General features: G+C 69.2%; 48 protein-coding genes and 2 pseudogenes. 18 read left to right on the top strand and 32 right to left on the bottom strand.

What is annotated here, in order from left to right:
- Window positions 1-28 precede the first annotated feature (28 nt).
- A complete protein-coding gene (locus C6Y14_RS21150; RefSeq protein ID WP_107018595.1) occupies window positions 29-463 on the top strand; it encodes an RrF2 family transcriptional regulator in 435 nt (144 codons plus the stop codon).
- 427 nt (window positions 464-890) lie between these two features.
- Here C6Y14_RS21150 and C6Y14_RS21145 read toward each other — a convergent pair whose 3' ends face one another.
- Window positions 891-2,111: a globin domain-containing protein gene (locus tag C6Y14_RS21145; protein ID WP_107018336.1), complete on the bottom strand. Its 1,221-nt coding sequence runs from the start codon at window positions 2,109-2,111 to the stop codon at window positions 891-893.
- Window positions 2,112-2,443: 332 nt separating this feature from the next.
- Between C6Y14_RS21145 and C6Y14_RS21140 the strand changes: the two genes are divergently transcribed.
- The gene (locus tag C6Y14_RS21140) at window positions 2,444-3,805 is read left to right on the top strand and encodes a glutamine synthetase family protein (protein WP_107018335.1); all 1,362 of its coding nucleotides are present in this window, start codon (window positions 2,444-2,446) and stop codon (window positions 3,803-3,805) included.
- Window positions 3,806-3,880: 75 nt separating this feature from the next.
- Here C6Y14_RS21140 and C6Y14_RS21135 read toward each other — a convergent pair whose 3' ends face one another.
- From C6Y14_RS21135 to C6Y14_RS21070, 14 genes are all read right to left on the bottom strand, one after another.
- Window positions 3,881-5,149, bottom strand: a complete 1,269-nt coding sequence (locus tag C6Y14_RS21135; RefSeq protein WP_107018334.1) for a tyrosine-type recombinase/integrase — start codon at window positions 5,147-5,149, stop codon at window positions 3,881-3,883.
- A 79-nt stretch (window positions 5,150-5,228) separates the two neighbouring features.
- Window positions 5,229-5,474, bottom strand: coding sequence for a helix-turn-helix domain-containing protein (locus C6Y14_RS21130; protein WP_107018594.1), 246 nt, complete (start codon window positions 5,472-5,474; stop codon window positions 5,229-5,231).
- A gap of 89 nt (window positions 5,475-5,563) precedes the next feature.
- Window positions 5,564-6,988 carry a DNA primase family protein gene (locus C6Y14_RS21125; protein ID WP_225891187.1) on the bottom strand — a complete coding sequence of 475 codons (1,425 nt, stop codon included), beginning with the start codon at window positions 6,986-6,988 and terminating at the stop codon, window positions 5,564-5,566.
- Window positions 6,985-7,338, bottom strand: a complete 354-nt coding sequence (locus tag C6Y14_RS21120) for a hypothetical protein (RefSeq protein ID WP_159074291.1) — start codon at window positions 7,336-7,338, stop codon at window positions 6,985-6,987. The genes C6Y14_RS21125 and C6Y14_RS21120 overlap by 4 nt, the downstream gene beginning before the upstream one ends.
- Complete coding sequence (locus C6Y14_RS21115) at window positions 7,335-8,231, bottom strand: bifunctional DNA primase/polymerase (protein WP_107018332.1); 897 nt, start codon at window positions 8,229-8,231, stop codon at window positions 7,335-7,337. The genes C6Y14_RS21120 and C6Y14_RS21115 overlap by 4 nt, the downstream gene beginning before the upstream one ends.
- Window positions 8,228-8,920 carry a class I SAM-dependent methyltransferase gene (locus C6Y14_RS21110; protein ID WP_107018331.1) on the bottom strand — a complete coding sequence of 231 codons (693 nt, stop codon included), beginning with the start codon at window positions 8,918-8,920 and terminating at the stop codon, window positions 8,228-8,230. Before C6Y14_RS21110 ends, C6Y14_RS21115 begins: the two co-directional genes overlap by 4 nt.
- Before the next feature lie 84 nt (window positions 8,921-9,004).
- Window positions 9,005-9,481, bottom strand: a complete 477-nt coding sequence (locus tag C6Y14_RS21105; RefSeq protein ID WP_107018330.1) for a hypothetical protein — start codon at window positions 9,479-9,481, stop codon at window positions 9,005-9,007.
- Window positions 9,482-9,495: 14 nt separating this feature from the next.
- The gene (locus C6Y14_RS21100; protein WP_107018329.1) at window positions 9,496-9,687 is read right to left on the bottom strand and encodes a hypothetical protein; all 192 of its coding nucleotides are present in this window, start codon (window positions 9,685-9,687) and stop codon (window positions 9,496-9,498) included.
- Window positions 9,684-9,959: a hypothetical protein gene (locus C6Y14_RS21095; protein ID WP_107018328.1), complete on the bottom strand. Its 276-nt coding sequence runs from the start codon at window positions 9,957-9,959 to the stop codon at window positions 9,684-9,686. Before C6Y14_RS21095 ends, C6Y14_RS21100 begins: the two co-directional genes overlap by 4 nt.
- Window positions 9,960-10,100: 141 nt before the next feature.
- Window positions 10,101-12,359 carry a cell division protein FtsK gene (locus C6Y14_RS21090; protein ID WP_107018327.1) on the bottom strand — a complete coding sequence of 753 codons (2,259 nt, stop codon included), beginning with the start codon at window positions 12,357-12,359 and terminating at the stop codon, window positions 10,101-10,103.
- A 154-nt stretch (window positions 12,360-12,513) separates the two neighbouring features.
- Window positions 12,514-12,897 carry an RRQRL motif-containing zinc-binding protein gene (locus tag C6Y14_RS21085; protein ID WP_107018326.1) on the bottom strand — a complete coding sequence of 128 codons (384 nt, stop codon included), beginning with the start codon at window positions 12,895-12,897 and terminating at the stop codon, window positions 12,514-12,516.
- Window positions 12,897-13,895 (bottom strand): DUF2637 domain-containing protein, encoded by a 999-nt coding sequence (locus tag C6Y14_RS21080; RefSeq protein WP_107018325.1) that lies wholly within the window; start codon window positions 13,893-13,895, stop codon window positions 12,897-12,899. The genes C6Y14_RS21085 and C6Y14_RS21080 overlap by 1 nt, the downstream gene beginning before the upstream one ends.
- Window positions 13,892-14,182: a hypothetical protein gene (locus tag C6Y14_RS21075; RefSeq protein ID WP_107018324.1), complete on the bottom strand. Its 291-nt coding sequence runs from the start codon at window positions 14,180-14,182 to the stop codon at window positions 13,892-13,894. Before C6Y14_RS21075 ends, C6Y14_RS21080 begins: the two co-directional genes overlap by 4 nt.
- Before the next feature lie 93 nt (window positions 14,183-14,275).
- A complete protein-coding gene (locus C6Y14_RS21070; RefSeq protein WP_107018323.1) occupies window positions 14,276-15,088 on the bottom strand; it encodes a DUF4097 family beta strand repeat-containing protein in 813 nt (270 codons plus the stop codon).
- Between the two features lie 461 nt (window positions 15,089-15,549).
- On the opposite strand from C6Y14_RS21070, the gene C6Y14_RS21065 reads away from it, so the two are divergent.
- Window positions 15,550-15,945: a GntR family transcriptional regulator gene (locus C6Y14_RS21065; protein ID WP_107018322.1), complete on the top strand. Its 396-nt coding sequence runs from the start codon at window positions 15,550-15,552 to the stop codon at window positions 15,943-15,945.
- Between the two features lie 216 nt (window positions 15,946-16,161).
- Here C6Y14_RS21065 and C6Y14_RS21060 read toward each other — a convergent pair whose 3' ends face one another.
- The 3 genes from C6Y14_RS21060 to C6Y14_RS21050 form a co-directional block, all read right to left on the bottom strand.
- Complete coding sequence (locus C6Y14_RS21060) at window positions 16,162-16,725, bottom strand: flavoprotein (RefSeq protein ID WP_225891186.1); 564 nt, start codon at window positions 16,723-16,725, stop codon at window positions 16,162-16,164.
- Window positions 16,722-17,957: a helix-turn-helix domain-containing protein gene (locus C6Y14_RS21055; RefSeq protein WP_107018320.1), complete on the bottom strand. Its 1,236-nt coding sequence runs from the start codon at window positions 17,955-17,957 to the stop codon at window positions 16,722-16,724. The genes C6Y14_RS21060 and C6Y14_RS21055 overlap by 4 nt, the downstream gene beginning before the upstream one ends.
- 265 nt (window positions 17,958-18,222) lie before the next feature.
- A complete protein-coding gene (locus C6Y14_RS21050; RefSeq protein ID WP_107018319.1) occupies window positions 18,223-19,758 on the bottom strand; it encodes a PIN domain-containing protein in 1,536 nt (511 codons plus the stop codon).
- Between the two features lie 267 nt (window positions 19,759-20,025).
- On the opposite strand from C6Y14_RS21050, the pseudogene C6Y14_RS45885 reads away from it, so the two are divergent.
- A pseudogene (locus C6Y14_RS45885) lies at window positions 20,026-20,112 on the top strand (glutamine synthetase); the annotation flags it as partial.
- A 127-nt stretch (window positions 20,113-20,239) separates the two neighbouring features.
- Here the strand turns inward: C6Y14_RS45885 and C6Y14_RS44160 are convergent.
- Window positions 20,240-20,803 (bottom strand): fibronectin type III domain-containing protein, encoded by a 564-nt coding sequence (locus C6Y14_RS44160; RefSeq protein WP_159074290.1) that lies wholly within the window; start codon window positions 20,801-20,803, stop codon window positions 20,240-20,242.
- 677 nt (window positions 20,804-21,480) lie between these two features.
- On the opposite strand from C6Y14_RS44160, the pseudogene C6Y14_RS21040 reads away from it, so the two are divergent.
- A pseudogene (locus tag C6Y14_RS21040) lies at window positions 21,481-22,337 on the top strand (helix-turn-helix domain-containing protein).
- The gene (locus C6Y14_RS21035; RefSeq protein WP_107018318.1) at window positions 22,334-22,579 is read left to right on the top strand and encodes a DUF397 domain-containing protein; all 246 of its coding nucleotides are present in this window, start codon (window positions 22,334-22,336) and stop codon (window positions 22,577-22,579) included. Before C6Y14_RS21040 ends, C6Y14_RS21035 begins: the two are co-directional and overlap by 4 nt.
- A gap of 32 nt (window positions 22,580-22,611) precedes the next feature.
- Here the strand turns inward: C6Y14_RS21035 and C6Y14_RS21030 are convergent, their stop codons facing one another.
- Window positions 22,612-23,049: a VOC family protein gene (locus C6Y14_RS21030; RefSeq protein WP_107018317.1), complete on the bottom strand. Its 438-nt coding sequence runs from the start codon at window positions 23,047-23,049 to the stop codon at window positions 22,612-22,614.
- Window positions 23,033-23,431 (bottom strand): winged helix-turn-helix transcriptional regulator, encoded by a 399-nt coding sequence (locus C6Y14_RS21025; RefSeq protein ID WP_225891185.1) that lies wholly within the window; start codon window positions 23,429-23,431, stop codon window positions 23,033-23,035. Before C6Y14_RS21025 ends, C6Y14_RS21030 begins: the two co-directional genes overlap by 17 nt.
- A 172-nt stretch (window positions 23,432-23,603) precedes the next feature.
- Between C6Y14_RS21025 and C6Y14_RS21020 the strand changes: the two genes are divergently transcribed.
- Together C6Y14_RS21020 and C6Y14_RS21015 are read left to right on the top strand one after the other, a co-directional pair.
- Complete coding sequence (locus C6Y14_RS21020; RefSeq protein ID WP_263973086.1) at window positions 23,604-24,488, top strand: NAD(P)-dependent oxidoreductase; 885 nt, start codon at window positions 23,604-23,606, stop codon at window positions 24,486-24,488.
- Between the two features lie 268 nt (window positions 24,489-24,756).
- Window positions 24,757-27,762 (top strand): bifunctional [glutamine synthetase] adenylyltransferase/[glutamine synthetase]-adenylyl-L-tyrosine phosphorylase, encoded by a 3,006-nt coding sequence (locus C6Y14_RS21015; protein ID WP_107018316.1) that lies wholly within the window; start codon window positions 24,757-24,759, stop codon window positions 27,760-27,762.
- Between the two features lie 129 nt (window positions 27,763-27,891).
- On the opposite strand, the gene C6Y14_RS21010 is transcribed toward C6Y14_RS21015, so the two are convergent.
- Window positions 27,892-28,851, bottom strand: coding sequence for a DMT family transporter (locus tag C6Y14_RS21010; protein ID WP_199854797.1), 960 nt, complete (start codon window positions 28,849-28,851; stop codon window positions 27,892-27,894).
- 71 nt (window positions 28,852-28,922) lie between these two features.
- Between C6Y14_RS21010 and C6Y14_RS21005 the strand changes: the two genes are divergently transcribed.
- On the top strand, window positions 28,923-29,849 hold the full coding sequence (locus C6Y14_RS21005) for a LysR family transcriptional regulator (RefSeq protein WP_225891183.1): 927 nt from the start codon (window positions 28,923-28,925) through the stop codon (window positions 29,847-29,849).
- A gap of 21 nt (window positions 29,850-29,870) precedes the next feature.
- Here C6Y14_RS21005 and C6Y14_RS21000 read toward each other — a convergent pair whose 3' ends face one another.
- A complete protein-coding gene (locus C6Y14_RS21000) occupies window positions 29,871-30,737 on the bottom strand; it encodes a phosphatase PAP2 family protein (protein ID WP_107018314.1) in 867 nt (288 codons plus the stop codon).
- A 153-nt stretch (window positions 30,738-30,890) separates the two neighbouring features.
- Window positions 30,891-31,937, bottom strand: coding sequence for a LacI family DNA-binding transcriptional regulator (locus C6Y14_RS20995; protein WP_263973083.1), 1,047 nt, complete (start codon window positions 31,935-31,937; stop codon window positions 30,891-30,893).
- Window positions 31,938-32,434: 497 nt separating this feature from the next.
- On the opposite strand from C6Y14_RS20995, the gene C6Y14_RS20990 reads away from it, so the two are divergent.
- The 8 genes from C6Y14_RS20990 to C6Y14_RS20955 all read left to right on the top strand — a co-directional run bounded on the left by C6Y14_RS20990 (window position 32,435) and on the right by C6Y14_RS20955 (window position 46,962).
- Window positions 32,435-33,709 carry an extracellular solute-binding protein gene (locus C6Y14_RS20990; protein ID WP_107018312.1) on the top strand — a complete coding sequence of 425 codons (1,275 nt, stop codon included), beginning with the start codon at window positions 32,435-32,437 and terminating at the stop codon, window positions 33,707-33,709.
- Window positions 33,710-33,856: 147 nt separating this feature from the next.
- Entirely contained in the window at window positions 33,857-34,861 is a 1,005-nt protein-coding gene (locus C6Y14_RS20985; RefSeq protein WP_107018311.1) for a carbohydrate ABC transporter permease, read from the top strand.
- Window positions 34,862-34,874: 13 nt separating this feature from the next.
- Window positions 34,875-35,786 carry a sugar ABC transporter permease gene (locus tag C6Y14_RS20980; protein ID WP_107018310.1) on the top strand — a complete coding sequence of 304 codons (912 nt, stop codon included), beginning with the start codon at window positions 34,875-34,877 and terminating at the stop codon, window positions 35,784-35,786.
- Window positions 35,787-35,920: 134 nt separating this feature from the next.
- Window positions 35,921-37,606, top strand: coding sequence for a glycoside hydrolase family 13 protein (locus tag C6Y14_RS20975; protein WP_107018309.1), 1,686 nt, complete (start codon window positions 35,921-35,923; stop codon window positions 37,604-37,606).
- 150 nt (window positions 37,607-37,756) lie between these two features.
- The gene (locus tag C6Y14_RS20970; protein ID WP_107018308.1) at window positions 37,757-39,139 is read left to right on the top strand and encodes an alpha-amylase; all 1,383 of its coding nucleotides are present in this window, start codon (window positions 37,757-37,759) and stop codon (window positions 39,137-39,139) included.
- A 341-nt stretch (window positions 39,140-39,480) separates the two neighbouring features.
- Window positions 39,481-44,880, top strand: a complete 5,400-nt coding sequence (pulA, locus tag C6Y14_RS20965) for a pullulanase-type alpha-1,6-glucosidase (RefSeq protein ID WP_225891182.1) — start codon at window positions 39,481-39,483, stop codon at window positions 44,878-44,880.
- 73 nt (window positions 44,881-44,953) lie between these two features.
- Window positions 44,954-46,573 (top strand): fused response regulator/phosphatase, encoded by a 1,620-nt coding sequence (locus C6Y14_RS20960; protein ID WP_107018589.1) that lies wholly within the window; start codon window positions 44,954-44,956, stop codon window positions 46,571-46,573.
- A gap of 32 nt (window positions 46,574-46,605) precedes the next feature.
- Window positions 46,606-46,962, top strand: a complete 357-nt coding sequence (locus tag C6Y14_RS20955) for a 5-carboxymethyl-2-hydroxymuconate Delta-isomerase (RefSeq protein ID WP_107018307.1) — start codon at window positions 46,606-46,608, stop codon at window positions 46,960-46,962.
- A 194-nt stretch (window positions 46,963-47,156) separates the two neighbouring features.
- Here C6Y14_RS20955 and C6Y14_RS20950 read toward each other — a convergent pair whose 3' ends face one another.
- The 3 genes from C6Y14_RS20950 to C6Y14_RS20940 form a co-directional block, all read right to left on the bottom strand.
- Window positions 47,157-47,846: a TetR/AcrR family transcriptional regulator gene (locus tag C6Y14_RS20950; protein WP_107018306.1), complete on the bottom strand. Its 690-nt coding sequence runs from the start codon at window positions 47,844-47,846 to the stop codon at window positions 47,157-47,159.
- Window positions 47,847-47,896: 50 nt separating this feature from the next.
- Window positions 47,897-49,843: a hypothetical protein gene (locus C6Y14_RS20945; protein WP_107018305.1), complete on the bottom strand. Its 1,947-nt coding sequence runs from the start codon at window positions 49,841-49,843 to the stop codon at window positions 47,897-47,899.
- Window positions 49,844-49,916: 73 nt separating this feature from the next.
- Window positions 49,917-50,393 (bottom strand): tetratricopeptide repeat protein, encoded by a 477-nt coding sequence (locus tag C6Y14_RS20940; RefSeq protein ID WP_225891212.1) that lies wholly within the window; start codon window positions 50,391-50,393, stop codon window positions 49,917-49,919.
- A gap of 322 nt (window positions 50,394-50,715) precedes the next feature.
- Between C6Y14_RS20940 and C6Y14_RS20935 the strand changes: the two genes are divergently transcribed.
- Window positions 50,716-51,168 carry a hypothetical protein gene (locus C6Y14_RS20935; RefSeq protein WP_107018303.1) on the top strand — a complete coding sequence of 151 codons (453 nt, stop codon included), beginning with the start codon at window positions 50,716-50,718 and terminating at the stop codon, window positions 51,166-51,168.
- 98 nt (window positions 51,169-51,266) lie between these two features.
- On the opposite strand, the gene C6Y14_RS20930 is transcribed toward C6Y14_RS20935, so the two are convergent.
- The 5 genes from C6Y14_RS20930 to C6Y14_RS20910 all read right to left on the bottom strand — a co-directional run bounded on the left by C6Y14_RS20930 (window position 51,267) and on the right by C6Y14_RS20910 (window position 56,847).
- Complete coding sequence (locus C6Y14_RS20930) at window positions 51,267-52,838, bottom strand: DUF1996 domain-containing protein (RefSeq protein ID WP_107018302.1); 1,572 nt, start codon at window positions 52,836-52,838, stop codon at window positions 51,267-51,269.
- Between the two features lie 260 nt (window positions 52,839-53,098).
- Window positions 53,099-53,752 carry a LuxR C-terminal-related transcriptional regulator gene (locus C6Y14_RS20925; RefSeq protein WP_107018301.1) on the bottom strand — a complete coding sequence of 218 codons (654 nt, stop codon included), beginning with the start codon at window positions 53,750-53,752 and terminating at the stop codon, window positions 53,099-53,101.
- Window positions 53,737-55,029 (bottom strand): sensor histidine kinase, encoded by a 1,293-nt coding sequence (locus tag C6Y14_RS20920; RefSeq protein WP_107018300.1) that lies wholly within the window; start codon window positions 55,027-55,029, stop codon window positions 53,737-53,739. Before C6Y14_RS20920 ends, C6Y14_RS20925 begins: the two co-directional genes overlap by 16 nt.
- Before the next feature lie 102 nt (window positions 55,030-55,131).
- Window positions 55,132-56,163, bottom strand: coding sequence for an NAD-dependent epimerase/dehydratase family protein (locus C6Y14_RS20915; protein WP_107018299.1), 1,032 nt, complete (start codon window positions 56,161-56,163; stop codon window positions 55,132-55,134).
- Window positions 56,164-56,256: 93 nt separating this feature from the next.
- A complete protein-coding gene (locus C6Y14_RS20910; RefSeq protein WP_107018298.1) occupies window positions 56,257-56,847 on the bottom strand; it encodes a winged helix-turn-helix domain-containing protein in 591 nt (196 codons plus the stop codon).
- Between the last annotated feature and the right edge of the window lie 314 nt (window positions 56,848-57,161).

The following is a 57,161-nucleotide window of genomic DNA, read 5'->3' as shown; positions in this document are numbered from 1 at the left end:
AGGGATGCGCATTATCTACGCTGCCGGTATGCGGCTGCTGCGATCGACCGACCTGGCTCTGCGCGTCCTGATGCGGCTCGCTGTCGCGGAGGACGCCGCGACGCCGACGACGCGGGACGTGGCGGCGGCGATGGAGGTGCCGTACACGCACGCCGCGAAGGTCGTCGCCGAGCTCCAGCACCTCGGGCTGCTCTCCGCGCGGCGGGGGCGAGGGGGTGGGCTCGCGCTCACGGAGGCGGGGCGGGGGGCGTCGGTGGGGGCGGTTGTGCGGGCCTTCGAGGGCGAGGGGGATGTCGTCGACTGCGAGGGGGCGTCTCCGTGCCCGCTGCACACGGGGTGCCGCCTGCGGGTCGCCCTGCGGCGGGCCCAGGAGGCGTTCTATGCCTCCCTGGACCCCCTGACGATCAGAGACATGGTGGCTGCGCCGACGGGGCCGCTGCTGCTGGACATCACGATGAGGTGAGCGGCGGCGCTGCCGCTGCGGGTGGGGTTGTCGGTCGGCTGCGGCCCGGTGGGGGCCGTTCGCGCAGTTCCCCGCGCCCCTAGGGGGTGCCACCTGGCGTTTGTCGGTCGGCTGGGGGCCGGTGGGGGTCGGCCGCGCAGTTCCTCGCGCCCCTGGGGGGTGCCCCCTGGGGTTTGTCGGTCGGCTGCGGGCCGGTGGGAGTGGGCCGCGCCGTTCCCCGCGCCCCTTAGGGGCCTCGGGGCGCGGGTAGCCGTCCACGCCAGCCCCCCAAGGGGCGCGGGGAACTGCGCAATCGTTGAGGGCGCGAGGACCGACGCGACCAACCCCCACCGGACCCGCTTTCCAGGGGCGCGGGGAACGGCGCAATCTTTTGTCTTCAGGGGCGCGAGGAACTGCGCGGGCAACCCCCACCGGCCCGCAGCCACGGTCACGCGTCGGTAGTCGCCAGCCACAGGTCAGGCCCGAAGACCTCGTAGTGGATGTCGGCAGGAGAGACCCCCTTCGCAAGAAGCTGCCCACGCACCGCCCGCATGAACGGCAGCGGCCCACACAGATACGCCCGCGTGCCCGGCGCGATCACCACTCCGGAGAGGTCGACCAGCCCCGCACGGTCGACCGGATGCCCCGCCGAAGCCCCCCGCTCGTACCAGAAGCACGCCACCCCCTCGGCAAGCTTCGACACGTACCCCTCATGCTCCTCGCGCAAAGCGTGCTCCTCGGGGGACCGGTCCGCGTGCACCACGGTCACCGCCCCCCGATGCCCGCTCGCCACGAGCTGCTCCAGCATGGCGATTATCGGCGTCACACCGATCCCGGCGGACGCGAGCAGCACCGGTGCCCCCGAACCGGCTTCGAGGACCAGATCCCCGTACGGAGCGGACACTTCGAGCGTGCTCCCGACCCGTACGCGCGCGTGAAGGTGGTTGGAGACCTCCCCGTCGGGCGCGCCCCCGCCGTGCACCCGCTTCACTCCGATCCGCCGTACGGACGAGCCGGCCGCGCCGATGAGGCTGTACTGCCGGGTCTGGAGGGCCCCGTCCGGCAGCTCGACGCGTACGGAGACGTACTGGCCGGCCCGGAAGGCGGGCGCGGGGGAGCCGTCGGCCGGCCGGATCAGGAAGGTGGCCACGTCCGCGGTCTCCTCGACACGCTCGACGACCTCCCAGGCCCGCCGCCCACCCGTGCCGCCGTCGACGCCGTCCGCCTCGCTCGCCGCGTACAGCCGCTTCTCGATGGCGATGAGCGCGTTCGCCATCAGCCAGTACACCTCGGTCCAGGCGGCGGCGACCTGAGGGGTGATCGCCTCGCCGAGCACGTCGGCGATGGCGGCGAAGAGGTGCTGGTGGACGACCGGGTACTGCTCGGGCGCGATGCCCAGCGACGCGTGCTTGTGCGCGATGCGGTTCAGCATCGCGTCGGGCCGTACGTCCGGCCGCTCGACGAGCTGGGTGGCGAAGGCGGCGAACGCGCCCGCCAAGGCCTGGCGCTGGGTGCCGGAGGACTGGTTGCCGCGGTTGAAGAGGTCGCGCAGCAGTTCGGGGTGGGCGGCGAAGAGGCCTGCGTAGAAGCGGTCGCTGATCTCTCCCAGGGCCCCGCCGACGGCGGGAAGGGTGGCGCGGACGGTGGCGGCGGACTGCTCGGACAGCATCGGGGCTCCTCAAGCTCGACTGCCCGCACGGTATTAAAACTTGCATCTCAAATGCAAGTTATAGGCGGAGGGTTGGCGGGTGTCCTGGCGTGGGGGGGGAAGGTGACGGAGAGACGCCAGTGGTCGCCCATTTCATGTGCGCCGCTCAGCGGGCAAGATGGGCGTCAGTGCAGTACACCTGCCGTGTGCGAGGCGTTCGGGCGGAGGTCGGCCGGACGATCGGGGCCCGCAACGCGCATGAAATGCTGATGTGGTGTGATGCGCAGGTGCCCGACCGCCTCCCTGGGACGGGAGCAGGCGGCCTGACCAGCAAGATTGGGTGGAAGCGGAAGATGGACAAGCAGCAGGAGTTCGTGCTCCGTACGTTGGAAGAGCGCGACATCCGTTTCGTACGCCTGTGGTTCACGGACGTGCTGGGCTTCCTCAAATCGGTGGCCGTGGCCCCGGCGGAGCTGGAACAGGCCTTCGACGAGGGCATCGGTTTCGACGGATCGGCCATCGAGGGCTTCGCCCGCGTCTACGAGTCCGACATGATCGCCAAGCCGGACCCGTCGACCTTCCAGGTGCTGCCGTGGCGGGCCGAGGCCCCCGGCACCGCCCGGATGTTCTGCGACATCCTGATGCCGGACGGCTCGCCGTCCTTCGCGGACCCGCGGTACGTGCTGAAGCGGGCGCTGGCCAAGGCCTCCGACCAGGGCTTCACCTTCTACACGCACCCGGAGATCGAGTTCTTCCTGCTGAAGGACAAGCCGACGGACGGCTCGCGGCCGACCCCGGCCGACAACTCCGGCTACTTCGACCACACCCCGCACAACGTCGGCATGGACTTCCGCCGCCAGGCGATCACCATGCTGGAGTCGATGGGCATCTCGGTCGAGTTCTCGCACCACGAGGGCGCGCCGGGCCAGCAGGAGATCGACCTGCGGTACGCGGACGCGCTGTCCACGGCCGACAACATCATGACGTTCCGGCTGGTCATGAAGCAGGTGGCGCTGGAGCAGGGCGTGCAGGCGACGTTCATGCCGAAGCCGTTCAGTGAGCACCCGGGCTCGGGTATGCACACGCACCTCTCGCTCTTCGAGGGCGACCGCAACGCGTTCTACGAGTCGGGCTCCGAGTACCAGCTCTCCAAGGTCGGCCGCTCCTTCATCGCGGGCCTGCTGAAGCACTCGGCGGAGATCGCCGCGATCACCAACCAGTGGGTCAACTCGTACAAGCGCATCTGGGGCGGCTCCGAGCGCACCGCCGGCGCGGGCGGCGAAGCCCCCTCGTACATCTGCTGGGGCCACAACAACCGCTCGGCCCTGGTCCGCGTACCGATGTACAAGCCCGGCAAGACGGGCTCGGCGCGGGTGGAGGTCCGCTCGATCGACTCGGGCGCGAACCCCTACCTGACGTACGCGGTCCTGCTGACCGCCGGCCTCAAGGGCATCGAGGAGGGTTACGAGCTCCCGCCGGGCGCCGACGACGACGTATGGGCCCTCTCCGACGCGGAGCGCCGCGCGATGGGCATCGAGCCGCTGCCCCAGAACCTGGGCGAGTCCCTGTCCCTGATGGAACGCAGCGAACTGGTAGCCGAAACGCTCGGCGAGCACGTCTTCGACTTCTTCCTCCGCAACAAGCGCCAGGAGTGGGAGGAGTACCGCTCCGAGGTGACGGCCTTCGAGCTGCGGAAGAACCTGCCGGTGCTGTAGGGGCAGGTCAGAGCGGGTTTTCTCGCCGATCAGACGAGTGGGCCGACGGTCGCGTACCGTCGGCCCATCGCTGTCTCATGGCCTCTGGGCCGTCTGTGGGCCGTCCGGCGCCGGATCGACCCCCGCGTACAGGCTGTCGACGGCCATGCGAGCGCGCGCGTCGCTGTTCGGCATGAGGTGGGTGTAGACCCGGAGCGTGAACCCTGGGTCGTTGTGCCCGAGGTAGCGGCTCAGCGCCTTGACGTTCTCCCCTGCGTTCAGCAGAACCGACGCGTAGAAGTGCCTCAGGGCGTGCATGCCGTGCTCGCGGGCGGCTTGGTGACGCTTGCCCGCCTCCGGCTCCGGCAGCACGCCGGCCGTTACGAGAGCGGGCTTCCAAGCGCGGTCGTTGAAGTCGGTTCGGCGAACCGCGCCTGCACCGTCAAGGCGAGTGAACAACAACTGCCGTGTCACCGGGCGACCGTCCTGCCGGAGCCACGGCAGGGTGATCGAGACCGGCGGGAATGCCTTCATATGGCTCTTGAGGATGTCTGCCACGCGGTCGGACAGAGGAACGTCACGAAGCTTGTTGCGCTTCGGCGGACCGAACACGAGCCCCCCGGTCGTCACCTTGACCTGGTTCACGACGTGCAGCCACCCGGAGTCAAAGTCGATTTCGTCCACGGGTAGTCCGAAGATCTCCCCTTGCCGCAACCCGCATCCTGCCCCGAGGTCGACCGCCGCACGGAAGCGCTCCGGCAGAGCCTCCCGAACGCTGAAGACGCGTTCAGCCGTCCACGGCACCACACGGCCGGTTCCCGGCGCAGGAGGGCGCACAGACTGCGCGCGGCACGGATTCTTCAACAGGTGACCGTCATCGACGGCCGCATTAAGGATCGTCGACACGCTGTTGTAGATCACCCGTCGGTACGACGACGCGGGTATGGCCCGTTCCAACTCGCTCAGCCAGTCTCGGATGTGCTCGGGCTTGAAGGAGCCGAGGGGACGCGTTCCGATATACGGAATCGCGTGACCGCGGACCGCGGAAGTAACCGTCTCGCGGGTCGTCAGGTCGGTGGTCTGAGTACTGAGCCACTTCTCGGCGTACTGCCCGAATGTCGTTCGACTGGCGGCCGGGTCTACGTAGGTGCCGCTGCCCATATCGGCTTCCGTCTTGGTGAGCCACTTCTCGGCGAGCCGCTTCTGTCCGTCGCGGAAGCTCTTGGACTTCTCGGTTCCGTCGGGACCGATGTACCGGGCCCGGTAGCGCAGACCGCTTCCGTAGCGGTCGGTCTTGACGCGGACGGTCTTGCCAGCGGCGTTGGTCTCGGTTTTGAACCATCGGTCTTGGATGTGGCCTGCCATGCGGCGGCGGTCCTTTCAACATGCAGCAGGGAGAGCCGCCGGGTGGCGGCTCTCCCTGCTGTCTGCGGTGGTTGCGGGGTCAGGCGGCGTCTTGGTCCGCGGTCTTTCGCTGGGTCACGTAGGCGCCTACGTCGGCGGGGTCGTAGCGAAGGTGCTTGCCGATGCGGAATCCGGGCGGACCGGTGCGCTTTTTGTGCCACTGGTAGACGGTCTCTTTGGGCACCTTGAACATCACCGCGATGTCGTCGGGGGTGAGGTACTGGTCCGGAAGGTCGCCCCGGAGGATGGCGCGGGGGTCGGCGCGGACGGGGGCAGGTGTGCTCACTGCGTCCTCCACGAGGTGGAATCACATTGCTCTGAGTCGTGACTCATCGCGACTCAGAGCGGTTCGGCGGTTGTTTGAGCCGCGATGAGTCACGACTCGGGCAGATGTGGTTCGCGCTGGTTGAGCGTGATTCCGCTGTAGGTGGCCACCTGCTGCCCGTACGCGTCGCGGGGGCGGGTGCGGTTGAGCTGGGGGACCACGGAGAGAAGGTTGCGGCCGAACACCTGCTTAGTGCCGGGGCGCACGCCGTTGTCCTCGGCCCACTCGCGCCAGACCGTCCACAGCGCGTCCACGGGGACGCTGCATGTGGGGCCGGTCGCGCAGCATTCGCGGACGAACGCGCTGGTGGGTGAGGCGGTGTCCTGCATGGTGGTGACCGCTTCACGGCTGGACTTCGGTTCCGTGATCCGGCCCGTCCGCTGAAGCCGGGCGAGACCTTCCAACGCCCAGTTGAGAATGCCGGGCATCTCCGCGGTGAGCTTGTCCATGAGGGTGGGGTCCTCCTTGCCCAGCCACGACACGGTCATGTTGAGCAGCACGAACCGTTTGGCGATGACGCCGGAGGAATCGCCGAAGTGCGGCAGCTCGTTCGACAGGATCATCAGCCGGGTGGGCAGCTTGCCGGTCCACACGGCGCGGTACTTGCGGTCCACGTCGATGGTGTCTTCACCGGAGATCGTCAGGAGCCGTTCGACGACCTGGCTGTTGTTGCTGTTGCCGTCGAGCCGGGCGTCCGAGATCACGGCGAGCGGCTTGCCCACGAGGGTGGACAGACCGAAGTTCGTGCCGAGTCCGGCGAGGGTAGGGCCGGCGAGGTTCTCTTTGCCGACCAGGGCTTTCAGGACTCGGGCGATGGTGCCTTTGCCGGATCGGGTGGGGCCGACCACGAGGAGGATCTTCTGTTGGTCGGTGCGGCCGGACAGGACGTAGCCGAACCATTCCTGTACTGCATGAATGGCGTCGGGATCGTCGGGCCACAACTGCGCCAGGAAGCGTTCCCACGTCGGTGCGCCGGCGGTGGGGTCGTAGGTGAAGGGGACGGAGACAAGATTGAAGAATCCGGGACTGTGCGGCAGGAGCGCGCGGTCACGAATCCTCAGCAGACCGTTCTCACACGCCACGATCGGGCTTTCCTCCTGCTCACCGGCGCCCTGGTCGTCCAGCCATGCGGGAGCGTCCAGGTCGGTGGGCAGGAGCGTGATGGACCCGAGGGCATCGAGCAGGTTGCTGATCTTCTGCTTGGTCGGTGCCCAGTCGCGTTCCTCGGTCTCCCCGTCCTTGGCGGGCACCCGGTAGACGGCGTGCTCAAGACGCTCGTACATCGCGGCACGCACCTGCGCTTCGTCGAACTCGCGCCAGCAGGTGCCGTTCCAGCGCATCCACGACGCGCGCCAGCGCCGGCACACGAGTTGCCCGTCCTCGGTCTGCCAGTCGGGCAGCAGACAGCGGGCAACGGCCATGGGGTGGGACGGCGCGGGAAGTTCCTCGGTCTCGGTTTCGGGGCGATTCATCATGCGGTGTCCCTCCCTTCCTGGGGGGTGCGGAGCGGGCAGATGTCGCGGTGCTCGGTGTGCTCGGTGATCAGGGTCAGGACGCGTCGGTGCCCGAACGCCCGGCGCTCCCATCCGCACGCGCACCGTGAGGACGCGGTGGGGGTGGAGCCGTACGGGGCGCAGATGGTCAGCCACGCGACGGGGTACCGGCCGTCTCCCTGTTGAGGTTCAGGGCGAACAACAGTGGGGACGCCTTCGGCGACGCCCTTCGGTACGCCCACGGCCGCGGCGTCCACAGGCTGTGAGGCGTCCTGGGGGCGGGTTGGGGTGGTGGTGATGCTCTTCAGGAGGGGGCGGGGTGGGGTGCTCATGCCGCGTTCTCCCTGCGCTGCTGGTTGTGGCTGATGGACCAGTCGAGGGCGCTGCGCAGGGTGGAGCGGCACTCGGCAACGGTGAGTCCGGCCGCCTCCCCTGCCTCCTGAAGAGCCTGCTCTACCACGTGCCGGGGGAGGTCGCCCCATGCGACGAACCGTCCCAGGGCGCGAGCGGCCCGGAACAACGCGGCCTCCCGCCCTCCGAGTTGGGCCGCACGGACGTTGCGTGTCTCAGCAGTGAGTGCTACGTCCGCGTATCGGCTGGATTGCCCCGCTACGGCGATTGAGGGCGCCTGAGGCGTCCTGGGGGCCGGTTGCAGGATGCTTTGCAGCCACGAGGGCAGAGGGACCGCCACAGGGCCGCTCAGCGCTTCGTACGCTCCGGCGGGGGTGATGCTGCCCGCGGCGACGACGTAGCCGCCCCATGCGCGGGTGTCGACCGATGCGGCGATGGTGCCCGCTGTGCTGCCGATCCGGATGCCGGGCGGGGCGGTGAAGTACAGGTGCGTTCCCCCGCTGGGGGTCCGGGTGCGGCAGGTGTCGGGGACGGGGTGGCCGGCGCGCTCGCAGAGCGCTCCAAAGGTTGCCGCGCCGTCAGGCGCGTCCGCACTGCCCTTGTGCTCGGGCGTGTCCAGGTCGATGACGGCCAGCCCGGACGGGCCGGTGGCGATGCCGACGTTGAACGGGGCCCGCGACCATGCGGCGCGGATGCGCTCCGGGTCAATGGTCGCGCGCTGCTCCCACTTGCGGTGCCCGCTCGCACATTCGCCGCTGCGGGTGCAGGCACGCTCCCCGTGCAGGGCAGGCGGCTTCCCGCCGGGACGCAGGGGGAAGACGTACCAGCCACGTTCAGCGGCGGTCAGGGCCGCATTCAGGAGGTGCGTGCTCATGCCGCCACCTCCCACGCGGGGGTGAGGGTGTGCAGGGCGGTGCGGCCGATGTGTTCGGCGTAGGCGGGCGGGATGCATTCGCGGATGCCGTCGCGGTTCATCCACGGCACGCCCATGACGCGTCGGGCGAGGTCGACGCCGGAGAAGTTGCCGACGAATTGCCCGTAGTGGCCGGGCGGGACGGGGCGGCCCATCTTCGCCTGAGGCACCGTGTGCGGGTGGTGGCCGGGCTGTTCGAGGGTGAAGCCGCCGCCGGGCTCGAAGTAGCGGTGCCGGTAGGTCTCTACACCGAACATCGGGCCGCACAGCATCACGGGCTCACGGAGCTTGGGCAGTGCTCCCCGTACGTTCTCGATCACCCACGGCCGCCCGGTCGTTTCGAGCGCGGCGCGGGTGGGGCCGATCAGGTCGGGATGCTCGTTGCCCTGGAGCCGCTGGCAGTCGCTGTCGAACTGGCAAGGCGGTGAGGCGTGGATGAAGTCGAACGCGGCGCCGTGTTCGAGGACGAACGCGATGGCGTCCGCCTGGACGAACCGGTGCGGGTAGCGGGGCTGCGGGTCCTTGTCGACGCCGGTCACGTCGAAACCGGCGTCGGCGTAGCCCTTGGCCGCGCCTCCCTGGCAGCAGAACAGATCCAGCAGCCGCGGCCGTGGGCCGGGGACTCGCCGGAGGAGGGTGGGTTGGGTCATGCTGGGGGTCTCCTGTTTCTGTCGAAGGGACGGAGAACCGGGGCGGTCGCGGTCTTTGGCGAGAGGCGACCGCCCCAGCCACGTCTAGCCGTGGAAGTGGTTGCGCTTGATCACGGCCTTGCGGATGTGGAAGGTGTTGCCGCCGCTGTGGCCGCTCGCGCTGAACACCTGCACCGCCACCCAACCGCCGAAGATCACGGCGGCGAGGATGACGAGTTGGGTGATCAGGGCGGTCAGTGCGGTGATGAACGCGGTCAGCAGGAAGAGACCGCCGCACACCGCGCCGAACCCGATGCCTCCGAGCGCGATGTTCACCGCGGTGCGCGAGACGGCCGGCTTGACCGCGAGGGGTTCGGGCTTGGCGGGCTCGATGGAGTAGCCGGTGACGACACGGCCGTCCGGCAGGACGACGCTCGCCACCGCCGGGATACCCGGCTGCACCGGTACGAGCGGCGCGGCGTGCGCCACCGGGGCGAGGGGCATCGGGTGGTGGACTTCCACGGCCGCCGCGTCACGCACAGCCGGACGGTGCCGCTTGTAGGGCGTGGTGGGGTCGTTCATGATGGGGCCTCCTGTCAGCCGAGGTCGTTGAGGCTGTCGGCGCACGCCTGCACGACGTGGTGGATGGGCTCGTAGGCGCCGGTTCCGGCGGCGAAGAACCCGAAGAGGAACAGGACGATGGCCGCGCCCCCGCCGGCGGACTTGGTCTTGACGGCGAGGGCTGAGGCGGCGCCGAACAGCAGCACGGCGGAAATGTTGAGGATCATCGGGTGCCTTCCGGGTGCGGGGTGTCGGTGCCGGAGCGGTAGATGCGGGCCCACCGGTTGTAGAGCCAGCGGCCGACGCGGATGCGCTTGCCGGTGGCGTGGCAGCGGCGGCAGTCCTTGCCGCGCTTGGGGCGGCCCTTGCGGTCGGTCTTGATCGCGTGGCCCATGCCGCGGCACTTGCGGCAGTTGCCGAACGGCGAGGACGCACACACGCCGACGTAACAGAACGTCACACCGAGGATCAGAGTGATAGCGAGCAGGGCAGGGGTCATCACGAGCCCTTCCAGGCGGGTTTTTGGGGTTTCCGCAGGTGGGCCGCTAGCGTCTAGCGGCCTGATCAGACATGGTGCGGGCCGCTAGCGGAGCCTCTAGCGCTAGAGGGGTGACCCTCTAGCGCTAGAGGCTCTGGGCGGTCAGCTCGCGTCCCGCTTTCCGTCACGCTCCGCAATCGCGGCGGTGAGGTGGGCGCGGGTGAAGCCGGTGCGGTTGACGGTCTTGCCCTTGATGCGGCGGCCCACCTGCCCCGTGCTGATGCCATACGGCTTGAGCACGGTCGTCAGGTGCGCGGCCCGCTCGGCAGGCTCCAGTTCGGCCCACGGGCCGTAGACCTCCGGGCGCAGTTCGGCCAGCCGGTCCACCGTGACGTCGTTCCACGGCCGGGCTTCCTTCTCCGGGATGACGGCGAGGATGTCGGCGAGCAGGTCATAGGAAGGGCCGGTGACCTCCTCGGGGGCCTCCCCGAGCGCGTGACCGGACAGCAGTCCGGCCTTCTCGCGTGCCTTGCGGGCGCGGGCGGCGATGAGGTCGGCGCCGGGCCCGTCGACGTAGACGGAGCCGACGATCCTCGCGTCGGAGCCTTCACCGATGAAGTAGTGAATGCCCTTGTCGCCCCACGCGAACATCGTCGCGCGCACCCCGCGCTTGTACGCGGAGGTGCCCAGCACCATGTCGTTCTCGGTCTGGCCCATCACCTTCAGGCACCACCGCGCCGACGCGTTCGCACTGATACCCGTCGGCAGCGACTTCGCGTCCGGGCGCTGCGTGGCAGCCAGGAACACGATGCCGGTGGCGGGACCGCGCTTGACCAGGTCGGTCGCGATCTCCTCGAACTCCTTGCCGTGCTCCCCGTGCTCGAACAAGACCTGGCATTCGTCCACCGCGATCACGATCGGGTGCAGACCGAGCGAGCGCTTGTCGGCGAGTGCGCTGGTCACCTTGTTCTCCGGGCAGATGTCCCGCGGCAGGGAGCGGATCACCTTGGTACGGCGGCGCAGTTCCTCGCGCAGGGCCCGCCAGTCGGCGAGCGCGTAGGCGATGGCTTCGTCGTCGTCACCGGCCGCGTGCCGGTGGGAGACGGCGTTGCCGACCGGGTCAAGGTCGCCGGTGCCCTTCATGTCGTAGGTGTGCAGCTCCGCCCGCGGGTCCAATGCGGCGATGAGCATGAGCAGCCTGAGCAGGAAGGTTTTGCCCATGCGCGGGATGGCGCCGATGACGCCCGCGATGTACATGAGGGTGATTTCGACCCAGCGTCCGCGCTGGTCGGTGCCGTAGGCGACCGGCTTGAACAGGTCGACCGTGCCCGTCTTGGCCAGCGGCCACGCGGGCTTCTTGGACTTGTTCAGGTCCTGGTCTCCCACCCACAGCACGAGGTGCCCGGTGTGCTCATCCGGGACCGCCTCCGGCCACACGCAGCCGAGAGGGCGGCGCAGACCGGAGGCGAGCCGGTCGCGCCGCTCGATGACGTCGGTCACGGTGACGCCGTAGGGGAGGTTGCCCTCCGCGCGCCATCCGGGCCCGTCGCGGGTGATGGGGGCGGTGAACTCGAACCCGTCGCGCCCCTTGGCCTGTGCCTGGTTGATCGCGGGGATGCCGAGGGCCCCGAGTGCGCGCAGCACGATGTCACTGGTGAGCTTGACCGCCTTGGGCAGCTCTACCGCCCGGTGGATGACCGGGGCGTCGGCCTTGCGGCCGGCGAATCCGAGCGCCATCGTGACAGCGCCGACGGAGACGACCTGAAGCCAGTCGGGGGCCAGGACGTAGAGGGCGAGTGCGGAGCCCAGGCCGATGAACATCGCCAGCACCGTGACCAGGGTCCGCAGTCGGACCCGTCCGTCGCGCTGCCGGGAGAGCTTCAGGTACTCGGCTGCGTCCTCGCGCCGCACCGCGGCCAGGCGGACCGGTTCGCCCTCGCGGTCGGCCACCCACCGCAGAGTGCCACCGATGAACCGCGCGGCACCGGTCGGCGCCTGGAAGGCAAGACGGGCGGCGTAGACCGGGGAGCGCAGCGCGTGGTAGCCGAGCGAGTGGGCGTAGTGGCGGGCCACCCACGCGGTCGCGGTCTTCAGCTCCGCGAGCGACTTGAGCCAGATGGGGACGACCGGGCGCCGCTGCGCGGCGAGCAGCCGACCGAGGTAGCCCGGACCGGCCGCCTTCGCACTCGGCTGGTCGACCATCCGGCGGGCGGTCGGGTCGCCCGACTCGGCACCCGACCGGTCCGGCAGCGAGTCGGCCGTCGGGTCGGCGTCGGGTCGGGTGCTCGGGTCGGTCGACTCGCTGCGGGCGGATCGTGCCTTGGCGAGGTCGACCACCTCGCCCCCGGAGTCGGCCGACCGGTCGGCGGTCATCTCGGCTTCGAGTCGGTTGAACAGTTCGTTGTCGTCGGGCTGGTTCACTGGTGTTCCTTCCACTTTCGGGTGTGAGGGAGAGCGGGCCCGGTCGTCGCTGTAGGAGGTGGGCGGCCGGGCCCGCGCGGTGCGGGTTTGTGCGTGCCCCGGGCCGGATTCGATCCGGCGCCCTCGCGGCATGACTGCCGGGGCTTTTGCCTGTTCAGGCGGCGCGCTGTTCTTCGAGGGCGATGCACAGTCCGCAGATGCCGTACGAGGTGGGGATGCAGTAGCCGACATCGATCCGGCAGCGCGGGCAGGTGCGCCGGGCGAGCATCGCCAGCGCGAGCGCGCCCCACTTGCGCGAGGTCATCGGCCGCACCGGCTTGGCCAGGTCGACGCGGTAGAGGTAGGCGACGCGCACCCCGCCGGCTCGCCGGTTGCCGCGCATCACCTGTGCCGCGATCGGCTGTCCGCCGGGCCGTAAGCCCTGCGCCCGTAGTTGGCGACGGGTCGCCAGACCGTCCGGCGCCATGCGCCATGGGTAGGTGGGTACCCCGTAGCGTGCGCCGGTCGGGTCGTAGCACTTGCCCCAGGCCGCGGACATCAGGCGGCCTCAGCCGTCGGCGTCTCGCCCTCCGGGTTCACGGCGTGCAGCGGGCGGCCGTCGGCGCGCTCGCTCTTGAGCGCGTCCCGCAGCTTGCGGGCGTTGGCAGCCGAGCAGTGCAGCGCGGTGCGGACGGCTTCGCCGTTCAGCTCCGCATCCGTCCACGACGCGGTGAGCGTGCGAGCCTCGCTCAGCAGCTCCTCGAAGGTGCGCTGCGGGGTGCCCTTCGCCTTCGCCCTGGTCTGCCGGGGCGGGCGCTGCTTGGGCGCGGTCGGCGGTGCCGGCCGCTTCCCCGCCGGGGGCGGCTCGGCAATGTCCTGCTCGCTGCCGGGGGTCACGGCGCCCATGCGGAGCAACACACGCTCGCGCCGCGGGGTCTTGGTCCGCCACTTGCGGCCGTAGGTCTCGCGCAGGTCCGCGCGGGCCAACTGCCGCTCCTTCTCCCGCGCCAGGGCCTCGCTGTAGGAGGTGATCTCCCACAAGGTCATGCGGCGCCACAGCGCGAACGTGGACGGGAAGGCGAGCAGCCACCGAGAGAACCGGATCTTTTCCATGCGGCGGCCGGTGGCGGCGCCGATCCGTACGGCGTAGATGTGCGCGCCGATCTCGGAGAACACCACCCACAGCAGCGGCATCGTGCCGTGCGCGACCTTCGCCCACATGCCCTGTCCGGCGGCGATGTTCAGCCCGCACGTGATCAGGGTGAGCACCCAGGGCACGAACCGCACCCATGCGAGCGCCATGTCCATCCGGATAAGGAGCAGGTTGGCGACGGTGAACACGGGGATGGCCACGTCGATGCCGACCGGCAGCATCCACGGCGAGGTGAACCCCCACCGCGCCGCCGCCTCGGACACGGCGGCGAAGGAGGAGATCAGACCGAGCGCGCCGACGCCGGCCGCGGCGAGAGCGCCGATACCGGCGAGCCCCAACTCAGGGCGGGTCAGTGGCGGCACCCCGGACGCGGGTGTCTTGGGGGCGGGGACCGTGGCGCTCATGCCGCTACCCCCTTGCGTGCCGCGCGGCGGCGCCGGACGGGGCGAGCCAGCGGGGTGACGTCGAACAGATCCGGGTTGTCCTCGATGACCTGCGCCGCGATGCGGATCAGGTCGTCGGGCATGTCCGGCTGGTCGGCGAGGATGTCGCGTGCCGCGTCCTCGCGGGCCGCGCGCTCTTCGTCGCTCTCGCCCTCGACCCCGAGCCACAGCTCAACCGGGGTCCCGAGCGCCAGTTCCGCGAAGTCCTCAGAGGAAACGGCCTGTTGGCGGCCGATGTACGTACGCATGCGAGAAGTCCTGACGTCGAAGGGATGCCGGGGCGGTCGCGGTCTTTGGCGAGAGGCGACCGCCCCGGAGAGAGAAAGAGGTGCGAGGCGGGGCTAGCTGATCTGGACGGAGCCGCTGGTCACCCGGCGGCGGACGTCCAGGTGCGAGGCGCCCGTGATGCGTGCGCATCCCGAGGTGGCGTTCACGGCGAGACGCCCGGTGGCCTGCGAGGTCGCGGCCATGCGGACGTTGCCGGAGGTGAGGTTCACACGGGCGAGGTGGCCGCTGTAGGCGCCGACGGTGACGTTGCCGGAGGTGAGATTGATGTCCAGCGGGCCGCTCACCTCGCCGACGATGACGCTGCCGCTGGTGACCGTGGCTTCCAGGTCACCGACGCGCTCGGCAGTCAGCGTGCCGGAGGTGCCGTCGTACTCCAGCCGCGCCAGTGCGCCCGTGACGACGGTGGTCGCGGCGTGTGTGCTGATCGCGGCCACCGACCGCGCGGGCAGGTGGACGATCGCGGTGATCGGCGTCACCGCGTCGCCGGTCGGGCCGGTGGCGGTGACCTCGCGGCCGTTGACGAAGACCTTGCTGCCACCGTGACCGGTGACGTGCACGTTGCCGTTGATGATCTGCACACCGTTGCCGCCGGAGAACGTCATGGTGCTGTTGCCCATGCGGATCGTGGTGTTGCCGCTCATGCCGCCGGCCACGTCCGGAACGCGAACCGCGAGGTTCTGCCCCCGGAGACTGACGGCGGTGTCGCGGATCGCGTCGGCCGACGGACCGGAAGTGGCGTCGGTCTTCAGCACCATGTGCGCCTGCTTCAGCTCCGGGTCGACAACGACGCGGATACTGCCCGCGTTCATGGTCAGATCCAGGGCGATCGGGCCGAAGACGTCTACAGGAATCATGCGTTCGGTCACGGTGAACTCCAGGAAGTCGAAGAGACGTGAGAAGCACCGGGACGGCCGCGGTCTATGGCGAGAGGCGGCCGTCCGGCTCCCCCTCACCGCACCTGCGAGAGATGCGGATCAGGCAGCCGGCCTTCGCACCAAGTGCGAAGGCGAGGTGAGGCGGTGCGGATGTCTCCTTCGGGAACACGGGCTCCCGGCGAAGGCGTACGGAGACGTGACCTTTCGGTCTGTAAGCCCTCCGGACTGCCAAGGGGTCCGGGTCCCTCGCCCCCGCCGAAACGGGGCCTCATGACCCCTTCCGGGGCCCTTTGGTGCTGCGGTCTTGCAGGTCAAGCACTTACGAACACAGCCGGTCGAAGCCCTATCGGGCTCGGCGTGCTGTGACTTCAGATTGACCTAGGTCAATCTGACTGTCAAGAGGGTGCGGAGAAGGATCAGAGATTGACCTAGGTCCGGCTACTCTCGAAGCCATGGACCAGAGCCCCGAAGCGCCCAAGCAGACGCCCACGGCCAAGGAGATTGCGGGGGAGTTCCGTGACAAGATCACGGGCCCCGATCGCGAGTACGAGCCGGGGGACCAGCTCCCAGCCGCTCGCAAGCTCGCCAAGGAACTTGGCGTGCAGCTCATGACTGTTCAGAGCGCGTTTGGCCAGCTCCGTGATGAGGGACTGGTTCTCACTCAGCAGGGCCGCGGAACGTTCGTCCGCGATCCTTCTGTACCCCTCGGCACCGAGCCGGGCAGTAGCCCCGCATTCAGTGCTTTGGCGGCTGAGCTCAGCACGATTCATGACGCTCTCCACTCGCTCGGGGAACGTCTGGATCGGCTTGAGCGGCTCGTGGGCAGCGAGACTCCACCATCGCCGTGAGTTCATTCGCGCGCCTCAGCAGTCGTTCGACCTTGACGCGCGCCTCGCTCAAACTCGCTTTGATCAAAGCGAGTTCAGCAGGAGTCATGCCTTCCAGCTCGCCGCTTCGCTCATTGATCCCTGACATGCCAATGAGCATGTGGCCAGGAACGGCAGAGGACCCGGACAGACTGTCCGGGTCCTCTTTCCATGCAGATCAGGCGAGTTGACGGCTCGTCACCGAGTAACCTCATCGACCGTGTCGAGCACGGCCGACCATGGGAGCGTGCGCCCCGCCGGCGCTTCCCGCGGCTCGTACAGCGGCCACACGTCCGAGCCTTGGATAACGTGCACACTCCCGGCTCGAAGGGCGTCGATGTGACGCTGCCACGCAGGGTGGCGAGCGTGCGCCGCGTTCACCCGTGGAAAGACGACGACGGGCAAACCAAGAGTGCCGATGGCTTCACCCACCTGCGTCAATGCCTGGTTGTCCATCAGGCCCGTCGCCAGCTTGGCAACCATATTGGCGGATGCAGGGGCGACTACGTAGCAGTCAACCGGCGGGTGCGGTCGGGCCTCGCCGGGCAACCGCGGCTCATCTCGAACGGGAAGGCCGGTCAGCTTCTCCAGCCGCTCGACCTCGCCGCTCAGCCGTAGCCACTGCCCCGCGGTCGGTGTCAGCGTGACAGCCACCCGCCACCCACGATCCATCGCGGGCTCGACCAGGCCGGTGCGCAGTGCCTCCACGCCTCCGGCCGCCGAACCGACGACTCCCAGCACCCCGCGCTTGCCTGCGCTCACTGCACCGCCCTGCACCGTTGAGCCATCACGAACACCTCGGACGAACGCGAGCCGCCCGTTACCGGAGACTGCTTGACCAAGTCCCGCAGCGTCTCACGCACCCTGGGATTGTTGCGTACGAGCTGCGGTGCTGAGCACTCAGCGGTTCGGAGCTCCACGAATGCGTCGTCGCCTTGCCCGCTGAGCGACAGGGCACGCGCGAAATCGATTCGGTGCGACACGCTTCGCTCCTGCGGCATGTGGTCGACGTTGATCCGGCCGTGTTCCACCACGTACGACACGTTGTCGAGATCCAGCTCAACGGACAGCCGGTGAAGCAGTACGTTCGTAGGCCCAAAGCCGGTCTGCCAATAGTTCTCATCCGACCCGAGGTCATCCGCGAGTTCCTCTGCGCGGTCCAACAGGCTCGTTGCGGTCGGCCGGTCCTGATGACGTGCCGCAGCCACGGCGGCACGCAGGTGGATCATCCCCAGCAGACTCAGCGCCGCAGGGTCGCTGTCGGCTACCCGAGACGAAAGCCACGCGGCGGCCGTGTTGCCCAGTTCTAGCGCGTCGTCGTACCGACCATTTGCCAGGAGGGCATGTGTGCCGGAACGAGCGGCCGATGCCAGTACGAGCGGGTCGTCCGACTCGTCCGCAGCGCGCATCGCGCGCTCGGCAGCGAGCCATGAGATGTCCGATTCACCGATCTTCGCGAGCGTCGTCGCGGCGAGGTGGTGAGTACGAGCCGAGACGGCCCAGCAGTCGCTACGGTCCTCGCCACGTCGCGCCGCTCGCTCCTCCAATTCCTGTGCAGTCTGAAGGAGCGCGGGTAGCGCCGCGATGACGCTGCCGAGCCGCCCACCCTGGTAGTCGTTCCACGCGTGCTCCACACGTACGGCTGTAGGTACAGGCGTAGGAAGCTGCACTTCAGCCTCAGGGCCGAAGAGCAGACGAGACAGCCGGCGCGGGCTCATGAGCGCGTCGCGCACCGCCGGAACATCGTCCTGCTGCTTCTCGTCCTCCATGAGCACGGTCTGACCGAGCAGGTCACCGAGGGGCACGCGCATAATGCGCGACAGCTCCCCAAGCATGTCGATGCGGGGAGGCTTCCGGCGCCCCGTCTCGATCTTCGCCAACCAGTCCGTGCTACGCCCGACCAGACCGGCGAGCACCTCTTGCGTGTAACCGCGGCGCTTCCGGTAGAACGCGATGCGCTCGCCGATACTGAGATGATCTCCAAGACCACGCATTGCGTGCTGCCTCCTGCGAGTTGAAGGGGCTTGTCTCACGGTACAGAGCCGATGGAACGGTAGGTAGTTGGCCTTGCTTGTTGCTGGGTGAGCACAATAATGAGCGCCTCATGTTGAAGGGACCCGGACAAAGTGTCCGGGTCCCTTCAACATGAGGCATCGGTATACGTGAGCGTGAGTAGTCAGCGGAGTGGTGGAGCAGCACAGATTAAGCACTTATGATGCTAGGATCCTCGAATTCAGATCTGTATCGAGGCGTCATTAACTATCTGCGCGGTCTGACGCTGATTTTACCTGTAATGGTGGCTGCGGGCTCAGAGCTGAGGATCTTCCAGGCTATATTGAAGCCGCCAACGACTTCTTCACTCGCATCATAAACAAATATGCCGTCATCCAGTGGTAGTGACTGTCCCTGCCAAATTTTGGCCACTTCGATCGTTGCCGACATGCGATCATCGCTAACCTCCCAACCCCAGAAATCCCTTACGTCGGGGAGGGCTGATGTGCCCTTACGGGCGTGCACGAGCATCGAAGGAATCGAAGGCTTAGGATCCTTTGGAGGTGCAGGTGCTTTCGGTAGGTCGAAATCCCTATCCCGGGCAAACCGTAGCGGTGCATCGGAATCCTCAAGAGTTAGCACTACCTGGATTTTATTGATCGGTATCTCTTCGGAGTTCGAGATAGCCAAAAGGAGTTGTGCGGCATTTCGGGATATGTTACGCAGGAAGGCGCATTGGGCGGCCCATTTTTTCATTTTGTTGAGCCAGATGTCTCTTGCTGAGTTGTACTCGGCCGCGTCCTGTCTGCTGTAGTTAAAGGCGAAATTTGCTGCGGGCCCATAGGGGACTTGGAGGGGTTCAACCGAGTCGGCGGCCCGTTTAAGTGCTGCCGTGGCATCGAATTCAGAAATGGACCGCTCGGGCGGGTCTACGAAGTTCAGTCCGCTGGTTGAACGCAAGACAAGTTTAGTGGCGGGTTTCGCATGATCTCCGCTAGATGTGTCGACAATTTTAAGAGAGTCTGGGATTGTCAGCGCGCGAAGTCGCCTGGCGGAAGCCCTAAGCCGCAGAGACGTATCGTCGCTCACGATCGCGATGTTTCGCTGATCGAGTATTTGTGTCAGGTACTGAGCTTCGGCCAAGATTTCATCGTCAGCATTTCTAGCGGAACTTACGCGCTCCCTGTCGATCACCTCAATTGTGACTCCGTCGGAGACTTTGGAGGGTCTGCCCGCAGAAGCTCCGAGGATCGCATTAAGCTCCGACAAAACCTTATGGGCACGCTTGCTGAGACTCGATTTGGAAGAATTTTTCTTATCGTCCAACTCTGTCAATACGGTCAGCGGAACAACAAGTCTTACAGGATTGCATGAGAGTGTTTCCGCCCAATCTACCTCGGTGAAAAGTCGGAACTGTAGAAATATGTTGCTGTCTAGGAGGAAGATATCTCCATCAGGTTCCTCTAGCTGCTTGATCTGATCTTCAAGTTGTTGTGCGGATCGTCCCATCCATCGCGTCTGAGATTTGACCTCGGCCTCAATCAAGGATGCCGTGTGTAGCTGGCTTGATGGTGCGTCTACGATCCGCCAGTGTCTATTAGAAAGAACCCGTTCGCCGATGCTTTCGTCGTCAGTAATCTCAGCCAGTGACTCTTCGGCGTCGGTCGCCCAAGTCAAGTACCATTCGCGGAGACTAGAGGGGGTCCCTGACTCAGGGGTTGCCGCGAGAGATTCTGCTTTTCTGGCGAGGTCACGCAGGACTTCTGCCGCGTGCCTTGCTGTGATCCCTTTGAGCAGTTCCATTGCGTCCCCTCATTCGCTAGGGGTCATGATCTCACATCCGTGTCCTAAGTGACCTACTTCGAGCTGCCTTGACCTTGATCAACCTGATAGGTGAAGGGCTTGATCAAGTTTTCTCATGGCGGCAGCGGATCGCAGGGGGCACTGGGCCGTCTGTGGGCCGTCGAAGGGCGGCCCGTAGCAACCAACAACGACCAATGACGACCGCCCGGCCGCAGGTCAGCGCTACGCCGACATCGATCGCGTGACGTCGCTCCGAGGTAACATCACTTCCTCCGCAACAAGCGCCAGGAGTGGGAGGAGTACCGCTCCGAGGTGACGGCGTTCGAACTCCGGAAGAACCTGCCGGTGCTGTAGGGGCGGGCGCACCCGCTGTCTGAAGAACGGGGGGCACCCGGGCGGATAGCCCGGGTGCCCCCCGTTCTGATCGTTCTGACGAGTCTGCGCAAAGAGCGCGTACGTGTACTCGGCGCTGCGCCGTACCTCAGCTACCGGATAGGTCGCTGCATTCCTCGACTGGCTTCGTCTCGGCGCTCGTGGCATCCGAAGGTCCGGACTTTCGAAGCTCACCGGATGACGTATCGAGTGCTGTGATGCTGAACTCGTGCGTCGTGCCAGGCTCCAGTTCGCCCACGGTATGTGAGGCGACCTCAGATTTTGCAATGGACGAGCCGTCCTGGAAGATCTCGTAGCTGGTTGCGCCATCAACGGCGTCCCAAGCCAAGTCCACCGAATTGCAGGATGCGTTGCTGATTTTTGGGCTGCCCGGCTTTGTTAGTGCATCCTTTTGGTTTTCGTTTCCATTTTCTCCATTCTCGGAGTTGTCGTTGCCGTTGTTCGAGTTGTTGCTGTTGTCGTTCGAGTTGTTGTTGCTGTTGTTGTTCGAGCTCTCGTTCTTGTTGACGTTCACGTTCTCGTTGCTGTTTTCACCCCTGACGATCTGGGTGAGTCCATTTCCCTTTCCTCCGGGTAGTGCTCCCGCGTAGGCGGCTGCGAAGATCGCGCCTGCGGCAGTGATGAATGCCGCGATGATCGTCGCAAGCGCCATTGATCGGGTCCTGTTCGAACCCGGTCGACGATTGAATTGATCGTCGGGTGGCCAGTAGCCACCACTCCGTGTGCTCACTTGATCCCCCGTTTTTTCGAGATGGAGATGCGAGCATAAGTGCAGCGTTCGGGAGATCGCCATATTAGGTAGATGGTGCAATTACAAAGAATTTCTGTGCGATTTACGGCGAACGGTGAATTGCAGATCCCCTACCCTCTCGCCGTGGTGGGTCGAGTCGCGTGAGTCGGGTTTTGCCTCAGATGCGACCCTGTCTTGCGTATTAGTGCTGAACTGGACGGAGTTCGGCATGATGCCTAGATTTTATATTCTGTTACGGAGTTGGAGCAGAGGTCGCACTCATCTGTGATGCATCGATATCTCGGTGCGATGCGGCGATTATCAAAACCAGTCTGCTCTCAGACCCCGACCGGGTGATTCTTCCGTCGGCAGGACCATCGACTTTGCCGCGGTCGAGCCGGTCGCCGACGCGTGGGCCGTCGACCGCGGGTCAAGCGGGCCCGCCGCCAGGCGAATTGAGCGATCGATCGACCCGTACGCGGGCTCAGCGTACGGACTCACCGTGTGGACAGTATGCGTAACCCTCCGTGACCATGAGTGGGTTGGCGGTGTTGGCGGGGTGGACGGGTCGGTGGGTGCGGGTGAACGGAGGGCCTGGCATGACGGACGGTACGGGTGGGGTGGGTGTCCCCCTTGGCTGTGGTGGCGGCGAACCGGAGGTGTCCGACAGCCTCAAGACGTTCGGCGAGGTGGTCAAGGCCTTCCGGAAACGGGCCCGCCTCACGCAGGAGGAGTTCGCGCCCAGAGTGCGGTACTCGGCGCCGACCGTGGCCTCCATCGAGCAGGGCCGCCGGTTTCCGCCGCCGGACTTCGTCGAACGGGCGGAGGAAGTGCTCGACGCGTTCGGGGCGTTGCGGGGGGCCGCACGGCATCTGTCGCGGCAACCGGGGCTGGCCAGTTGGTTCCGCCAGTGGGCCCGCCTGGAGGAGACGGCGGTGAGTCTCTACACGTACGAATGCCGCCTGATCCCCGGGCTGTTGCAGACCGAGGCGTATGCGCGCACGCTGTTCGTGAACCAGCTGCCTCCGTTGGGCGACGACCAGATCGAGGCCCAGTGGGCGGCACGGTCGGAACGCCAACGGCTGCTGCGGGAGCGGCCGAACACGGCGTTCAGCTTCATCCTGGAGGAGCATTTGTTCCTCCGGAGGACGGGCGGGGTGGAGGTGACGCGCGGCTTGATCGAGCACGTGGCTGAACTTGCCGAGTTGCGGAACGTTGAGATTCAGGTGATGCCGCAGGTGCAGGAGAGCCATGCTGGCCTCCACGGCCCATGCAACTGCTGGAGACCCCTGGGAATCGGTGGCTCGGTTACTGCGAGGGGCAGGAGACCGGGCAGTTCATCTCGGATCCCAAGGTGGTCAGTACACTCCACATGCGCTATGCCAGGATGCGCTCGCAGGCCTTCTCATTGAGCGACTCTCAGGCCATATTGCAGCGGATGCGAGGAGCGGTATGAGTGTCACAGAGCTGAACTGGTTCAAGAGCAGCTACAGCAGTAGCGGATCAGGCGACTGTGTCGAGGTCGCCCTGTCCTGGCACAAGTCCAGCTACAGCAGCGGTGGTGACGGCGACTGCGTCGAGATGGCCGTCTGCCCGGATCTCATCCACGTGCGTGACTCCAAGGTGCAGGCAGGTCCCCAGCTTGCCGTCACCCCCAGCGCCTGGACCAGCTTCCTGGCGTACGCGGCCGGCGGCTGACGCCGGCCGGTCCAGGCGCCCGGGACGGTGGGCTACTGCTGTTCCGCCTGGTCCGTCAGGAGTTTGTGCAGCGGCTTCGTCGCCCGTTCGCGGTACTCCTGGATCGCCCAGCCGTTGCCGTCCGGGTCGGTGAAGTGCATGAACGTGCCGCCGTCCTGGGGCGCGTACGCGACGGGCTCGCTGAGTTCCAGGCCCCGCGCGGTCAGCTCCTCGTACGCGGCTTTCGCGTCCGCGACGACCAGCTGCATGCCGTGGTACGTGCCCGGCTGCGGCGTGCCCGACGGGATCGGCACGCCCTTGGAGAGCGCGATCGAACAGCCGGAACCGGGAGGCGTCAGCTGGACCACCCGCGCGCCCGGCATCACCTCCGTGTCGAGGTCGACGTGGAAGCCCACCTTGTGCTCGTAGAAGGCCTTCGCCCGGTCGATGTCGGTGACCGGCAGCATGATCACTTCAAGGGCCATGTCCATGGAACGACTCCTTTGTCGTGTCTCGCATGTCGTGTGTCGCGGAGCCGGAGCCTTCGCGGCGTATCCGCTCGGTGCCCCAGACGCCCAGCGGGCCGAGCGCCCGGTTGAGCGTGCGGCCGTGCTCCGTCAGGGAGTACTCCACCCGCGGTGGCACCTCGGCATGGATCTCCCGGTGTACGAGATCGTCCTCCTCCAGCTCGCGCAGGTGCTGCGTGAGCATCTTCTCGCTCACCCCGGGCAGACCGCGACGGAGTTCCGCGAAGCGGCGTACACCATGGGTTTCGAGCTCCCAGAGGATCAGCCCCTTCCACTTGCCGCTCACCACGTCGAGCGCGGCGTCGATGCCGCAGATGTAAGGCCCGAGTCTCGGCGCCTTGGCCATCGCTGATCCCCCTCGTGAACGCACGGCCTAACCAAAAGGTAAGTACCGCAGAAAATAGTGCGTACTTCCTAGATTAGTGAGGCTCTTCGAGCATGGAGGAGTGAACGAACAACAGAACGCCACCGACCAGCCGGACAGCGCTGCCACCGACGGCGCTGCCCCCGTCAGCAACATCACCGCCACCGTGGCCGTCACCGTCATCGGGCTCGGCCCGATGGGGCAGGCCATGACCCGCACCCTCCTCACCGCCGGTCACCACGTCACCGTCTGGAACCGCACCGCCGGCCGGGCCGCCGGCGTCGTCGCCGACGGGGCGGCGCTCGCGGCCACCCCCGCCGAGGCGGTCGAAGCGAGCGACCTCGTGATCCTCAGCCTCACCGACTACGCCGCGATGTACGACATCCTCGGCAGCGCCACCGGATCCCTCGCCGGCCGGACGCTCGTCAACCTGAGCTCCGACACCCCCGAACGCACCCGCGAGGCGGCGGCCTGGGCGGCCGGTCACGGCGCCGCCTTCCTCACCGGCGGTGTCATGGTTCCCGCGCCGATGGTCGGCACGGCGGCGGCCCACGTCTACTACAGCGGCAGCCGCCAGGTCCTGGAGAGCCGGTCGGCGGTGCTGACGCCGCTCGGGACGCCGAAGTACCTGGGCGAGGACCCCAGCCTCGCCCAGATGATGTACCAGGCCCAGCTCACGGTGTTCCTGACCACCCTGTCCGCCCTGATGCACGCCACCGCGATGCTGGGCAGCGCGGGAATGAAGGCCGCGGAAGCGCTGCCGGAACTGCTGTCCTCCGCCGACGCGATCGGCGCCATCCTGCGGGCGGGCGAGGAGAACCCCGGCGCCGCGCTCGACGCCGGTGAGCATCCCGGTGACCTCAGCACGGTGACCATGATGGGTGCGACCGCCGACCACATCGTCGAGACCAGTACGGCCCTCGGTCTCGACCCGGCGCTCCCGCTGGCCGTGCGGGCGCATTACCGGCGCGCGATCGAGGACGGGCACGGCGGCGACAACTGGACCCGCATCATCGACGGCATCCGCGAACCGCGCTGACCGGTCGGCAGGCCCACGCGCCCCCGGCCCCACGCACCCCACGGCTCGGCGAGTCCCCGGCCCAGCGCACCCCCAGGCCCACCCACCCCCGACCCAGCGCACCCCGGCCCGCCGCACCACGCACCCACCACCCGGCAGTCCAGGCGCTTCCCCCGGCCTCTGCGGTTACGCTCGGAGCCATACGACCTTGATCGCGTGGCTGACATCGAGCTGACATCGACTGGTGGCGGCGCGCGGGGTGACATCGCGGGGGACGACGGAGGCCGGGATGACGGTGCCGGGGCGCAGGAGCAGTACCTTCTCTCGGCTGCTGCGGCACGGTTTCACCGATCCGTCGGGTGCCGAACGGCTGCTCGACAGCCCGCAGCTCGCCGCCGTGACGAACGACCCGGTGCTGCTCGACGCCCTCGGCGCCACCGCCGACCCGGATCTGGCGCTCCTCGGGCTCGTCCGGATCGTGGAGGCGCAGGAGAGCGACACGGGGCGGCGCGAACTGCTCGACACGCTGATCGCCGCCAAACCGCTGCGCGACCGGCTTCTCGGGGTGCTCGGCGCCTCCGACGCCCTCGGCGACCACCTCGCGCGCCACCCGCTCGACTGGCAGGCCCTCGTCACCTACGAGCCGCAGGACCTGCATCCCGGCGTCGCGGAGTTCGAGCGGGGGCTCGCCGAGGCGGACGACCCGGTGTCGCTGCGGGTCGCCTACCGGCGGTGCCTGCTGTCCATCGCCGCCCGTGACGTGTGCGGGACCACCGACGTCACGCAGGCGGCGGCCGAGCTGGCCGACCTCGCGACCGCCACCCTGCGCGCCGCGCTCGCCCTCGCCCAGGCCGCCGCGCCCGAGGACGCCGGGATGTGCCGGCTCGCGGTGATCGCGATGGGCAAGTGCGGCGGCCATGAACTGAACTATGTGTCCGACGTCGACGTCATCTTCGTCGGGGAGCCCGCCGAGGGGACCGACGCGGCCGACGAGGACAAGGCGATGCGGGCCGCCACCCGGCTCGCGGCCCATCTGATGCGTATCTGCTCGGAGACGACCGTCGAGGGGTCCATCTGGCCCGTCGACGCCAACCTGCGCCCCGAGGGCCGCAACGGCCCGCTCGTACGCACCCTCAGCAGCCATCTCGCCTACTACCACCGCTGGGCCAAGACCTGGGAGTTCCAGGCCCTGTTGAAGGCGCGGGCCGTCGCGGGGGACCTCGAACTGGGCGAGGAGTACGTCTCCACGCTGGCCCCCCTCGTCTGGCAGGTCGCCGAGCGGGACAACTTCGTCGCCGATGTGCAGAAGATGCGGCGCCGCGTCGTCGAGAACATCCCGCCCGCCGAGATCGAACGGGAACTGAAACTCGGCCCCGGCGGACTGCGGGACGTCGAATTCGCCGTACAGATGCTGCAGTTGGTGCACGGGCGGGTGGACACCTCGCTGCGCAGCGGGACCACGCTCGACGCCCTGAAGGCGCTGGCCGCGGGCGGGTACGTGGGACGCGTCGACGCCGTGCAGTTCGACGAGGCCTACCGGTTCCTGCGGTCCATGGAGCACCGCATACAGCTCTTCCGGCTGCGGCGTACGCATCTCGTGCCCGAGGACGACGCCGATCTGCGGCGCATCGGACGGTCACTGGGGCTGCGGACCGACCCGGTCAAGGAACTCAACCGTGAATGGAAGCGGCACGCCGGTGTGGTGCGGCGGCTGCACGAGAAGCTGTTCTACCGGCCGCTGCTCGACGCCGTCGCCCAACTTGCCCCCGGCGAGGTCAGGTTGAGCCCGGGAGCGGCGCGGGAGCGGCTCGTCGCCCTCGGGTACGCGGACCCGGCCGCCGCGCTGCGCCACCTGGAGGCGCTGGCCTCCGGCGTCTCCCGCAAGGCCGCCATCCAACGCACCCTGCTGCCCGTCCTGTTGGGCTGGTTCGCCGACTCCGCCGACCCCGACGCGGGACTGCTCAACTTCCGCAAGGTCTCGGACGCGCTCGGCAAGACCCCCTGGTACCTGCGGCTGTTGCGGGACGAGGGCGCCGCCGCCGAGAACCTCGCCCGCGTCCTGTCCGCCGGACGGCTCGCCCCCGACCTGCTGATGCGGGCGCCAGAAGCCGTGGCCCTGCTCGGCAACGGGTCCAGCGGCGGGCTCGTGTCCCGCACCCGCGCCCACCTGGAGCAGGAGATCCTCTCGGCGGTGGGCCGGGCCGGCAAAGGAGAGGCCGCGGTCACCGCGGCACGCGGCGTACGACGCCGGGAACTCTTCCGTACGGCCGCCATCGACATCGTCAGCTCCTACGGCACCGAGGAGACACCCGCCTACGCCGACCAGGGCGCGCTCGTCGACCTCGTCGGAGCAGCCATCTCCGACCTCACGGCGGCGACCCTCGCCGGCACCCTGCGAGCCGTCGTCCGCGACGGCTGGGGCGAGACCCTCCCCACCCGCTTCACGATCATCGGCATGGGCCGCTTCGGCGGCCACGAACTGGGTTACGGGTCCGACGCCGACGTCCTCTTCGTGCACGAGCCCCGGGAAGGCGTCGGCGACGAGGAGGCCGCGCGGGCCGCCGGCGCCGTCGTCTCCGAGATGCGCAGACTGCTGCAGATCCCCAGCGCCGACCCGCCGCTCCTCATCGACGCCGACCTGCGCCCCGAAGGCAAGTCCGGGCCGCTCGTACGGACGTTGAAGTCGTACGAGGCCTACTACCGCCGCTGGTCACTGGTGTGGGAGTCGCAGGCCTTGCTGCGGGCCGAAGTCGTGGCCGGGGACGAGGAGTTGGGGCGCCGGTTCCTCGACCTCGCCGATCCGCTGCGATATCCGGCGGAAGGGCTCGGGGAGGACGCCGTACGGGAGATCCGGCGGCTCAAGGCCCGCATGGAGACCGAACGGATGCCGCGCGGGGCGGACCCCACGCTGCACACCAAGCTCGGGCGGGGCGGGCTGTCCGACGTGGAGTGGACCGTGCAGTTGCTGCAGTTGCGGCACGGGTGGGTGGAGCCGGGGTTGCGCACGACCCGTACGCGGGAAGCGCTGGCCGCCGCGTGCGCCGCCGAGCTGATCTCCGGGGAGGATGCGGAGATCCTGGACGAGGCGTGGGTGCTGGCCACTCGGGTGCGGAACGCTGTGATGTTGGTGCGGGGGCGGGCGGGGGACACGTTTCCGTCCGACGGGCGGGAGTTGGCGGCGGTGGGTCGTTACCTGGGGTACGGCCCCGGGCATGTGGGGGACATGCTCGACGACTATCGGCGGACGACGCGGCGGGCGCGGGCGGTGGTGGACGAGCTGTTCTACGGGGCGTAGCCATACCCACGGGCCTTTCTCGCCCCCGCCGCCCCTACCCGTTCCCGTCACTGACTCGGGGGCGCTGCCCCCGAACCCCCGGTCCTCAAACGCCGGACGGGCTGAGAGTGTGCGGACGGGCGGCAATCTTCAGCCCGTCCGGCGTTTGAGGACGAGCGCGCAGCGCGATTGTGGGGGCGAGGGGGCGGAGCCCCCATGTGTGGACGGGAACGGGTAGGGGTGGCGGGGGCGGGGGCGGGGGCGGGAGAATGCCACCCCGACCAGCACCACACCCATCCCCGCAAGCACCCGCCACCCCACGTCCTCCCCCAGCACCACCGCCCCCATCCCCACAGACACCACCGGCAGCAGATAGCCGACGGTCGCCGCGCTCGTCGGGCCCTCGTCCGCGATCAGGCGGTAGTTGAGGTAGAACGTCACCCCCGTGCCGAGCACCCCGAGCGCGGTCACCGCCAGAAGCCCGGTCGCGTCCGTGCGCACGGGCCCGGCCGCGGGAAGCGCCAGCGTCGTCCACGCCGTGGCCGTGAGCAACTGCGCCGCGGACACAGCCAACGGCGCCCCCCGCCCCGTGAGCGTGCGCGCCATGTACGCGAAGGCCACCGCGTAGCTCGCCGCCGCGCCCAGCAGGGCCAGCGCACCCCAGGTCAGCAGCCCCGAGCGATGCCAGGGGGCGAAGATCAGGAGCGTACCGGCGAAGCCGAGGAACAGGCCGGTCAGGCGGAGGCGGCCGAGCCCGCGGTCCGTGCCGAGCGCGATCCCGATCAGCAGCGACCACAGGGGAGTCGTCGCGTTCAGTACGCCCGCGACACCCGAGTCCACGGTCTGCTCGCCGACGCTGAACAAAGCGAACGGGACGGCGTTGCAGAAGAGGGCCGCGACGACGAGGTGGCCCCACGTCCCGCGGTCGCGGGGCAGGCGCTGGCCCGCCGAACGGGCCAGGAGCAGGAGCACGGCCGTGCCCAGCGCGCAGCGCGTGATGGTGATCTGGGCCGGGGAGAGCCCGTGGTTCAGGGCGAGTTTGATCCACAGGAAGCCCGAGCCCCAGAGGAGCGCGAGGGCGGCCATGCGGAGCGTGGAGGTGAGCGGCATGCGTCCACGGTGGGTCACGGGTGATGTAAGGACAAGTGAAAGATGTTGCATGCACTGTTAACCTCACCTACATGCTTGATGTGCGACGCATGCAGATGCTGAGAGCCGTGGTCACCAGCGGGTCCGTGACAGCGGCGGCGACCCGCCTCGGTTACACACCCTCCGCGGTCAGCCAACAGATCGCGGTGCTGGAGAAGGAGGCCCGTACGCCCCTGCTGGAGCGGGTCGGCCGGGGCGTACGGCCCACCGAGGCCGGACTGCTGCTCACCGGGTACGCGGACGCCATCGGCCGCCAGGTCGCCGAGGCCGAGACCGCGCTCGACGACCTGCGGGCGGGCCGTACCGGGCGGCTCGCGGTGCGGTACTTCGCGACGGCGGGGGCCGCGCTGGTCGCCCCGGCGGTGGCCCGCGTGCGGGCTGAACACCCTGGCGTGCAGGTCGAGTTGAAGCTCATCGACCCCGAGGATCCGCTGCCGGACGTACGGGAGGGCCGGGCGGACCTGGCTCTCGTGGTGCGCCCGGAAGGGGAGACGGAGGGGGAGACGGAGGGGGAGGCGGAGGGGGCCGGCGGTGTACGGCTCGTGCGGCTGCTCGACGATCCGTACCGCGCCGTACTGCCGAAGGGGCACCCGCTGGCGGGGCGGCGGACCGTGGCGCTGGCCGACCTCGCCGAGGAGCCGTGGGTCGGCAGCGAGTGGCCGGGGCCCTGTCTGGACGCACAGCTCTCGGCGTGCGAGGCCGCCGGATTCCGGCCACGGTTCGTGGTGGAGAGCGGGGACTACGTGACCGCGCAGGGGTTCGTCGCGGCGGGACTCGGCGTCAGCCTGGTCCCACGCCTGGGCCTGGGCAGCCGCCACCCCGGAGTGGTCGTACGGGAGATCAGGCGGCCGGAGCCGGTGCGGTCGATCTTCGCCGCCGTGCGGGAGGCAGCGGAGCCGACACCCGCGCTCCGGAGTTTCCTGGAGGCGCTGCGGGAGGCCGGGGGAGGCGGGGCGTAGGAGTGACCCCGCCCCGGACTCTCAGGCTTTGGGCGGGACCTTCTGTGGGACTTTCAGTGGGACCTGCTGCGGCAGCGCGTACGGCAGCACCCCGTACCAGAGCCTCGCCACCAGGTAGCCGAAGGCCAGGCACGCCATGCCGCCCACCGCGTCCAGCCAGAAGTGGTTGGCCGTGGCGACGATGACCACCAGGGTCGCCACCGGGTAGAGCAGGCCCAGGACGCGGACCCAGGGGACCGAGGCCAGGGCGAAGATCGTGAGGCCGCACCACAGGGACCAGCCGATGTGCATGGACGGCATCGCGGCGTACTGGTTCGACATGCTCTTCAGGTCGCCGGAGGCCATCGAGCCCCAGGTCTGGTGGACCACGACCGTGTCGATGAAGTCGTTGCCGTTCATCAGGCGCGGCGGGGCCAGCGGATACAGGTAGTAGCCGACCAGGGCCACACCCGTGGTGGCGAAGACGACCGTGCGCGTGGCCGCGTACCGGCCCGGGTGGCTGCGGTAGAGCCACACCAGGACGCCGATGGTCACCACGAAGTGCAGGGTCGCGTAGTAGTAGTTCATGCCGACGATCAGCCAAGTCACCGAGTTCACGGCATGGTTGACCGATTCCTCGACGGCGATGCCGAGGTGGTGCTCCATCTTCCAGAGCCAGTCGGCGTTCTCCAGCGCCTGGGTCCGCTGCTCAGGAACGGCGTTGCGGATCAGTGAGTACGTCCAGTAACTCACCCCGATGAGCAGGATCTCGAACCAGAGCCGGGGGCGGCGGGGCGTACGCAGCCGTCGCAGGAGACGGTGTCCCGCGCTGCCGTGCGCCTCGTCCGCGACGGGCTGTGGAGGGGCCTGCTCCTGGCCTTCCAGTGTCGTCACGGTGCTCTCACCCATAGGGACAGAGTCTGCCAGATGAGCCTTTCCCGACCGATCATCCCTCGGGTGGGTTCTGGCCGCACGTTCTACACCTGAAGTAGGTGGACCACTACTTCCTGCGCACGAGAACGCCCGCCCAGCACCCCTACGCGATACCCCTAGGTGGTACGCCTAGGGAGTGCTGTGGGCGCGATTGCGGTCACCGGGCGACGAAGCCGTCGAGCCCCGGACCACCAGCTCGGGCATGAACACGAACTCGCTGTGGGGTGCCGGGGTCCCGCCGATCTCCTCCAGCAGCGTCCGCACCGCGGCCTGGCCCATCGCCGGGACCGGCTTGCGGACCGTGGTCAGGGGCGGGTCGGTGAACGCGATCAGCGGGGAGTCGTCGAAGCCGACGACGGAGATGTCGTCCGGGACTTCGAGGCCGCGCTGGCGGGCCGTGCGTATGGCACCCAGCGCCATCATGTCGCTCGCGCAGACGATCGCCGTGCAGTCGCGGTCGATGAGCGCCGCCGTGGCGGCCTGTCCGCCCTCCAGCGTGTACAGCGAGTGCTGGACCAGGCGCTCCTCGATGTCGGCCGTGGCCAGCCCCAGCAGGTCCTGCATCGTGCGGACGAAGCCCTCGATCTTGCGCTGCACCGGCACGAACCGCTTGGGGCCGAGCGCCAGGCCGATGCGGGTGTGGCCGAGCGAGACGAGGTGGGTGACCGCGAGGGCCATCGCCGCGCGGTCGTCCGGGGAGATGAAGGGCGCCTGCACCTTCGGCGAGAAACCGTCGATGAGGACGAACGGCACTCCCCGTCCGCGCAGTTGCTCGTAGCGCTGCATGTCCGCGGAGGTGTCCGCGTGCAGTCCGGAGACGAAGATGATGCCGGCGACCCCCCGGTCGACCAGCATCTCGGTCAGTTCGTCCTCAGTGGAGCCGCCCGGGGTCTGGGTCGCGAGCACCGGCGTGTAGCCCTGCCGCGTCAGCGCCTGGCCGATGACCTGGGCCAGGGCCGGGAATATGGGGTTCTCCAGCTCCGGGGTTATCAGCCCGACGAGCCCCTCGCTGCGCTGGCGCAGCCGTACGGGCCGCTCGTAGCCGAGCACGTCGAGCGCGGCCAGTACGGACTGGCGGGTGGTGGCGGCGACGCCCGGCTTCCCGTTCAGGACCCGGCTGACGGTCGCTTCGCTCACCCCCGCCTGCGCTGCGATGTCGGCAAGCCGTGTGGTCACGGGATTGGACTGTACCGGCCGGGGATCGCGTTGCCCACTGAACGAACGCCGTGCGCGGGCACTTGGACGGCCCGCTCCGGGCTGCTGCGTCATCGCGTTCCCTCGTGATTCTGGTCGGCCGTGTCGTGGCGGGGTGGTCGTCGTCCGCCGCGTGCGCCCGTGCGGACGGGGTGTTTCCTGCAAGGCGCCGAGCGCCGATGATCCTCGCGCCGGACGCGTATGGCAAGAGCTTGCAGAGTCTTGCATGGGCGCACCGCACCCTACGAATGCCCCTCTGGCAAGGCATCGCGGCAGATCGGGACGGTTCCGAAGAGGTCACGGCGGGGTAACTGTCTGCGGGTCTTGCACTTTTTTGCTGCAAGGTCTTTCGCGCCGCTTTCATCGCTGTTACGTTCACGTCGCCCGACGGCGGCAACGGTGCGGTCGGCGAGTCGGCAGGGACGGCGGACGGGACCGCCCCCTCGAAGCACACGGGCTTTCACCCTCAAGGAGAACTCATGCGGCGTGGCATAGCGGCCACCGCACTGGTGGCGTCCCTCGCTCTCACGGCGACGGCCTGCGGCGGAGACGGCGACGACAGTGGCAAGGCGGACGGCCCGGTCACCCTCACGTGGTGGGACACGTCCAACGCCACCAACGAGGCACCGACGTACAAGGCCCTCGTGAAGGAATTCGAGAAGGCCAACCCGGACATCAAGGTCAAGTACGTCAACGTGCCCTTCGACCAGGCGCAGAACAAGTTCGACACCGCCGCCGGTTCCAAGGGCGCCCCGGACATCCTGCGTTCCGAGGTCGGCTGGACCCCCGCGTTCGCCAAGAAGGGCTTCTTCCTGCCGCTCGACGGCACCGAGGCCCTCGCGGAGCAGGACAAGTTCCAGGCCAGCCTGATCGAGCAGGCCAAGTACGAGGGCAAGACGTACGGTGTGCCGCTGGTCACCGACACCCTCGCGCTGGTCTACAACAAGGAACTCTTCGCGAAGGCCGGCATCGACGCGGCGCCCACCACCTGGGCCGACCTCAAGACGGACGCCGGCACGGTCAAGGCCAAGACGGGCGTCGACGGCTACTGGGGCTCCACCCAGGCCTACTACGCGCAGTCGTTCCTGCACGGCGAGGGCACCGACACGGTCGACGCCGACGCAAAGAAGATCACCGTGAAGTCGCCCGAGGCGGTCAAGGGCTACAAGACCTGGCAGGGCCTGTTCAGCGGCAAGGGCCTGCACAAGGCCGACACCACCGCCGACGCGTACGCCCACATCCAGGACGCCTTCGTCAACGGCAAGGTCGCCTCGATCATCCAGGGCCCGTGGGAGATCACGAACTTCTACAAGGGCTCGGCCTTCAAGGACAAGGGCAACCTCGGTATCGCCACCGTCCCGGCCGGCTCCAGCGGCAAGGCGGGCGCCCCGACCGGCGGCCACAACCTCTCCGTGTACGCGGGCTCGGACAAGGCCCACCAGGAGGCCTCGCTCACGTTCCTGAAGTTCATGACGTCGGCGAAGTCGCAGGAGACCGTCGCCCTCAAGAACTCCACGCTGCCGACCCGCGAGGACGCCTACACCACCGAGGTCAAGTCCGACCCGGGGATCGCCGGCTACCAGAGCGTGCTCGCCGCCGCCCAGCCGCGTCCGGCGCTGCCGGAGTACAGCTCGCTGTGGGGTCCGCTCGACACCGAGCTGCCGAAGATCGCCGGTGGCAAGGAGTCCCTCGACAAGGGCCTGGGCAACGCGGAGACCGCGATCGCCAAGCTGGTCCCGGACTTCAGCAAGTGACACCGGGTGGCCGCCGGATCCGCCCCCGCCTTCTGTGCGGAGACGGGTCCGGCGGTCACCGGCCACGCCCACGACCGGCCCCCAGGCACAGGCCCGCAGACCCGACGGCCTGCTGATCAGCCCTGATTTTCCAGAAGGTGTCGAATCATGACAGTCGTCATCGACCGCGCGACCGGCAAGCGCCGCGGTGACCGGGCCCCGCGCCCCGGCCCGCTCCAGCGCATGAAGCGTTCGTACCAGAAGTACTGGTACGCGTACGCGATGACCGCCCCGGTGGTCGTCGTCCTCGGTGTGCTGGTGCTCTATCCGCTGCTGCGCGGCATCTACCTGACGTTCACCGACGCCACCAGCCTCAACTCGGCCCGCACGATCGGCGTCAACCACATCGACGCCACGTACGAGTTCATCGGCCTGGACAACTACGCCGACATCCTGTGGGGACCGACCGCGTACGACCGGTTCTGGTCGCACTTCATCTGGACGATCGTGTGGACGGCGCTGTGCGTGCTGCTCCACTACGTCATCGGGCTCGGGCTGGCGCTGCTGCTCAACCAGAAGCTGAAGGGCCGCACCTTCTACCGGCTGATCCTCGTGCTGCCGTGGGCCGTGCCCACCTTCGTCACCGTCTTCGGCTGGCGCTTCATGCTCGCCGACGGCGGCATCATCAACTCCATGCTCGACGCGGTGCATCTGCCCTCACCGCTCTGGCTTGAGGACACCTTCTGGCAGCGGACCGCCGCGATCATGGTCAACACGTGGTGCGGTGTGCCGTTCATGATGGTCTCGCTGCTCGGCGGACTGCAGTCCATCGACCCCGTCCTGTACGAGGCCGCGGAGATGGACGGCGCCAACGCCTGGCAGCGCTTCAGGAACGTGACCCTGCCGGGTCTGCAGTCGGTCAGCTCCACCGTCGTCCTGCTGGGCGTCATCTGGACGTTCAACCAGTTCGCCATCATCTTCCTGCTCTTCGGCGACACCGCGCCGGACGCGCAGATCCTCGTCACCTGGGCCTACTACCTGGGCTTCGGCCAACAGCCGCGCGACTACGCGCAGTCCGCCGCGTACGGCGTCCTGCTGCTGTCCATCCTGATCGTCTTCACCTCCGTCTACCGCCGCTGGCTGGCCCGCAACGAGCAGCAGCTCGCGATCTGAGGCAGGAGCCCCCATGAGCACCACGACCGTCAAGACCCCGCCCCCGGTGGACGGGGCGCCCGCGGGCACCGCACCGGCCGGCAAGGGCCCGCGGCGCGGCGAGCGCAGCCGCGCCGGGGCCCTGACCTCGCACGGCATCCTCAGCGTCGCCAGCCTGATAGCCCTGTTCCCGATCGCCTGGCTGATCTATCTGTCGCTCGGCCCGGACAAGGACGACTATCTGCACCCCGGGGGCATCCTCGGCAAGATGACGTTCGACAACTACACGTTCGTGTTGCAGCACACGCCGTTCTTCGACTGGCTGTGGAGCACGCTCGTCGTGTCGCTGGGCACGACCGTCATCGGCGTCCTGGTCGCCGCCACCACCGGCTACGCGGTCTCGCGCATGCGCTTCCCCGGCTACAAGAAGTTCATGTGGGTGCTCCTGGTGACCCAGATGTTCCCGGTCGCCGTGCTGATGGTCCCGATGTACGAGATCCTCAGCGAACTCCAGTTGATCGACAACTACTTCGGCCTGATCCTCGTCTACTGCTCGACGGCCGTGCCGTACTGCGCGTGGCTGCTCAAGGGGTACTTCGACACGATCCCCTTCGAGATCGACGAGGCCGGACGCGTCGACGGGCTGTCGCCCTTCGGCACGTTCGCGCGGCTGATCCTGCCGCTCGCCAAGCCGGGGCTCGCCGTCGCCGCGTTCTACAGCTTCATCACCGCGTTCGGTGAGGTCGCGTTCGCCTCGACGTTCATGCTGTCCGACACGAAGTACACGTTCGCGGTGGGGCTGCAGAGCTTTGTCAGTGAGCACGACGCCCAGCGCAATCTGATGGCTGCGACGGCTGTGCTCGTGGCCATTCCGGTGTCCGCGTTCTTCTATCTCGTGCAGAAGAATCTGGTGACCGGGTTGACCGCCGGTGGCACCAAGGGTTAGCCGTACGCGGCGCGCTGCGGGTTGTCCGTCGTCTGCGGACTCGCTGTGGCTGGTCGCGCCCACGCGGCGGAAGCCGCATATCGATACAGCCCCGCGCCCCTTCGGGGCGCTCTCCGTCACGTATCTAGGAAGCCATGAGCCAGCAGTATTCCGCCGACTCGGCACCGAAATCCGCTCTCGTCACCGTCGCCGACCGCCGCGACTGGTGGCGGGACGCGGTGATCTACCAGGTCTATCCGCGCAGCTTCGCCGACAGCAACGGTGACGGCATGGGCGACCTGGAGGGCGTACGTTCCCGACTCCCGTATCTGCGCGACCTCGGCGTCGACGCCGTGTGGCTCAGCCCGTTCTACGCCTCGCCGCAGGCCGACGCGGGCTACGACGTGGCGGACTACCGGGCCGTGGACCCCATGTTCGGCAATCTGCTCGACGCCGACGCGCTGATCCGCGACGCCCATGAACTGGGTCTGCGGATCATCGTCGACCTGGTCCCCAACCACTCCTCCGACCAGCACGAGTGGTTCAAGCGTGCCCTCGCGGAGGGGCCCGGTTCGCCGACCCGGGAGCGCTACCACTTCCGCGCCGGCCAGGGCGAGAACGGTGAACTGCCGCCCAACGACTGGGAGTCCATCTTCGGCGGCCCCGCCTGGACCCGCGTCACCGAGCCGGACGGCACCCCGGGCGAGTGGTACCTCCACCTCTTCGCGCCCGAGCAGCCCGACTTCGACTGGGACCACCCGGCGGTCGGCGACGAGTTCCGCTCGGTGCTGCGGTTCTGGCTCGACATGGGCGTCGACGGTTTCCGGATCGACGTGGCCCACGGTCTTGTGAAGGCGGAGGGGCTCCCGGACCTGGGATCCCACGAGCAGCTGAAGCTTCTGGGCAACGATGTCATGCCGTTCTTCGACCAGGACGGTGTGCACGAGATCTACCGCCAGTGGCGGCTCGTGCTCGACGAGTACTCCGGCGACCGCATCTTCGTCGCCGAGGCATGGACGCCGACCATCGAGCGCACCGCCAACTACGTGCGCCCCGACGAACTGCACCAGGCCTTCAACTTCCAATACCTGAGCACCCATTGGGACGCCGAGGAACTGCGCGCCTGCATCGACCGCACGCTCGACGCGATGCGGCCCGTGGGTGCCCCCGCCACCTGGGTGCTGTCCAACCACGACGTGACCCGGCACGCGACCCGGTTCGCCAACCCGGCCGGGCTCGGCACCCAGATCCGGCTCGCCGGAGACCGCGAACTGGGCCTGCGCCGGGCCCGCGCGGCCACCCTGCTGATGCTCGCGCTGCCCGGGTCCGCGTACCTGTACCAGGGCGAGGAGCTGGGCCTGCCGGACGTCGTCGACCTGCCGGACGAGGTCCGCCAGGACCCCGCGTACTTCCGGGGCGCCGGCCAGGACGGGTTCCGTGACGGCTGCCGGGTGCCGATCCCGTGGGACCGCGAGGGCTCCTCGTACGGCTTCGGCGGCGGGGGCAGCTGGCTTCCGCAGCCCGCCGGGTGGGGCGAGCTGAGCGTCGAGGCGCAGACCGGGGCCGCCGGTTCGACCCTTGAGCTGTACCGGGCCGCGCTCGCCGCGCGCAGTGAGCAGGCCGACCTCGGCGCGGGCGACCGTGTCGAGTGGCTGAAGGCGCCCGAGGGCGTGCTGGCCTTCCGCCGCGGGGCGTTCGTGTGCACCGCCAACACGGGCGGGGAGGCGGCGACCGTCCGCGCGTACGGGCGGGTGCTGCTCGCGAGCGGCGAGGTGACCGTCACGGACGACGGCGAGGCGAAGGTGCCTGCCGACGCCACCGTGTGGTGGATCGCCGACTGACCGTTCACCAACCGGCGCGTCCTGTAAGAAGTTTCAGGAATTTTCAGAAGCCCGTCTTCCGCTTTGGGAGACGGGCTTCTACGATCTGCGGCACCGCACTGCTGTTGAATATTGCAGCAAGAACCTTCAACGGAGAAGGGACCCCCACACATGGCCAGGAGAGCACTGTCCTGCGCGCTCGCCATGGCGGCCGCCGCGTTCGTCGTCCCCGCGAGCACCGCCGGTACCGCCCACGCCTCCCCACCGGGCACCAAGGACGTCACCGCCGTCCTCTTCGAGTGGAACTTCGCGTCCGTGGCCAAGGAGTGCACCAACCGGCTCGGCCCCGCCGGTTACGGATACGTCCAGGTCTCCCCGCCCGCCGAGCACATACAGGGCTCGCAGTGGTGGACCTCGTACCAGCCCGTCAGCTACAAGATCGCCGGGCGCCTCGGTGACCGTGCGGCCTTCCAGAACATGGTCAACACGTGTCACTCGGCGGGCGTGAAGGTCGTCGCCGACACGGTCATCAACCACATGTCCGCGGGCAGTGGCACCGGCACCGGCGGCTCGTCCTACACGAAGTACAACTACCCGGGCCTGTACTCCTCGCCCGACTTCGACAACTGCACCTCGCAGATCAGCAACTACCAGGACCGTGGCAACGTCCAGAACTGCGAACTCGTCGGGCTCGCCGACCTGGACACCGGCGAGGAGTACGTCCGCTCGGCCATCGCCAAGTACCTGAACGACCTGCTGTCGCTCGGCGTCGACGGGTTCCGCGTCGACGCGGCCAAGCACATGCCGGCCGCCGACCTCGCGAACATCAAGGGCCGGCTGAGCAACACGTCCGCGTACTGGAAGCAGGAGGCCATCTACGGGGCCGGTGAGGCGGTCTCGCCGGCCGAGTACACCGGCACGGGGGATGTGCAGGAGTTCCGGTACGCGTTCGACCTCAAGCGCGTCTTCAACAACGAGAACCTCGCCTACCTGAAGAACTACGGGGAGGGCTGGGGGTACATGAGCAGTGGTGTCTCGGGGGTCTTCGTCGACAACCACGACACCGAGCGCAACGGGTCGACGCTCAGCTACAAGGACAACGCGAACTACACGCTCGCGAACGTGTTCATGCTGGCGTATCCGTACGGGGCGCCCGACATCAACTCGGGGTACGAGTTCTCGTCCACGGACGCCGGGCCGCCCAACGGGGGCTCCGTGAACGCCTGTTGGCAGGACGGGTGGAAATGCCAGCACGCCTGGCCGGAGATCCAGTCGATGGTGGGGTTCCGCAACGCCGTCCGGGGTGAGTCCGTCTCCAACTGGTGGGACAACGGGGGTGACGCGATCGCCTTCGGGCGCGGTGGTAAGGGCTTCGTGGCGATCAACCACGAGTCGTCGTCGCTTTCGCGCACGTACCAGACGTCGCTCGCGGCGGGCACGTACTGCAACGTGCAGGCGGGTTCGACGGTGACGGTGAACGGCTCGGGCCAGCTGACGGCGACACTCGCCGCGAACACCGCGCTGGCGGTGTACGCGGGCAAGTCCAGCTGCTGACCCACCTGGAGGCCGGTGGGGGCAGGCCTCCACGATCGCGCAGTTCCCCGCGCCCCTGAACGTGCGGGCCGGTGGGGGCTGGCCGCGCAGTTCCCCGCGCCCCTCGGGGAGGGGCTGCGCCCCGTCCCACTCAAGGGGCGCGGGGAACTGCGCGAGCAACCCCCACTGCCCCGCAGACGAACGTCGTCTTCAGGGGCGCGGGGAACTGCGCAGTCTTTCGTCTGTGACCCGCGTCGGAGCGGACCGTCGATGAAACCAGTTTCTACCCCTTGCAAGGCTCTTGCAGAAAGCGTTTCGGCGGGGATAGCGTCACGCCGATCCCACCGCAAGGAGTCAGGCCAGTGATACCGAGACGGACCGCGGCCCTCGCCGCCGCAGCCCTCGCCGCCGCGCTCGTCCAGCCCCTCGCCGCCCGCGCGGCAACCCCACCCGCGCCCCCCTCGGACGCGGCCCTGGCGAAGACGCCCTCCCGCAACGACCTCACCCGGGAGCAGTTCTACTTCGTCCTCCCGGACCGGTTCGCCAACGGCGACACCGCCAACGACAAGGGCGGCCTCACCGGCTCCCGGCTCGCCACCGGCTACGACCCCACCGACAAGGGTTTCTACCAGGGCGGCGACCTCAAGGGCCTGACGAAGAAGCTCGACTACATCAAGGACCTCGGCACCACAGCCATCTGGCTGGCGCCGATCTTCAAGAACCAGCCCGTGCAGGGCACGGGGGCCGACGCCTCGGCCGGCTACCACGGGTACTGGATCACCGACTTCACCCAGGTCGACCCGCACTTCGGCACGAACGCCGACCTGGAGCGGCTGATCGACAAGGCCCACGGCAAGGGCATGAAGGTCTTCTTCGACGTCATCACCAACCACACGGCCGACGTCGTCGACTACGAGGAGAAGTCCTACTCCTACCTCTCCAAGGGCGCCTTCCCGTATCTGACGAAGGACGGCGAGCCCTTCGATGACGCCGACTACGCGGACGGGCAGCGCAAGTTCCCCGCCGTCGACGGCGGCTCCTTCCCGCGTACCCCCGTCGTGGCCCCCGCGAAGAAGAACGCCAAGGTGCCGTCCTGGCTCAACGACCCGTCGATGTACCACAACCGCGGCGACTCCACCTTCGCCGGCGAGAGCTCCGAGCAGGGTGACTTCTCCGGGCTCGACGACCTGTGGACCGAGCGTCCCGAGGTCGTCACCGGCATGGAGAAGATCTACCAGCGCTGGGTGCGGGACTTCGGCATCGACGGCTTCCGGATCGACACCGTGAAGCACGTCAACATGGACTTCTGGACGCAGTGGGCGACCGCGCTCGACGCGTACGCGGCCAAGCGGGGGCGCGACGACTTCTTCATGTTCGGTGAGGTGTACTCGGCCGACACGTCGATCACCTCCCCGTACGTCACCGAGGGCCGCCTCGACTCCACGCTGGACTTCCCCTTCCAGGACGCGGCACGGGCGTACGCCTCCCAGGGCGGCAGCGCGCAGCGGCTGGCCTCGGTCTTCGGCGACGACTACAAGTACACGACGGACAAGGCCAACGCGTACGAGCAGGTCACCTTCCTCGGCAACCACGACATGGGCCGCATCGGCACGTTCCTCAAGCAGGACGACCCCGGCGCGTCCGACGCCGAGCTGGTGAAGAAGGGCAAGCTGGCCAACGAGCTGATGTTCCTCGGCCGCGGCAACCCCGTCGTCTACTACGGCGACGAGCAGGGCTTCACCGGCGCGGGCGGCGACAAGGACGCCCGCCAGACCATGTTCGCGTCGAAGACCGCCGACTACCTGGACGACGACCAGCTCGGCACGGACCGCACGCACGCCGAGGACGCGTACGACACGAGCGCGCCCCTGTACCGGCAGATCGCCGCGCTGGCCAAGCTCCGCAAGGCCAACCCCGCCCTCGCGGACGGTGTGCAGACCGAGCGGTACGCGGCCGACGGCGCCGGCGTCTACGCCTTCTCCCGAACCGACGCGAGGACCGGTGTCGAGTACGTCGTCGCCGTGAACAACGCGGACGAGGCGAAGAGCGCCACCTTCGCGACCGGGTCCGCGGGCATGACCTTCCGTGGGGTCTACGGGACGAAGGAGTCGCTGAAGAGCGGGGCCGACCGGCGGGTCGCCGTGACCGTTCCGGCCGGGTCCGCCGTCGTCTACAAGGCGGCGGGGCGGCTCGCCCCGCCCGCCACCAAGCCCGCCGTCACGCTCAAGGCTCCCGCCGCAGGTGCCACCGGTACCGTCGAGATCACCGCCGACGTCGACGGGGGACAGCTCAACCGGGTCGTCTTCGCCGCGCAGGTGGGCGGGGGCAAGTGGCGGACGCTCGGCTCCGCCGACCACGCTCCGTACAAGGTCACCCAGGTCGTCGGGAAGGACGTGCCGGCCGGAACAGCCCTGCGCTACAAGGCCGTTGTCGTCGACTCGGCCGGGCGCACCGCGAGCGCGACGGCCGGCTCCACCACCGGCACCCCGCCCGCCGAGGAGGTGCCGACCGCCTCCTCGCGCGACTACGCGGTCGTCCACTACAAGCGCGCGGACGGCGACTACACCGACTGGCGGCTGTACGCCTGGGGCGACCTCGCCGAGGGGGAGGAGACCACGTGGCCGGACGGCCATGACTTCGTCGGCCGGGACGCCTACGGGGCCTTCGCGTACGTCAAGCTCAAGCCCGGTGCCTCCGCCGTGAACTTCCTCGTCATCGACAAGGACGGCACCAAGGACGTCTCCGCCGACCGCACGATCGACGTCACGAAGACGGGCGAGGTCTGGGTCGAGCAGGGCAAGGAGGCCGTACGGACCGAGAAGCCCGCCGCCGACTACCCGGCACCGGACAAGACCAAGGCGGTCCTGCACCACCACCGCGCCGACGGCACGTACGACGGCTGGGGTCTGCACACCTGGACCGGCGCCGCGCACCCCACGGACTGGTCCAAGCCCCTGGAACCGGTACGGACCGACGCGTACGGAGCCGTCTACGAGGTGCCGCTCGCCGAGGGCGCCACGAGCCTCAGCTACATCCTCCACAAGGGCGACGAGAAGGACCTGCCCACCGACCAGTCCCTCGACCTCACGGCCAACGGCCACGAGGTGTGGATGCTGGGCGGCCAGGAGAAATACCTCCTGCCGCAGCCCGCCGGCAGCGCCGCCGCACTCGACCTGACCACCTCCAAGGCGGTCTGGATCGACCGGAACACCGTCGCCTGGAACGGCGACGAGACCGCCGCGTCGACCCAGTTGCTGTACTCCCGCAAGGGCAGCATCAAGGCGGCGAACGGCACGCTCACCAGCACCGACGAGCGGTGGCTGCGGCTCGGGAAGACCTCCCTGACCGATGCCCAGAAGGCCGCGTTCCCGCATCTCAAGGAGTACAGCGCCTGGTCGGTCGACCCGCGTGACCGGAACCGGGTGCGCGAGGCGCTGAGCGGCCAGCTCGTCGCCTCCCAGCGGGCCGCCAACGGGGCCGTGCTCGCGGCGACGGGTGTGCAGCTCGCGGGCGTGCTCGACGACGTGTACGGGACGGCCGCGACCAAGGCGGACCTCGGTCCGACGTTCCGCGGCGGGCGGCCCACGCTGGCCGTCTGGGCGCCGACCGCCCAAGGCGTCTCGCTGGAGATCGGTGGCGCCACCGTTCCCATGAAGCGGGACTCCGCCTCCGGGGTCTGGTCCGTCACCGGGCCGGGGTCCTGGAAGAACAAGCCCTACCGGTACGTCGTGAAGGTGTGGGCGCCGAGCGTCCGCGAGGTCGTCACCAACAAGGTCACCGACCCGTACTCGGTCGCCCTCACCGCGAACTCCGAGCGCAGCCTCGTCGTCGACCTGGACGACAAGTCCCTCGCCCCCGGCGGCTGGTCGGGTCTGAAGAAGCCGAAGGCCGTGCCGTTGAAGGACGCGCAGATCCAGGAACTGCACATCCGCGACTTCTCCGTCGAGGACACAACCGTCCCGGCGAAGGACAAGGGCACCTACCGCGCCTTCACCGACAAGGACAGTGCGGGCTCCCGGCACCTCAAGAAGCTGGCTGGGGACGGGACTTCGTACGTCCATCTCCTGCCCGCCTTCGACATCGCCACCATTCCCGAGAAGAAGGCGGACCAGGCGGTCCCCGACTGCGATCTCGGCTCCTACGCGGCCGACTCCGACCAGCAGCAGGAGTGCGTGGCGAAGAGCGCCGCGAAGGACGCGTACAACTGGGGGTACGACCCCTACCACTACACGGTGCCGGAGGGTTCGTACGCCAGTGACCCCGACGGGACGCGCCGCACGGTCGAGTACCGGCAGATGGTGAAGTCGCTCAACGAGGACGGCCTGCGGGTCGTCATGGACGTCGTCTACAACCACACGCCCGCGAGCGGTCAGGCCGACACGAGTGTGCTCGACAGGGTGGTCCCCGGCTACTACCAGCGGCTCCTCGCCGACGGTTCGGTCGCCACCTCCACCTGCTGCGCCAACACGGCACCCGAGAACGCCATGATGGGCAAGCTGGTCGTCGACTCGATCGTCACCTGGGCCAGGGAGTACAAGGTCGACGGGTTCCGCTTCGACCTGATGGGCCACCACCCGAAGGCCAACATCCTGGCGGTCAGGAAGGCCCTCGACGCGCTGACCGTCGCCAAGGACGGCGTCGACGGCAAGAAGATCGTCCTGTACGGCGAGGGCTGGAACTTCGGCGAGGTCGCGGACGACGCCCGGTTCGTCCAGGCCACCCAGAAGAACATGGCCGGGACCGGCATCGCCACCTTCTCCGACCGGGCCCGTGACGCCGTACGCGGCGGCGGCCCCTTCGACGAGGACCCCGGCGTCCAGGGCTTCGCCTCCGGCCTCTACACCGACCCCAACGGCAGCGACGGCAACGGGAGTTCGGCCGAGCAGAAGGCCCGACTGCTGCACTACCAGGACCTCGTCAAGGTCGGCCTGTCCGGCAACCTCGCCGACTACACCTTCACCGACACCTCGGGCAAGCAGGTCAAGGGCTCCGAGGTCGACTACAACGGGGCGCCCGCCGGATACGCGGACGCGCCCGGCGACGCCCTCGCCTACGTGGACGCCCACGACAACGAATCACTGTTCGACGCGCTCGCCTTCAAACTGCCCAAGGACACCTCGGCGGCCGAACGCGCACGGATGCAGGTCCTCGCGATGGCCACGGCCACCCTCTCGCAGGGGCCCGCGCTCTCCCAGGCGGGCACCGACCTGCTGCGCTCCAAGTCCCTGGACCGCAACTCCTACGACAGCGGCGACTGGTTCAACGCCATCCACTGGAAGTGCCGCGACGGCAGCGGTACCGGCAGCGGCAACGGCTTCGGGCGCGGGCTGCCGCCGGCCCCCGACAACGAGGCCAAATGGTCGTACGCCAAGCCCCTGCTGACCTCCGTCGAGGTGGGCTGCCCGCAGATCGAGGGCGCGTCCGCCGCGTACCGCGATCTGCTGCGCATCCGTACGAGTGAAGCCGACTTCGGGCTCGGCAGCGCCCAACAGGTGCAGTCGAAGCTGTCCTTCCCGCTGTCCGGCGAGGACGAGACACCCGGAGTGATCACGATGGAACTCGGCGACCTCGTCGTCGTCCTCAACGCGACGCCCGGGGCGCAGGAGCAGAAGGTGGCGGAGGCGAAGGGCACGCCGTACGCGCTGCACCCCGTGCAGGCCACAGGTGGGGACACCGTCGTCAAGTCCGCCTCCTACGCGGCGGACTCGGGCACGTTCACCGTTCCCGGACGGACCGTGGCGGTGTTCTCCCGGACCTCCTGACAGGGCACTACATTGGTGGGGCGGCCCCGGGACCCCGGGCCGCCCCACCGGCATGTCCGAGGGCTGGCAGCAGATGGACGTCCACGGCAAGCGAACCGACGCGACCGTCCTGCTCGTGGACGACACGGCGGCAGGCCGGTACGCCATGGGTGCCCTGCTGCGCCGGGCCGGACACCAGGTCGTCGCGGCCGCGACCGGCAACGAGGCACTCGTCGAACTCGACGCACGGCTGCGCAGGGGAACCCTCCCCGACGTGGCCCTCGTCGACGTGGAACTCTCCGACATGAACGGCTTCGAACTCTGCCGCAGGATCAAGGCCCGTCCGCACATGGCCGGCCTGCCCGTCGTGCACTTCTCGGCCTCCGCCGTGCACCCCGGGGACCGCTGCCGCGGCCTGGAGGCGGGCGGGGAGGCATATCTGGCGGTACCGGCCGAGCCCGAGGAGATCGACGCGGTGGTCCGGGCCGCCGTGCGCTCCGCGCGGCTGCGGGCCGACGACCAGGCACTTGCCCGGCGGCTGACGCTGCTGTCGGAGACGATCGTCACCATCCAGGCCGCCCGCAGCCTCCAGGAACTCGCCGACGCCGCCGCCAACGGCACCGCGCGCCTCACCGGAGGCCCCGCCGCCGTCTTCTTCCTCGGCCCGGACGACGAGCTGTACCGCGCCCTGTCCCAGGACCGCACCTCGCTCGCGCTGCCCGACGAGGGCGCCCACCGGGCCGTGGCCGGGCTGCTCCGGCGGCTCACCCGGGGGCAGTCCGGGGTGCAGATCACCACCGTGCCCGCGCCGCTGTGGCCCGCCGGGTTCTTCCGGCCCGGCATGCAGCACGACGCCCGGCTGGCGCTCATCCTCACCCAGGACGGCAAGGCCTCGGTGTGCCTGGCCACGCCCACCCGCGGGGTGCGCAGGGTCAACCCGGAGGAGGAGACGCTGGTGGCCCGGCTCGCCCAGGCCACCGCGTACGCCGCCGAGCCGCTGCTCATGTACCAGGTCGAACGGCACGTCGCCCTCACCCTCCAGCACAGCTTCCTGCCCCAGCCGCACCGGCTCCCCGAACTGCCGGGCATTGACGTTGCCGTCCGCTACGTGCCCGCCTCCCAGCAGACCGAGATCGGCGGCGACTTCTACGCGGCACTGCGCACCGACGACGGCGTGCTCGTCGCCGTGGGCGACGTCGTCGGGCACTCGCTGGACGCGGCCACCGTCATGGTCGAGATCCGGCACGCCCTGCGCGCCTACTGCGTCGACGAGAGCGACCCTGCCGTGCTGGCCGAACGCCTCGACAAGATGCTGCGGTACTACCACCCCGGGATCACCACCACGGTCTGCCTGGCGCTGATCGACCCCGCCACCGGACGCACCCGGATCGCGAACGCCGGCCACATCCCGCCGCTGATCATCCGCGACACCGGTACGGCCGACTACGCGAAGGCCGCCGGGCCGCTCCTCGGGATCGGACTGCCCCATCCGGCACCGACCGAACTGTTCCTCGAAGCGGGCGACCGGCTCCTGATGGTGACCGACGGGCTGATCGAGACACGGGGTACGGATCTGGCGGCGTCCATGGAACACCTCCGCGCGGCGGCCGTCGGCGCGCTGCCCGGTCTGGACGCCCTGTGCGACACACTCCTGGACTGCTTCGGCCATGAGCGGGAGGACGACATCGCGCTGCTCGCCCTGCGGCTAGGGTGAGGGTTGTTTCCCCCGAACAGGAGTGCCCACCCATGCCGCAGATCACCGTCGACTACTCCGCGTCGCTCGGCGACGCCTTCGACCGGCAGGGGTTCGCTGTCGCGCTGCACGCCATGGTGGTGGAGACGGCCGCGGCGAAGCCCGAGGCGTGCAAGTCCCGGTTCCGGGCCGTGCACGACATCGTCGTGGGTGCCGATGTGGCGGGACACGAACTGGTGCACGTCGGTCTGGCGCTGCTGCCGGGGCGCTCCGCCGAGGTGAAGTCGGCGTTGACCTCGGGGGCGTTGGAGCTGGTGCGGGCGCATGTGAAGCCGGTCGATGGACGCGCGCTGCACGCGTCCGCGGAGGTCCGCGACCTGGCCCCGTCCTACCAGAAGCACGTGGACTGACGTCCGGGTCCCCCGGGGGCGGGGCCTGCGGGCCGACTGCACAGTGCGGCCCGGTGGGGGCCGTTCGCGCAGTTCCCCGCGCCCCTGAAGGGCGCCCTTCAGGGGCGCGGGGAACTGCGCAGTCTTTTGGCTTTTAGGGGCGCGGGGAACTGCGCAATCCTTTGGGCCCGCCCCCACCGGTCCGCGCTGTGGGGTCAGCCGGCCAGAGCCACCAAGCGGCCCACCAGGTCCGCGAACGGGCTTTCGGACGGTTCCTGGGACAAGGCCGCACGCAGGACCGCGGCCATCTCAGGATCCGACGCCGCACTGACCGCCGCCAACGCGGCAAAATCATGTACCAGTTGAACCTCAAGCTCCGCCCGCGGAATCCGCCGCCCGTCCAGCCAGATCAACGCGGTCGCCTCCGCCAGCGAGATCCAGGAGCGGACGACGAGTTCGAGCCGGGCAGGCGCCCGCTCCACCCGCAGGTGGGACAGGATCTGCAGATACGCCGCCTGCCGCACCCCGTCGACCAGCGCGTTGGTCGTGGTGGACCCGACCGAGGGCCCACCCCGCATCAACGCCGAGAAACCGGGCCCGTGCTCGTCGACGAAGTCGAAGAACCGCCGCATCACGCGCAGCAGCCGCGCCCCCAGCGGACCTTCGCGCGGCTCAACGAAACGTTCCGCCAGATCGTCCGAGGCCCGTTGCAACGCGGCCTCGTACAGGCTGAGTTTGCCCGGGAAGTAGTGGTAGACCAGCGGTCGTGAGATGCCCGCGGCGGAGGCTATCTCGTCGATGGACACGTCGTCCGGCGAGCGCCGGCTGAACAGGTCGAGGGCGACGCCGATCAACTGCTGCCGTCGCTCCTCGACGCCCATTCTGCGCCGCACCCCGGTAGTCATATGAACACCTTACCGATCGAACCGATCGGAACCGGCCTCGAACGGGCCGCTCAGCGGAGCCCGCCGATCTCCCTCCCGCTGCCCAACGTGCCCTTCAGCACGACCTGCGCGCCCTGTTCGGCCCGCACGGCGAGGAGATTGCTGCGCGCCGCCCCGCTCACACCGCCCGTCGCACGGATCGACGCCGTGTCCTCGCCGCCGGCGGCGAGGAGGTACCAGTCGCCCTCGACGGACTTCCACAGCACGCCCGCCAGGACATGGGGATCCTTCGCACCGCACGCGGACGCGTTCTCCGCCTTCGCCACGACCGCGCCGAACCGCTGCCCCGGCGCGTGGAACTGGGCGAGCACCCGCGGACCTCCGCCCCGCCAGGTGTCCGCGCGGGTGCACAGCCACTCCGCGGTGCCGCTCCCGTCGGGGAGGGGCTGCCGGGCGTAGCTCCAGGAGTTGACCGAGCGCACGCCCTGGCCTCGGGCGTCCGCGAGGGAGCAGGCCAGCGGGGCCCAGTCCGCCGCGGAGGCGTCGCCCGGCCGCCCGGGACGGCCCGAGGTGAGCCGCGCGGGCGTCAGTTCCCCGAGGTCGGTCGACAGGCGGGTACCGGTCTTGTCCGTCAGCTCCAGGGCGTTCCAGGAACGGCACGCGCCGGTCTGCAGCGCCGGACTCGCGAACGGCTCGGTCACCCCGTCCGCCGAGCGCGCCAGCGGCGTCGTACCGGCGGTGGACTTCAGCAGGTCGCGCACGGCGGCCGTACGCACCCAGGGGGCCGTCAGATAGCGGACGTTGCCGTCGGTGCGGCCGAGGACCAGCGCGTCGGCGTCGGCTCCCGAGGCGCCGTCGACCCGGGCGAAGTCGAGAGCCGCGCCCTGGGTGCCGCCGTCCTTCGCCTCGGCGTACCGCGCGATCCGCAGTCCGTCGTACAGCAGCACCACGCGGCTCTGGTCGACCTCGCCCGCGTACAGCAGCTGGGGCGGTCCCGGCGGGGCACCCGAGGGGGTGCCGGGGGTCGCCGAGACCTGTACGGACCCGCCGGGCCGCGCCCATACGGCGAGCGCGCGGCGCAGCAGGCCCTTGTCGCCGGTGAGCGCGCCGCGCGCGGGCCACACGGAGAAGTCGGTGCGCGCGGACGACTCCCACGCCCCGGCGGGGACCAGCGTGAGCTTGCCGGGGTCGAGGGCGGCCTGGGCCGCCGGGTTCTGCGCGTACGGGGGAGCGGCGGCGCCCTCGGGGCCCCAGCCGTCCCCGGGCATGCCGAGGAGCGCCCCGCACACGGCCACCGCGGCGGCCGCGGCGATCGCCGCCTTGATGTGCTGGCGGCGGCGCACCAGATCGGTGGGCCGGGCGTGCAGCGAGCACGGGTCGAACTCGGGGGAGGTCAGCAGCGCGTCGGCGCCCTCGGCGGTGTCCACCGCGTCCGCCTCGGCGAGGGCGGCGGCCGGGTCCTCCTCGCCGGCCGCGGCCAGCACCCGGCGGACGTCCGCGTCGGTCATCCGCTCCAGACCGCGCAGCACGAACGCGGCGCGGGCCGGTGCGGAGAGCGCCGACAGCCGCTGGTCCAGAGCGAGTTCATCGGCTCCGCCGGAGCGCGGGAAAAGCCGCAGGCCCCACACCTGCGGGAGCAGCGGCGGCAGTTGGGCCCGGGTGGGCCAGGCGCGGAAGGTCAGCGGCCTGGCCGCCTCCAGCGCCATCCGCAGGACGCGCAGACGCACGTACGCGTACCCGGGGTCCGCGTCGCGGCCCTCGGTGACGGTTTTCTGGGCGGGGAGCACGGCGGTGTCGCCGGAGGCCCGGCCGCGGGGCAGGGTGCGCTGGGTGAGCGCGTGCGCGGTGAGCACCCGGCGGTTGCGGCCGAGGCTCGGCGGCAGCACCAGATAGGCGAGCCGGACGAGCCGCGGATAGTGCTCGACGAGCGCGGCCTCGGCCTGCTCGATGTCGACCACCGGCCCGGGGGCGGCGGCTGATGCGGGGCGGGGGCGCGGGGCGACATCCTGTGACTGCACGTTCAGCAGAACGAGCGAATCGGTGGATGGTCACCTGGACCGCCCGACACCACCGGGAGTTGTCCGCGGTGTGCTATGCCTCCGGCTCGACGAGCAGGCGCGCGTAGTTCGCCATGGACCGCTGGTAGCGCGGCAGATGAGGGGCGAGGGCGCCCAGGACCAGCGAGAGGCCTTCGCGCTCACGGCCCAGGCTCGCCAGGCACAGGGCGAGAGTCGCCCGTACGGCGTCGTCCAACTCGTCGGACACACCCACGAGTTCGGGGGAGAGAAGCTTGACGCCCTCCTCCGGCTGCCCGAGGTTCCGCAGCGAGCTGGACAGCTGGATCTTCGCGCGCCGGCCGCGGTAGCCGTCGAGGCCGAGGTCCAGGGCCTGCCGGTACAGCGGAACGGCGTTGTCCGAGTGGCCCGTCGAGTCCCAGGCGCACGCCCGCTCGAAGGGGGCGACCGGGCTGCCGGCGGGCAACTCGGCGGCGAGCGCGTCGATCAGCGCCCGGAACTCCGCCGCGTCCGTCGCCGGATCGGCCTCGAAACCGGCCCAGGCGGCGGCCACCCGCTCGTCCCAGTCCGCCGCGCCGGCGGCCGTGTCGCCGGCCGTGCGGTCCGCTGCCCTGTTGGTCGCACTGTCCTCTGTCGTCACTTGCTCACCTTCGCACACGTGCGCCAATCAAAAGCAACGCTTCTGTGGCGCAGGTCACTGTCAGGCGTCCTGTGGTGCCTGTATGACGGAATCGGTCACTCGTGCCGTCGCCGGTTGAGCGCGGAGCCTGCGGGAGCCGTATCGAAGACCGGGGCCCCTGTGCGGGCTCTCGGAGGCGTGGGCGCACGGCCCCGGCGAGGCAGGTCGCCGGAATGGACCCGGAGGTACGGACGTAATGAGTTTTACGGGCAAGAGGCTCGCGGTCGGCACGGCCGGGGCGGTCGTGGCACTCCTCGCGGTGACCGGCTGCGGCTCCGACGGCGGCGACGAGAAGAAGGTTCCCGAGACCGCCACCGGGAGCCTGGAGCACATCGCCAGCGAGGCGGGCTGCAAGCCGAACATGCAGACGGACGCGGACACGATCCGGCAGGCCATCTGCAAGAAGTCCGGCGAGAAGTACGTCCTCGCGACGTTCGCCACCGACCGCGGCCAGGCCGAGTGGCTGACCGGGGCGAAGGACTACGGCGGCTACTACCTCGTGGGCCGCAAGTGGGTCGCCGTCGGGGAGAAGAAGACGGTCACCGCGCTGCGCGGCCGGCTCGGCGGGACCATGGAGGAAGGCTCCGAGCACATGAACCCGGGCGGCAGCCACAACAGCGGCACGCACAGCGGCAGCGCTCACAGCTGACCTCGCGCGTTCGACGGAGTTCAGGACATGAAGAAGCCGGCGGTGGGAATTCCCACCGCCGGCTTCTTCATGCTCGGCGTCCGGCTGCCACGTAAGGACTACGTGCAGTTCTGGCCGCTGTTGATGCAGTCCACGACCTCGTTCATCTCGTTCTCGTCGAAGAAGTTGATGAAGTCGTTGTGGTCGGTGATCGGCTTGTGCAGCTGGTCCGGGAAGGAGTCCACCGCGAACGCGTTGGTGATCTGGTCACCCTGGATCTGCGGGGCCGCCACGTCGTAGACGAGACGGACCTGCAGCTGGGGGATGGCCTGGAAACCGTTGCCGCAGGTGCCGTCCGCCTGGACGAAGGACACGTGCGTGCGGTGGTTGGCGCTGTCGATGTTCTGGCCGTCCCAGCAGCTCTGGAAGTTGGACGTGCGCACCACGGAGCTGCCCTCGGGGCAGATCGGGAACTTGTCCGTCAGCTGGCGGTCCTCGAAGCCGGTGCAGCTCCAGTTCGTGTTGGCGTTGTTGAGGCCGTTGACGAAGGCCTTGGCGTCACCGGTGATGATGCGCAGGGCCGTCGGCATCGCGACGACGTCACCCTGCTTGTTGCCCACGAACTTCAGCTGCGCCTCGCTGGCCTGCTGGATCGTGCCGACGTTGCCGTCCTGACCGCCACCGGCGGCGTCCGCGTCGATGTCGTCCTTGCCGTCCTGCACACGCAGTACCGGCCAGAAGTACGAGGACTTGTCGCCCTGGTTCTGGCAGGTGGTCTCGGCGTTCGCCAGGTCCTCGTCGCTCGCGAAGGCGTCGTTGGACTGGTTGCCGACGTAGTCGTGCTGGTGCTGGGCGCCGTTGCTGACACCCGGGGCGACGATCACGTTGTCCGAGTTGCGGAGCTCGTTCTCGTTGGTGCCGCAGCTCGTGGTGAAGGTGCCGGTGGAACCGGTGTCCCCGTTCGCGGGGAGCCCGTTCGCGCCCACACCCTTGGGGCCGCCGTTCGGCTGGACCTGGGTGATGTCCTGGAAGTCGGCTGCCACGGGCCCGTTGTCGGCCTGACCGCCGTTACCGCCGTCGCCACCCTGGCCGCCGCCGTTGCCGGCCTGACCACCGTTGTTGCCCTGGCCGCCATTGTTGCCCTGGCCACCGTTGTTGCCCTGACCGCCGTTGTTACCGCCCTGGCCGCCGTTGTTGCCCTGGCCCCCGCCCGTGGGGTTGCCGGCGGGTACGCCCTGGCAGCCCGCGAACTTGCCCCATCCTCTGGGTCCCTTGCCGCCCGCGCGCTTGATGTTGTTGCTGATCCTGTCGATCGTCGCAACACGCTTGGACTTCAGAGGGCTCAGGATGGCGTTGTTGACGTAGGCGGGGTCCCCCGCCTGAGCCTGACGCGTGTCCGCAAGACGCTTATAGGCCTCCGTGACCTGCTGGTCGAGCTTGGCCAGCTCCTTGTCGACACCGGCGCGGGCGCCCTTGGGCACGGAGGTCAGCTTCTGGCCGACGTCCGGGCATTTGATCGTGGCCACCGAGGCGGCGGTCGTCTGCGCGTTCCGCGTCGAGTTCTTGCTCTCGCCCGCGGAAGCGTAGATGTTGGCCGCAAGCAGACCGCCGCCACCCAGCGCGAGAGCCGCCGATGCGGCTATCGCCCGGTTGGCGAGCGTGGAGCGGCGTTTTCGGTTCGTGCGTCCCATGGAACTCCCTCTGGCTTCCTTGCGGGGGCATCGAGGCGCCCGGCAGGAGGTGAAGCGGCTCCGTTCAATACGGAGGAGGTTCCTGGGGCGTTCAGAGGCCCCGGAAATTGATGGGAGTTCCGTGGCGCAATCCTGCCGCAAGGGGCCCAGAAGCCCCTGAAACAACGGCAGTTGAGCGGGAATTATTGAATATCATTCAGCGGATCTGAAACTCGGGAACGATTCGGGCCCGCCCTTGTCCTCCCTGCTTATGAACCCTTTCAGCGGCCCTGGTCCAAATAGGCGAGAACGGCCAGGACGCGACGGTTGTCGTCGTCCGAGACATCCAGGCCGAGCTTCTGGAAGATGTTGGACGTGTGCTTGGCGATCGCCCGCTCCGTGACCACGAGTTGGCCCGCGATCGCCGCATTCGACCTGCCCTGCGCCATCAGTTCCAAAACCTCCAGCTCGCGAGGTGTCAGCCGCCCCAGCGGCCGGCCGTCGCCCTGCCGCCGCGCCAGCAACTGCTGGATGACCTGCGGATCCATCGCCGTGCCGCCCGCCGCCACCCGCCGCACCGCGTCGATGAACTGCTCGGCGTCGAACACCCGGTCCTTCAGCAGATAGCCGACCCCGCCGGTCCCGTCGGCGAGCAGCTCACGCGCGTACAACTGCTCGACGTGCTGGGACAGGACGAGCACCGGCAGCCCGGGTCTGGCCCGGCGCGCCGCCAGCGCGCACTGCAGCCCCTCGTCCGTGTGCGAGGGCGGCAGGCGTACGTCGACCACGGCGACGTCCGGCCGCAACTCGGCGAGCGCCCGCGTCAGTTCGGGTCCGCTCTCGACGGCGGCGGCGATCTCGAAGTCGAACGCCTCCAGCATCCGGACCAGACCGTCGCGCAGCAGGAACAGGTCTTCGGCTAGGACGACTCGCAAGGGATCTCCATGGTCACCATGGTGGGACCGCCCGCGGGACTGCTGACGGCCAGGACGCCGTCGAATGTACCGAGTCGCCGCTCGACCCCGGAGAGTCCCGACCCCGAGCCGATCACGGCGCCGCCCCCGCCGTCGTCGGTGACGGCGATCCGCAGCATGCCGCCGTGCTCCGGGGTGTGGTGCAGGTCGACCCAGATCCGCCCGGCGCCCGAGTGCTTGACCGCGTTGGTGAGGACCTCGCTGACGGCGAAGTACGCCGCCGCCTCCACCGGTTCCCCGAGCCGGCCGGGCAGGTCCGCGTCGACCTCCGTGGCGATCGGCAGCCGCAGCGCCAACGCCCGTACGGCGTCCCCGAGTCCGCGCTCGGCGAGCACGGGCGGATGGATGCCGCGTACCAGGTCCCGGAGTTCGGTGAGGGCCTCCGCGGAGGACCGGCGGGCCTGTGCGACCAGCTGCCTGGCCTTCGCCGGGTCCTTCTCGATCAGGGCCTCGATCGTGCCGAGATCCATGCCCATCGCGACCAGCCGGGCCTGCGCCCCGTCGTGCAGATCCCGCTCGATCCGGCGCAGTTCGGCCGCGGAGGTGTCGACGGCGTCGCGCCGCGTCTCGGTCAGTACGCGGACCCGCTGGGCGAGTTCGCCCTGCCCGGACGCCAGGACGGACCGGGCCAGCAGGAAGTGGACGCGCAGCAGGAAGGGGATCGTATACACGCCGGCGACGAGCAGGGCGGCGCCCAGGGCCCCCGCGGCGAGGGCGCTGAGCTGCCCGCCGACCGGCACGAATCCGTACCACCAGCCGACGTGTGTGCCGTCGGTGAAGACCCGCCACAGCCCGGCGGCCAGCGCGAACCCCTCGAAGGGATAGAAGAGCAGCGCCGCGGGCAGCAGCGCGGTGACGAAACCCGCGGTCATGTCCACCGGCAGCCACAGGAGGTCCCGCCGCACGGCCGGGTCGCCGAGCAGACGGAAACACCGTTCCCACGGGTTGGCGCCCTTCGGGACCGGCCGGTACGCGGGCGGGATCCGCACCCCGCTCCACCGGACCGCCAGCAGCCGCCGCCAGTCCGCGAAGCCGCGTACGGCGGCCAGCACCCAGGGCGTCGTGACGATGCCGATGCCCAGCGGCACGAGCACGATCGACACGACGGAGAGCACGAAGAGGACGATCGACCCGGCGAGAGCCGCGACGGCCAGCAGCAGAGCCCGCACTCCGGCGATCGCGGCGGTACGCACCCGGCCGCCCGCCCTGTTCTCCCCGCTGTCCCCGTCGGTGTCCATGCGCCCAGTCTCGCCCACCCCGCGACGGTGGTCAGGGGGCCGAGCCACCGGAAAGGGGGTGGTGCTGGCACCACCCCCTCCCCTTCTCCCGGTCCGCCGCCCTCAGCCGCGCAGCAGCTTCTCCTCCACGGCGGGATCGAGGCCGACCACGGGACGGTCGGGCCGCTGGGGCGGGACACCGCCGATGTCCTGGAGCCAGCTCCAGGTGTCGGCCACGGTCTCGGAGACGGGACGGCAGCGCAGCCCCGCCCGCACCGCCTTGGACACATCGACGCGGTGCACCATGGCGTGCAGCTCGGAGTCCGGCGGCACCCACACGGGCAGCTGCGTCCAGGGCTCGACACCGGCCGCCAGGATCACCTCGGGCTCGGTCCAACGGAGTTCGGCCCGCCCGCCGGTGACTTGCGCACACGCGTCGAGCAGCGTCCGCGTGGTCGCGTGCCCGGAAGGACTGATGAGGTTGTACGCCCCACTCAGCCCGCCCTCCGTCCCGCTGCCGCCCGCCACGGCCCCCAGCGTCCACTCCGCGAGGTCGCGGACGTCGATGTACTGGAGCGGCAGTTCACGGGGGCCGGGCGCGAGCACGGGCCCGCCGCGGGCCGCGCGGGCGAGCCACCACGGCAGCCGGCCGATGTTCTCGTACGGGCCGAGGATCAGACCGGCCCGTACCAGCAGGGCCCGCTCCTCGCCGAAGGCGTCGAGCACGGCCAGCTCGCCCCCGCGCTTGTCGCGCGCGTAGTCGGTCTGTCCGGCGTCGGGGGAGGCGCCCTCGACCAGCGGGCCGCTCTCGTCGAAACCTGGCGGCTGCGGCCACGCGTACACGGAGCAGCTCGACACGTACACGTACCGCCGGACACGGTCCTTCAACAACTGCGCGGAGTCCCGCACCACCCACGGAGCGCCCGACCAGGTGTCGACCACGAGGTCCCATACGCCGCCGCCGGGGCCCTGTCCGTCCTCGGCGAGGGCCGCGAGCCCGTCGGGCGCGGTGCGATCGCCGTGCAGGGAACGTACGCCCGCGGGCGGGTCGTGCCGGCCGCGGTGGAAGACGGTCACGTCCCAGCCGCGCGCCAGCGCCGCCTCCACGACGGCCCGCCCCACGAACTCCGTACCGCCCAGCATCAGAAGTCTCATGGAGGGGACTCTGCCCCGCTCAGCCGTGCGGCGGAACGGAATTCTGCCCACAGGCGATCTGCCCAGAGGCGAACCGTCCCGCCGCCGGACGGATCAACTGCTCGTGACCGGCGCGTACTTGTAGCCGACGCGCCGCACGGTCCTGATGGTGTCGCGGTGCTCCACGCCGAGCTTGCGGCGCAGCCGGGCGATGTGGACGTCGACGGTCCGGCCGTCGCCCACGTGTCCGTAGCCCCACACCGTGGTGACCAGCTGGTCGCGGGTGTGCACCCGGTGCGGATGCGCCACCAGGTGCGCGAGCAGCTCGAACTCCAGGTATGTGAGATCGAGCGGGCGCCCGTCGACCTCGGCGGTCCGCTGAACGGTGTCGACCCGCACGGGCAGGTCATCACCGCCCACCGTCTCGGCCCCCGCCTCGGTCTCCGTCTCCGGCACGGCGACCGGCAGCAGGGACGGCTGGTCGGCGGGTACGAGGACCAGGTACCCGATCATCGGCGGGTGGCCCGGCAGCGTGGGCAGGGTGTGCGGGGGAGCGGGCAGCCAGGTGGCGCCCGGCGGCAGGAAGTCGGTGACGTCGACCACCTCGTCCCGGTCGACCGCCCGCAGTCGATGACGTGCGGAGCCGGTGGACGGGGCCGGGGAGGTGGCGGTGGCCACGGAGGAGAAGGAACGGGTGTTCGCCATGAGAGGTCAGCTCTTTTCGCGCGAGAGGTCGTCGAGGACGTACGTCGTGCGCGCTGGCCGAAGGCCGGTGTACGGCTTTAGAGGGCCTGCGCGTTCGTCGCGCGACAACACACCCGGTCGAAGTCGTGGTGCTGACGGGAAGGCCAGAAGGGCTCAAGGTCGTGCCGACCCGTAGCGATGCACTCCTGGAAGCTGGCCATGCCCCCATTGAAGCAGACACAGCCCCGCAACATCAGCCTCCTCTCACTGTCCGGACACCCACACCCGCCGAGAGCCCGCAGAGGAGCGCCCCGCAAGGGGCGCGGGGAACGGCG

It is taken from the genome of Streptomyces dioscori, assembly GCF_003024195.1.
GTDB classification, from domain to species: Bacteria; Actinomycetota; Actinomycetes; order Streptomycetales; family Streptomycetaceae; genus Streptomyces; species Streptomyces dioscori.
The sequence above is the reverse complement of the archived record's forward strand: the minus strand, read 5'-3'. Positions and strand labels throughout refer to the sequence as shown.

Coding starts and splice junctions, on each gene's coding strand:
- C6Y14_RS21150 (WP_107018595.1), top strand. CDS start 29: ATGCGGCTGCTGCGATCGACCGACCTGGCTCTGCGCGTCCTGATGCGG.
- C6Y14_RS21145 (WP_107018336.1), bottom strand. CDS start 2,111: ATGCTGTCCGAGCAGTCCGCCGCCACCGTCCGCGCCACCCTTCCCGCC.
- C6Y14_RS21140 (WP_107018335.1), top strand. CDS start 2,444: ATGGACAAGCAGCAGGAGTTCGTGCTCCGTACGTTGGAAGAGCGCGAC.
- C6Y14_RS21135 (WP_107018334.1), bottom strand. CDS start 5,149: ATGGCAGGCCACATCCAAGACCGATGGTTCAAAACCGAGACCAACGCC.
- C6Y14_RS21125 (WP_225891187.1), bottom strand. CDS start 6,988: ATGATGAATCGCCCCGAAACCGAGACCGAGGAACTTCCCGCGCCGTCC.
- C6Y14_RS21120 (WP_159074291.1), bottom strand. CDS start 7,338: ATGAGCACCCCACCCCGCCCCCTCCTGAAGAGCATCACCACCACCCCA.
- C6Y14_RS21115 (WP_107018332.1), bottom strand. CDS start 8,231: ATGAGCACGCACCTCCTGAATGCGGCCCTGACCGCCGCTGAACGTGGC.
- C6Y14_RS21110 (WP_107018331.1), bottom strand. CDS start 8,920: ATGACCCAACCCACCCTCCTCCGGCGAGTCCCCGGCCCACGGCCGCGG.
- C6Y14_RS21105 (WP_107018330.1), bottom strand. CDS start 9,481: ATGAACGACCCCACCACGCCCTACAAGCGGCACCGTCCGGCTGTGCGT.
- C6Y14_RS21100 (WP_107018329.1), bottom strand. CDS start 9,687: ATGATCCTCAACATTTCCGCCGTGCTGCTGTTCGGCGCCGCCTCAGCC.
- C6Y14_RS21095 (WP_107018328.1), bottom strand. CDS start 9,959: ATGACCCCTGCCCTGCTCGCTATCACTCTGATCCTCGGTGTGACGTTC.
- C6Y14_RS21085 (WP_107018326.1), bottom strand. CDS start 12,897: ATGTCCGCGGCCTGGGGCAAGTGCTACGACCCGACCGGCGCACGCTAC.
- C6Y14_RS21080 (WP_107018325.1), bottom strand. CDS start 13,895: ATGAGCGCCACGGTCCCCGCCCCCAAGACACCCGCGTCCGGGGTGCCG.
- C6Y14_RS21075 (WP_107018324.1), bottom strand. CDS start 14,182: ATGCGTACGTACATCGGCCGCCAACAGGCCGTTTCCTCTGAGGACTTC.
- C6Y14_RS21065 (WP_107018322.1), top strand. CDS start 15,550: ATGGACCAGAGCCCCGAAGCGCCCAAGCAGACGCCCACGGCCAAGGAG.
- C6Y14_RS21055 (WP_107018320.1), bottom strand. CDS start 17,957: ATGCGTGGTCTTGGAGATCATCTCAGTATCGGCGAGCGCATCGCGTTC.
- C6Y14_RS21050 (WP_107018319.1), bottom strand. CDS start 19,758: ATGGAACTGCTCAAAGGGATCACAGCAAGGCACGCGGCAGAAGTCCTG.
- C6Y14_RS44160 (WP_159074290.1), bottom strand. CDS start 20,803: ATGGCGCTTGCGACGATCATCGCGGCATTCATCACTGCCGCAGGCGCG.
- C6Y14_RS21035 (WP_107018318.1), top strand. CDS start 22,334: ATGAGTGTCACAGAGCTGAACTGGTTCAAGAGCAGCTACAGCAGTAGC.
- C6Y14_RS21030 (WP_107018317.1), bottom strand. CDS start 23,049: ATGGACATGGCCCTTGAAGTGATCATGCTGCCGGTCACCGACATCGAC.
- C6Y14_RS21025 (WP_225891185.1), bottom strand. CDS start 23,431: ATGGCCAAGGCGCCGAGACTCGGGCCTTACATCTGCGGCATCGACGCC.
- C6Y14_RS21015 (WP_107018316.1), top strand. CDS start 24,757: ATGACGGTGCCGGGGCGCAGGAGCAGTACCTTCTCTCGGCTGCTGCGG.
- C6Y14_RS21010 (WP_199854797.1), bottom strand. CDS start 28,851: ATGCCGCTCACCTCCACGCTCCGCATGGCCGCCCTCGCGCTCCTCTGG.
- C6Y14_RS21005 (WP_225891183.1), top strand. CDS start 28,923: ATGCTTGATGTGCGACGCATGCAGATGCTGAGAGCCGTGGTCACCAGC.
- C6Y14_RS21000 (WP_107018314.1), bottom strand. CDS start 30,737: ATGGGTGAGAGCACCGTGACGACACTGGAAGGCCAGGAGCAGGCCCCT.
- C6Y14_RS20990 (WP_107018312.1), top strand. CDS start 32,435: ATGCGGCGTGGCATAGCGGCCACCGCACTGGTGGCGTCCCTCGCTCTC.
- C6Y14_RS20985 (WP_107018311.1), top strand. CDS start 33,857: ATGACAGTCGTCATCGACCGCGCGACCGGCAAGCGCCGCGGTGACCGG.
- C6Y14_RS20980 (WP_107018310.1), top strand. CDS start 34,875: ATGAGCACCACGACCGTCAAGACCCCGCCCCCGGTGGACGGGGCGCCC.
- C6Y14_RS20975 (WP_107018309.1), top strand. CDS start 35,921: ATGAGCCAGCAGTATTCCGCCGACTCGGCACCGAAATCCGCTCTCGTC.
- C6Y14_RS20970 (WP_107018308.1), top strand. CDS start 37,757: ATGGCCAGGAGAGCACTGTCCTGCGCGCTCGCCATGGCGGCCGCCGCG.
- C6Y14_RS20960 (WP_107018589.1), top strand. CDS start 44,954: ATGGACGTCCACGGCAAGCGAACCGACGCGACCGTCCTGCTCGTGGAC.
- C6Y14_RS20955 (WP_107018307.1), top strand. CDS start 46,606: ATGCCGCAGATCACCGTCGACTACTCCGCGTCGCTCGGCGACGCCTTC.
- C6Y14_RS20950 (WP_107018306.1), bottom strand. CDS start 47,846: ATGACTACCGGGGTGCGGCGCAGAATGGGCGTCGAGGAGCGACGGCAG.
- C6Y14_RS20935 (WP_107018303.1), top strand. CDS start 50,716: ATGAGTTTTACGGGCAAGAGGCTCGCGGTCGGCACGGCCGGGGCGGTC.
- C6Y14_RS20930 (WP_107018302.1), bottom strand. CDS start 52,838: ATGGGACGCACGAACCGAAAACGCCGCTCCACGCTCGCCAACCGGGCG.
- C6Y14_RS20920 (WP_107018300.1), bottom strand. CDS start 55,029: ATGGACACCGACGGGGACAGCGGGGAGAACAGGGCGGGCGGCCGGGTG.
- C6Y14_RS20915 (WP_107018299.1), bottom strand. CDS start 56,163: ATGAGACTTCTGATGCTGGGCGGTACGGAGTTCGTGGGGCGGGCCGTC.
- C6Y14_RS20910 (WP_107018298.1), bottom strand. CDS start 56,847: ATGGCGAACACCCGTTCCTTCTCCTCCGTGGCCACCGCCACCTCCCCG.